The following is a 41,836-nucleotide window of genomic DNA, read 5'->3' on the forward strand; positions in this document are numbered from 1 at the left end:
TTAAGAAACAATCACCTAAAAATATCATTTTTAAAAAAACAACCTAAAGAAATAGATATATTAATTAAAAACAAATAGTTATAAAAAAATCACCACCAAACACTGCGTTAAACACTGTGATTTCTTACAAACAATGTGCGAGATCTCTTACAACACTTCGCCACTTTTGCTCTTGGTAAATAAAAGGTAAGATCACAGCAACTCACAAAAAGGACAACCTATGCTCACAAAAGATGTCACTCAAGAACTAGAAAGCATCTTGACTCTCTTACAACAACAGGGAAAGGAACCGAGTGTGGCCTTAGTAAAGTCACGTCTTAGCACCTCAGTGCCAATGCCAGCCTTGATTGCAACCATCAAAAGTTGGAAAAATGCACACCGAGTTCCCAAAGTAGAAGTGAGCGTTAGTACGGAAAATAGCGCGAACAAAGTAGCCGAACTTGAAACGCAACTAGCCGCTTTGTCAGCCCGAGTAGCAGCCCTAGAGGCACAACTAACCGAGAAGTAATTGAATGATGAAAATTTGGGTGGACGCCGATGCATGTCCGAAAGTAATTCGTGAAACCATTGTCCGCGCAGCCGAAAGGACGGGCGTTGAATGTACTTTTGTGGCCAATCATGTCGTTCCGATTCCGCAACGATCTAACATTCGTTCACTGCAAGTCCCCAGTGGTTTTGATGTTGCCGATAACGAAATCGTCAAACGGGTAGAAGTGGGCGATTTGGTAATTACTTCCGATATTCCGCTGGCCGATGAAGTGATAACCAAAGGTGGCTTGGCGCTCAATTCTCGTGGTGAGCTGTATACCAAAGAGACCATCAAGGCACGCCTCAATATTCGAGATTTTATGGACACAATGCGATCAAGCGGTATCCAAACTGGCGGACCAAGTGCGCTTTCTCAAACAGAACGGCGCGAATTTGCCAACCATTTGGATCGCATTTTGGCTAAAGCGAACAAATAACCACGTTTTGACGGTTGGACAATCACTAGCCTGTCCAACCGTTTCTCTTCATTAGCGCTGAACCGCCTTAAATCTTGGATTGGTTTTACAAATTACATATAAACGACCGCGTCTTTTGACGATTTGACAATCTGGATGACGTGATTTTGCGCTTTTTAATGAACTTAATACTTTCATAGTTTACTCCTTACCAAACTGAGCAAAGCGACGATTGAAATTCGCCACTCGTCCTTCTTTTTGAACAACTCGCTGCTTACCGGTGTAATACGGATGCGATTCAGACGACACATCTAAGGTGAAATAAGGATAGGTGTTGCCATCTTCCCACTCGATTGTCCGATCAGTTTTTAGCGTTGAACCCACAATAAAATACTTATCCACACTGGTGTCGTGGAAAACCACTTTTTGGTATGGCGGATGAATTCCGTCTTTCATCAATTTCCCCTCACTTAAATTGTTATGTTATAACATGCCAATTAATAATCATTACCAAGAAGAAAAGCAAGCTTAAATGTGATATTTTTCTCAACCAACGTGAAAAAAGACGGATACGGATATGCACACCATTGCTCCGATTGGCACTATTGAAACGCCTTATAAAGAAAAATTTGCCGTTCCTCGCCAACCTCGCTTAGTGGCGAGCGCAAGCGCGAGAATCAAGCTCATCGGTCACGCTAATTGCTTAGAGTCGGTGCGAGGTATCGAACAATTTAGCCATGTCTGGTTACTTTTTCTGTTTGACCAAAACCTCGATGCTGGTTGGAAACCGACCGTGCGCCCACCGCGCTTAGGCGGAAATGAGCGGATCGGCGTATTTGCTTCACGGGCTACGTTTCGACCTAACGGCATCGGTATGTCTGCCGTTGAATTGAAAGGCGTCACTCAGCAAGGTGATCAGGTTTATTTGGAACTAGGCAGCGTAGATTTAGTCGATAACACACCGATCATTGACATCAAACCCTATATTCCCTATTCCGATTCGATAGCCACAGCCAGCGGTGGCTATGCCGAGAGCGAGCCCGACAAGATCGCAGTGACCTTTAGCCAAGCGGCGTTAACAGCACTGAATGCGCGTGCAGATCACGACATGGTTAAAGCCGTCATAGAGCAAGTGCTGGCTCAAGACCCTCGCCCAGCCTATAAGAAACACAAAATCGATCATAAAGAATATGCGGTAAATCTGTTCGATCTGAACGTAAAATTCACTATCGCAAACAACTTAGTCTCAGTAACCGCAATAGAACGCTTTTGACAAAGCCGATTGGCTGATATTATTAGCGGCTTAATTCTAGCCTCTCATTGGAGAGCGCTTTTAACTATCATGAAACGGATACCATAGAATGCGTACCAGTAAATATCTTCTTTCTACTTTGAAGGAGACTCCAAACGACGCAGAAGTCGTGAGCCATCAGCTCATGTTACGTGCAGGTATGATCCGTAAGCTGGCTTCAGGTCTTTATACCTGGCTGCCTACTGGTCTACGTGTGCTGCGTAAAGTCGAAAACATCGTTCGTCAAGAGATCGACAATGCCGGTGCAATCGAAACCTTGATGCCCGTTGTGCAACCGTTTGAACTGTGGGAAGAGACAGGCCGCTCTGAGAAAATGGGCCCTGAGCTACTTCGCTTTACTGACCGCCATACTCGTCCGTTTGTGCTTAGTCCAACAGCAGAAGAAGTGATCACCAGCTTGGTACGCAACGAAGTCAGCTCTTACAAGCAATTGCCGCTGAACCTGTACCAGATTCAAACCAAATTCCGTGATGAGAGACGTCCTCGTTTTGGTGTGATGCGTGCTCGTGAATTCTGCATGATGGATGCCTATAGCTTTGATATTGATAAAGCAGGCTTAGAGAAATCTTACCAAGCGATGCACGAAGCTTACTGTAAAGCCTTCGATCGCATGGGGCTTGATTACCGCCCAGTATTAGCCGACACCGGCGCTATCGGTGGTAACGGCTCGCATGAGTTCCATGTATTGGCTGAAAGTGGTGAAGACATTATCGCCTTCTCAACTGAATCGGATTACGCCGCCAACATCGAAAAAGCGGAAGCTATTGCGCCAGTCGTTGAGCGTGCCGCGCCAACTCAAGAGATGACGCAGGTTGATACGCCAAACGCCAAAACCATCGCTGAATTGGTTGAGCAGCATAGCCTACCGATTGAGAAAACAGTTAAAACACTGTTTGTAAAAGCATCTGATGAGATCGATGCCTCTATCGTGGCACTGATTATCCGTGGTGATCATGAACTCAATGAAATCAAAGCCGAGAAACTCGCTGAAGTTGCCGCTCCGCTAGAAATGGCTAGCGAAGAAGAGATTCGCGCACTGATTGGCGCAGGCCCTGGCTCTCTTGGCCCTGTTGGTCTTGAATTGCCGTTTATCGTTGATCACAGCGTAGCCGTCATGAGCGATTTTGGCGCAGGAGCCAACATCGATGGCAAACACTACTTTGGCATCAACTGGGGCCGTGACGTTGAGCTAGCGAAAGTGGAAGATCTCCGTAACGTCGTTGAAGGCGACCCAAGCCCATGTGGCAAAGGGACACTAATGCTCAAACGCGGTATCGAAGTGGGTCATATTTTCCAATTGGGTACCAACTACTCTGAGAAAATGAACTGTGGCGTTCTTGATTCCAATGGTAAAAACACCATTTTAGAGATGGGTTGTTACGGTATTGGTGTATCACGCGTTGTGGCATCAGCCATCGAGCAAAACAACGATAAATACGGCATCATCTGGCCTGACGCGATCGCGCCTTTCCAAGTGGCGATTGTCCCCATGAACATGCACAAATCAGAGCGCGTCCAACAAGCTGCTGAAAAACTGTATACGGAACTGACCGCAGCTGGTATTGAAGTGCTATTTGATGATCGTAAAGAGCGCCCGGGCGTAATGTTCTCAGATATGGAACTGATCGGTGTGCCACATACCATCATTATTGGCGATCGCAGTATGGATGAGGGCAACTTCGAATATAAACATCGCCGCAGTGGTGAGAAGTCGGCCGTTGCTATGAATGAAATAGTCTCCTTTATTAATGCTCAAATCGCCTAATAAAGTGTGCTATTGAAAAGGTTGCCTAAATGGCAACCTTTTTTATTTTGTCACCAGCCACACAAGCTTTTTCAAGCATATTAATCTTCGATTCATCTACGGTGATCTATTCTTTAATCCATTATTAATGGAGGTGACCTATGGATCTAAAAAGTTTGCTTAACCAAGCATTGAATTCAGACATCGTAAAACAAGGTTCAAGCCAACTCGGCGCTATCACACAAGATTCAAGTAAACTCAAAACCTTAGGAGCTGGTGCACTCGGTGGCGGCCTAATCGGTTTATTGATGGGCTCGAAGAAAGCAAAAAAAATAGGCACTAAAGTGATAGGGATTGGTGGAGCAGCGGCGCTCGGCGCACTAGCCTATAAAGCGTATAATGACTGGCAAGCAAAACAAACGACCACTCAACCGCAGTCTAGCTTTGACCCTAATGATGCTAGCCACAGCACGCTGATCCTAAAAGCGATGATTGCCGCCGCAAAAGCTGATGGCCATGTGGATGAACAAGAAATGACGAAAATTGAGCAAGCCATCTCTGAAATGGGCGCAGATAACCAATTGCAGCAGCTGGTAAAAAATGAGCTGCATAAACCGCTCGATCCCGCGGCTATTGCACAGTTAGCCACAACGCCCGCACAAGCGAGTGAGCTTTATCTGGCCTCTTTACTTATCGCCGATGAACAAAATTTCATGGAAAAAGCGTATCTGAACGAGCTCGCTAAGCAACTACAGCTAGCCGACGATCTGGTCATGGCGCTAGAGCAGCAAGTGAACGCTTAAAGTTTCATCACATGCAATCAGAGCTTGCGCAAACGCAAGTTCTGATTTTGTCTTTGCCAAACGTAATGTGTATATTGAGAGCCATTATCATTAGTTAGGATTTAATCTATGCAAGTTTACGGTTGTTGTGAATTAGTGCGCGAGCTTTATGCGCAGATAGGCAGTGGTGATCAAGCTTATATTCCTCAAGCAATCTCCTGCGCCATCAAAACCTTGAATGATGTCGCAGCAGACGAATCGCTGCCAAAAGCGGTTCGAGAGCAAGCAGCCTTTGCGGCAGCTAACTTGCTGATTTCTGATTTCGAGGATAAGTGATGAATTTAGCCAATTTTGCCACAATGGATCCAATCATGCTGATGAGCATCATCAATATGAAGCTACGTGATGATTTTAATGGCGATCTTGATAAGCTGGCGGATGACTTTGATATCGATCGGGCGGCATTAGAGGCTCGCTTAGCCAGTGCAGGCTTTGAGTTTTTACCGCAAATCGGTCAATTTCGTTAATGCATAAAAAACCCGCTAATTTAAAGCGGGTTTTCGTTCAAATAACAGTTCTTAAAGCACGGTACTCAGTTTTTTGTACTAAGCTTTTTTCTCTTTTCTTGCCAGAGCCTTACGCTCATTGCGTTTCGCTTGGTTCTCAATAAAGCCACTGAGCTCTTTTTCCGCCCAAGCTTGTGCTTGTGCTTCGCTTTCAAAACCCATTTCGCGCTTTGAAACAACACTTCTGCGAGAGGTCACTTGACGTACGATTTCCGCCGCCCAACCATTGCGCTTTTCAGTCACTTTGATGGTAAATTTTTTACTTTCTGACATTTTCGTTTTCCTAAGGGAATAATAAGGGATTACTCATCAACGTTTGTCGCGCGCCATTATATTATATGGCGGCGGATGTTGAACACCATCCCTTGGTAAGCGCGGCATTAGAGCACAAATCACAATTTTTTTCTGCCTTTTTTACAAAAAATTCATCCTCAAAGTAAACAAAAAAGCCGCTGAGTTGCAGCGGCTGGAATAACAAGACTAAGTCGTTTCTCTCACTGGCGACAAGGTGAGTTACCTTAAGTTCTTACGTGCATTTTGGAACATACGCATCCATGGGCTATTTTCACCCCAAGAATCAGGATGCCAAGAGTTCGCTACCGTGCGGAACACGCGCTCTGGGTGCGGCATCATGATCGTCACACGGCCATCTTGAGTCGTTAAGCCTGTAATGGCATTTGGTGAACCATTTGGGTTGTTCGGATATTGCTGCGTGGCATGGCCGTTGTTATCCACAAAACGTAGCGCAACAGTGCCTGATTGTTCAATCGCCGCTAAATGTGCCATATCACGTACTTCAACGCGCCCTTCGCCATGCGAAACCGCAATCGGCATGCGCGAGCCAGCCATCTCATTAAAAAACAGTGAATCAGATTGCTGCACTTCCACTAAGCTAAAGCGCGCTTCAAAACGCTCTGATTCATTGCGCACAAAACGCGGCCATAAATCAGCGCCGGGGATTAACTCTTTCAAATTCGACAGCATTTGACAGCCGTTACACACTCCTAGCGAGAAAGTATCTTCACGTTGGAAGAAACTTTGGAACTGTTCACGAGCTTGTACATTAAACAGCACTGATTTCGCCCAGCCTTCGCCCGCGCCCAATACGTCACCATAAGAGAACCCACCACATGCGACGAGGCCTTGGTACTCTTCAAGCACCGCTTGACCCGTTAAGATGTCGCTCATGTGTATATCGGTTGTTTCAAAGCCTGCGCGATCAAACGCTGCCGCCATTTCAACGTGTGAGTTAACCCCTTGCTCGCGCAAAATAGCCATTTTTGGCTTCACGCCTTTAGCAATATACGGTGCCGCAACATCCTGTTGCACGTCAAAGCTCAAACTGACGTTAAGACCTTTATCACTGTTATCTTGTTTTGCTGCAAACTCTTGGTCCGCGCACTGCGGGTTATCGCGCAGCGCTTGCATCTTATGCGTGGTTTCAGCCCAAATGGTGCGAAGTTCGGTGCGGTTACGCACAACAATAGGTTGTTCACCGGCAGTAATGGCTAGCTCATCAGAAGCATCAACACGACCGATAACGTGTGAACACGCTTGTAAACCATGCGCCGTTAGCGTCGAGATCACCGTCTCTAAATCGTGGTGACGAACTTGAATGACTGCGCCCAGCTCTTCATTAAATAACGCGGCCAACGCATCATCACCTAGCGCGGCGATATCGGCTTTCACGCCACAATGACCCGCAAAGGCCATTTCAGCTAGAGTAACGAATAAACCACCGTCACCTTTATCGTGATAGGCAATAATCTGCTGATTCGCGACCAAGGTTTGGATCGCTTCATAGAAGGCTTTAAGCTGCGCCGCATTATCTACGTCTGCGGGTTTATCACCCAACTGTTTGTAGACTTGTGCTAACGCCGTTGCGCCCAAGCGATTCTTACCATTACCTAAATCAATCAAAACCAGTGAGGTTTCGCCCTTATCGGTTCTTAATTGAGGCGTAATGGTGTTACGTACATCTTCAACACGAGCAAATGCCGTGATCACCAATGATAGCGGAGAGGTCACTTCTTTTTGTTCGCCATTCTCATCCCATTTGGTCTTCATCGACATCGAATCTTTACCCACTGGGATAGTCAGGCCGAGCGCAGGACAAAGCTCTTCACCGACCGCTTTTACTGCCTCATACAAACCAGCATCTTCACCTGGGTGACCCGCTGGTGACATCCAGTTCGCCGACAACTTAATGTGTTTGATATCACCGATATGGGTAGCGGCAATATTGGTGATCGCTTCGCCCACGGCTAAACGTGCCGATGCCCCAAAATCCAGCAAGGCAACTGGCGTGCGCTCACCCATCGACATCGCTTCGCCATGGTAAGTATCATAACTTGCCGCAGTGACCGCACAGTTTGCTACTGGCACTTGCCACGGACCAACCATTTGGTCACGAGCGACCAAACCAGTGACGGTTCGGTCACCAATGGTGATGAGGAAGGTTTTTTCTGCAACCGCAGGGAGACGCAGTATACGATCAATCGCTTCGTTCAATTCGATATCACGGCGATCAAGTGCTGGATTATTAACTTTCAGCGTCTTCACATCACGATACATTTTAGGTGTTTTGCCAAGCAATACGTCCATCGGCATATCAATTGGCGTATTGTCGAAATGTGAATCTTCCAATTTCAATTCACGCTCTTCAGTGGCAATACCCACAACAGCATAAGGCGCGCGCTCACGTTGGCAAATGGCGTCAAAGCGCGCCATGTTTTCTGGCGCTACAGCCAGCACATAACGCTCTTGTGATTCATTACACCAAATTTCAAGCGGGCTCATTCCCGGCTCATCGTTAGGTACATCACGCAGTTGGAAAATACCGCCACGTTCACCATCATCAACAAGCTCAGGCAATGCGTTTGAGATACCACCAGCGCCCACATCATGGATAAAGGCGATCGGATTCGCCTCACCGAGTTGCCAGCAGCGATCAATCACCTCTTGGCAGCGGCGTTCCATCTCTGGGTTTTCACGCTGTACCGACGCAAAATCAAGATCTTCCGCAGATTGACCTGATGCCATAGAAGAAGCGGCACCCCCACCAAGGCCAATGTTCATTGCCGGACCACCAAGCACAATTAAGCTCGCGCCAACAGGGATCTCTTTTTTCTGCACATGCTCGTCGCGGATATTCCCCATCCCACCAGCAATCATGATTGGTTTGTGATAACCACGCACTTCTTCACCTGCGTGAGAGTTAACTTTCTCTTCGTAAGTACGGAAGTAACCTAACAAGTTGGGACGACCAAATTCGTTGTTAAAAGCCGCGCCACCGAGCGGGCCTTCCAGCATAATATCGAGTGCCGTGACAATGCGCCCCGGTTTGCCAAAATCCGTTTCCCAAGGCTGCACAAAATTAGGAATACGCAAGTTTGAAGTAGTAAAACCGACTAACCCGGCTTTAGGTTTTCCACCAATCCCCGTTGCACCTTCGTCACGAATTTCACCACCGGACCCCGTTGAAGCGCCCGGCCAAGGAGCAATCGCCGTCGGGTGGTTGTGTGTTTCCACCTTCATTAAAATATGCGCTTTTTCATGGTGATAACCATATTGGCGTGTCTCTGGATCAGGGAAAAAACGCCCAACTTCTGAACCCACCATGACGGCGGCATTATCTTTATAGGCAGACAGCACGTGATCAGGAGTCACTTCATAAGTGTTTTTGATCATCTTAAACAGCGATTTATCTTGCTTAACGCCATCAATAGTCCAATCGGCATTGAAGATTTTATGGCGACAATGCTCAGAGTTTGCTTGAGCAAACATCATTAATTCGATATCGGTTGGATTACGCTCAAGCTTAGTGACGAAGCTTTCGAACAAATAATCAATTTCATCGTCAGCCAATGCAAGCCCAAGGGTAACGTTTGCTTTTTCAAGCGCTGAGCGGCCGCCATTCAGCAAGTCGACGTACGCTACGGGAGCAGGTTCAGCGACTTTAAACAGTGAGGTTGCTGATTCGAAATCGGTAAACACGACTTCCATCATTCGGTCGTACAGCAGTGAATAAAGCGTAACAAGTTGCGGTTGAGAAAGTTCGCGATCTAATTCGATGTAGTAAGCCGTGCCTCGCTCTAAGCGCTTCACCTCATTCAAACCACAGTTATGCGCAATATCCGTCGCTTTGGAAGACCAAGGCGAGATGGTTCCAGGGCGAGGAGTGACCAGTAAAAGAAGACCTTGTGGCTCATGTTCTTGAATCGTTGGGCCATAAGTGAGTAGTTTCTCTAATTTTTCAAGGGATTGAGCGTCTAAATCCGCAGAGAGATCAGCAAAATGCATGAACTCCGCGTAAATACCCGATACAGGCAGTTGCTGTTCACGACAAAGTTCAACGAGTTTGTTAACACGAAACTCAGAAAGCGCTGGGGAGCCACGCAAAATTCTCATGTGCTTAGGTCTCTTATACAGTGGGTTGAGGTGTAATTGGAATGAATTCAAAATCATTAAAATACAATAAGTTAATAAAAGAAAACTGAATACATACCAATTTCACCTCGTGATTTCGAACGCATTATAAAGGAATTCTTTTTGTGACGTAACACCAAAAGCAACCGTTTGCGTCATTTTTTTTGTCAAATTTGAAATACAGCCACATTAGCGTGGTCGCCGACACTTTTTCATCCGTTTTTGATCTGAAACTTTGCCAATATGGCCGCCTTTGATATAAAGGCAGTAATTGATGTAAGAGATCGCTCATAAATGCCAAAGTATTATCTGATTCAGCTTCATCGCTCATTGTCCATTTTCCTACTCACTCTTTTTGTAGTCGGTTGCCAAATCGATTCAGATCCTAAAAGCGAGCTTGACCATATTCGTGAACGTGGCGTATTGCGAGTGGGTACGTTGAACAATCAACTCTCCTACTACATTGGCCCAGATGGCCCTGCAGGGCTGGACTACGAACTAGCGCGCGAATTTGCCAATCAGCTTGGGGTTAAACTAGAGATGAAACCCGCTTATCGGTTGTCTAGTCTCTTTCCTGCACTGAAAAATGGGGAAATCGACGTTGTTGCAGCAGGGTTAAGTCAATCGAATCAACGCTTGAATGAGTTCAGAACAGGGCCCGCTTATTACTATGTCAGCCAACAAGTCGTCTATAAGAAAGGCAACTGGCGTCCAAGAAATTTAAAACAATTACTGGAAAAACAACCGGAACTGATTGCTGGGCATGAAGGTGACAGCGTTTTTTCTATCGTGAATGAATCCCACTTTGAAAATACGCTCAGCGACATTAAACAGATCTACCCAGAGTTTCAGTACAATGTGAATAATAACGCCGACGTTAACGACCTTTTAAAACAGGTTTCGAATGGCGAACTGCTATTTACCATGGCTGATTCGGTCGAAGTCTCGCTGTCGCAGCGAATCTACCCTGACTTAGCCGTCGCTTTTGAATTAACTGAAGATCAGCCTATCGCTTGGTATATGCGTCGTTCTGAAGATGAAAGCTTATACGCCTTGATGATTGAGTTTTTTGGCAACCTTAAACAATCGGGTCAATTAGCGGCCTTGGAAGAGAAATATATTGGTCACGTGGGCACGTTTGATTATGTCGATACGCGCGCCTTTATTAGAGCACTCGATGTCCGCCTACCAAAATGGGCCCCTCTTTTCCAACAATATTCTGACGAGTTTGATTGGCGATTGATTGCCGCCTTAGCTTATCAAGAGTCTCACTGGAATCCATTAGCTAAATCCCCCACCGGGGTCCGCGGTATGATGATGTTGACTCTCCCTACGGCAAGAAGTGTTGGTGTCGCCAATCGACTCGATCCGGAACAATCGATTCGTGGTGGTGTCGAATACCTGCGTCGGATGGTACAGCGTATACCAGACTCCATCCCAGAACATGAGAAAATTTGGTTTGCTCTCGCTTCCTATAACGTCGGCTATGGGCATATGATGGATGCAAGACGCTTAACCAAGCAACAAGGTGCGAACCCTGATTCATGGACTGAAGTCAAAGAACGCCTCCCTCAACTGAGACAAAAGAAATACTTCAGCCAGACTCGATATGGCTACGCGCGAGGTGACGAAGCCAAGGCCTACGTTGAAAATATTCGTCGCTATTATCAAAGTATTATTGGCCATGTTGATCAACAAAAGCAGATAGACAATAGTTCAGGTACTGATGATTTGGTTGTGATCAGTATTGAGGAGGAGGAGGCCGCGTTAGAAGCTATGGAATCGGCCGATGAGGCGCAGGATAATCAGTATCTCGACCCCGTAGCTCAATAAGCATAACAATAGCTAAATCCTCCGCGTTGAACAAAAATTGCACACTTGATTTCCAAGTGTGCAGCCCATACATCAAAACGTGAAAAAGATCGTTTCCTAAGTTTCATATTATGGTAACAATCCTGCACTATAAAGGCAGATTAAGATTGTCATAAGGCACCCTAAACCATTAGGGATCATTGTCAAAACTCAGCAGTAGGAGGTTGTTTATGCTTAAACGTAAAAAGCTATCAAAACACCTTAATAAAACGGTGGCAGCGAACCGTCGTAAGCGTATGTTATCCAATAATAAAAAGAAAATTATCTGGCGTAACCGTGCGTTTATGCAATTAATCTCTGCTTAACCTTCAGCGGCAAACATCTACTCAAAGTGGATGTTTGCTAAAACCCATCACTCTGTTGCTTATTCCGCTGTTTTTCCGCCTGTATCTCTGCGCGTCTTCGTCTAAAAAAAGATTGCAGTTGCTCCCGACACTCCTCTTCTAACAATCCTTTATCGACCGTCGCGTAATGATAGGAGGCTTGGCTTTCAAATAAATTCAGCACCGTACCAGCCGCCCCAGCTTTGAGATCTGGAGCGCCAAAGACAATTCTTTTGACTCGGCTATGCAGCAGTGCGCCTGCGCACATTGGACAGGGCTCTAAAGTGACGTATAAGGTAGTATCAAGCAAACGATAATTTTGTAACTGTTGACCTGCTTGACGCAGAGCCTGAATTTCAGCGTGCGCTGTCGCATCATGTTGACCAATAGAGGCATTCCAACCTTCAGCAATGATTTCGCCATCTTTAACAAGCACAGCGCCCACAGGCACTTCACCTGCTTGTTCTGCAAGATTGGCAAGCGCGATGGCTCGGCGCATAAACTTTTGATCTTGAACGGTAAACTGTGTATTCATATATCCTATTTTCTCTTTCACTAGCCTTTGCCGTTAGCGGACGATAGCCGTTCTGCCAGAAAATCCACCAGCAGCCTAACTTTTGAGGACAAATGGCGATTTTGTGGGTATAAGGCCCATACACCTTCACGATCATCTCGGTACTGATGTAGTACTTCTTGCAACTCACCCGCGAGCAAATACGGCTCTACATAATAGTCGGGCAATTGTACGATTCCAATCCCTTGCAACGCGGCATTCAATAACGCCACACCGCTGTTGCATTTAATTTTTCCTTTAACACCGATTTCACGAGAGCGTTGCTGATCCTTAAATCGCCAATAGTTCATAGTGCCTTGTAAACATTGGTGATGAACCAACTCTGACAATGAATAGGGGGTGCCATATTTCACCAAATAGTCAGGGCTAGCGCAGACAAACAGTTGTCGGTTGGATAACTTTTTGCCAATAAAACTCGAATCATCTAACTGACCTAATCGTACGGCGACATCAATTCCTTCCGCAATCAGATCCAATTTTTGGTTAGTGAGTATCAGTTCCAACTCCAATTGAGGATGTAACTGTAAAAACTCATGCAGCAAAGGCGCGACTTTCTGCTCACCATAAGTCACCGGAGCGGTCACTTTCAGTAAACCTGACGGCGTTTGCTGCATCTGCGTGACAGCAAGATCAGCCTGCGCTAAGCCTTCAACCAATTGCCGACACTGATGATAATAGAGTTGACCCGCTTCGGTCAGGGAGACTCGCCGCGTGGTACGTTGCAACAACTTTACCGCCAAGCGCTCTTCTAATAGCGCAATACGTCGGCTGACATTCGCTACTGATGTCGATAGTTTATACGCTGCTGCGGTAAAACTTCCAGTTTCAGCCACCGCAACAAATTCATGAATGCCTTCCCAACTCGCCATCTTAATTATTACTGATAAGTAAAAGTGATTCTTATTTTAGACCGATTATCAAATTTCAAGAAGGGAATATACTGTCACTCTCCCCAACTCACTTGAAACTTCAAGTAATGTGCAAAGGAAAATCTTATGTCATCACATCAATTCATTAAATCTCGCGCGGCGATTGCGTGGGGGCCAAATCAACCACTAAAAGTCGAGGAGGTTGACGTTATGTTGCCCCAAAAAGGCGAAGTGTTGGTGCGTATTATTGCGAGCGGCGTTTGTCATACCGATGCCTTTACGCTATCTGGTGAAGACCCTGAAGGGATTTTTCCGGTTATCCTCGGCCACGAAGGCGGCGGTATCGTTGAGAGGATTGGTGAAGGGGTAACCAGCGTCGAGGTAGGAGATCATGTCATTCCCTTGTACACCGCAGAGTGTGGTGAATGCAAATTCTGTAAATCAGGTAAAACTAACCTGTGCCAAGCAGTACGTGAAACGCAAGGAAAAGGATTAATGCCTGATGGAACTACACGTTTCTATAAAGACGGCCAACCCATTTTCCATTATATGGGTTGCTCCACCTTTTCTGAGTATACCGTGTTGCCAGAAATTTCCTTGGCTAAGGTCAATAAAGCGGCGCCATTAGAAGAGGTCTGCTTGCTCGGTTGTGGTGTCACAACGGGCATGGGCGCGGTGCTCAATACAGCCAAAGTTAAACAAGGTGATACTGTGGCCATCTTTGGCCTAGGCGGCATCGGGCTTTCCGCCATTATTGGCGCAAGAATGGCCGGTGCCAGCCGTATTATTGGCATTGATATCAATGAGAGTAAGTTTGAGCTTGCTACTCAGCTTGGTGCAACGGACTGCCTGAACCCGAAAACTCTGACTAAACCAATCCAAGAAGTGATTATTGAGATGACTGATGGCGGTGTTGATTTTTCTTTTGAGTGCATCGGTAACGTCAATGTAATGCGCCAAGCGTTAGAATGCTGCCATAAAGGCTGGGGAGAATCGGTCATTATTGGTGTGGCTGGCGCGGGCCAAGAAATATCAACTCGCCCTTTCCAATTAGTGACGGGCCGAGTATGGCGTGGTAGTGCATTTGGCGGCGTAAAAGGCCGCTCGGAACTGCCACACATTGTCGAGCGCTATCTGGCAGGCGAATTTGGTTTGCAAGAGTTTATTACCCATACCATGGGTTTAGAGGATATAAACCAAGCCTTTGATTTAATGCATAAAGGCGAAAGTATTCGTTCTGTGATTCATTTTGACCAATAAGCCTTAATAGCCAGCCCTTTTTTCTTAAAGGGCTGGGTGGGGAAACTTGCTATGCACATTGAAAACATTAGCCAAGCCAAAGTATTTGAAGGCTGGCATAAACAGTACACGCACTCATCACAAGTACTAGGGTGCAGTATGCGTTTTGCTATTTATCTTCCACCTCAAGCGGCCTATCAATCGGTTCCGGTGTTGTATTGGTTATCCGGCTTAACATGCAGCGATGAAAACTTCATGCAAAAAGCTAGCGCATTTCAAAGCGCGGCTAAGCTCGGTATCGCGATTGTTGCCGCCGATACCAGCCCAAGAGGTGAAGGTGTTCCTGACGATCCGCAAGGAGCGTATGATTTTGGCCTTGGCGCAGGATTTTACCTCAACGCAACTCAAGCGCCTTGGGATAAGCACTACCAAATGTACAGCTACATTGTGCAAGAACTTCCAGCCTTAATAGAACAACATTTTCCCGTAAACCAACAGCGAGCGATTGCAGGACACAGTATGGGTGGCCATGGTGCGTTAACCATCGGATTGAAAAACCCTCAACGCTATCGCTCAATTTCAGCCTTTAGCCCGATAAGCAACCCAATACACTGCCCTTGGGGGCAAAAAGCATTTCGCCACTACCTTGGTAATAACCTGCAAGATTGGAAACAATACGATGCGGTTGAATTGCTCACCACTCACTCATCATCCTTACCCATTTTGGTTGACCAAGGAGAGGAAGACCCGTTTTTACACGAACAGCTTAAGCCTGAACGCTTACTCGCCGCTGCACAAGCGAGCAATAGCCCACTCTCGTTAAGAATGCATAAAGGTTATGATCACAGTTATTTTTTCATTCAAAGTTTCATTGCTGATCACTTAGCATTTCACGCACAGCATCTGCACAAATAAGATTGAAAAAGCCCGCGATACACTCGCGGGCTTTTAATTCAGACTCGATAAATAACGTTAACGCTACAAGCTGTATGTGTAAGGCGCTTGCACCCCTAGCGGAATACCAAAAGCCCAGTAAGCGAGCAGGAACAGCGTCCAACCAATCAGCATCGCAATGGAGAAAGGCATCATCATTGAAGCCAAGGTACCAATGCCCGTCGATTTTACATAACGTTGGCAATACACCACGACTAATGGGAAGAAGACCATCAGTGGAGAAATAATGTTAGAGACCGAATCACCTACGCGGTAAGCCGCTTGCGATAGCTCGGGAGAAATCCCTACCGCCATCAGCATAGGTACCAGAATTGGACCAATCAATGCCCATTTTGCAGAGGCCGAACCCACCAGCAAATTAACGCTAGCCGTAAGTAAAATCATCCCCACAATCGTTGCTTGGCCGGGTAAGTCCATCGCTTTTAGGCCTTCAGCGCCATACAATGCCAACATAGTACCAATATTAGACTGACCAAACGCCGATAAGAACTGAGCGCAGAAGAACGACATCACTATGTATGCGCCCATCGTAGCCATGGTGCCAGACATCGCTTTTATCACGTCATTACTGTTTTTAAAGGTGCCAGCCACTCGGCCATACACAATTCCCGGAATAATAAACAAGATAAAAATCAAAGGAACGATCGACTTCATCACTGGCGCAGAAAAGGCCGTTAGCTCACCATCAGGCGAACGCAGTGCTGAGTTTTCTGGGATCAAAGCCGCTACTAGTAATGCAATACCTACCACCATTGCCCAGCCAGCAAAACGAAATGCTCTCGATTCCGTTGCACTGAATGTTCCTAGATCAGGCGCTATTTCCGCATCCTCATCGACAGGCATATTCGCTAGACGAGGTTCAATAATTTTCTCAGTCACATACCAACCAATCGCGACGATAATCACCGAAGATAAACCCGTAAAGAAAATGTTCGCCAGCGGGTTCACTATGTATTGAGGATCCAAAATTTGTGCGGCGGTTTGTGTAAAACCAGCGAGCAAAGGATCAATACCAGAAGGGATAAAGTTCGCTGAAAAGCCACCAGAAACACCAGCAAATGCGGCTGCAATACCGGCCAGTGGATGACGCCCTGCCGCATGGAAAATAATCCCACCCAGAGGAATGACCAATACATAACCAGCATCAGCAGCCGTATGCGACACTATCGCCACCAAAATCAGCATCGGTGTTAGTAGTTTCGCTGGCGTGAAATTTAGCATTTTCTTAAGGCCTGTAGTGATAAACCCTGAAGAATCAGCCACTCCCACACCGAGCATGGCAACCAGCACGATACCTAGCGGCGCAAAGCTGGTGAATGTGGTCACCATATTGGCTAGAAAACTCGCGAGCGCTTTACCTGTCAGTAGGTTATTAACTTGCAGTGCTTCACCCGTTCGAGGGTTGGTCAAATCAAATGTCACATTCGATAACAGTGCCGATGAAACCCAAACAATAATCAGTGCCCAGAAGAACAAAATCGCAGGGTCAGGAATTTTATTTCCTGCACGTTCAATAAAATTTAAAAAGCGATCCATACCGCTCGGCTTCGGAAATGGTGCTTGTTTTACGACTTGGTTACTCATTCGTAACTCCATATGTGATGTTGCTGCTGTAGGCCTATATCAATTTATTTAGCCGACCTATTAATCGTCGGTTATTCTATAAAAAAGCCTCAACCAAAGCACAAGCTTCTACAGTTTTTTACAAAAACGGGGACATATTTTGCAAAAATAGCATTCCACCACAACAATCCAAACACATTCTTATGCTCTTTTTTCCTACAAATCAGTAACCAATTTGCAAAATTAAATATTTCATTTTTGTATAAGCATCGAGACGCTAATCAAACTCACTGAACTGCGAAATCATGGTTTTCAGCTCAACCGACTGCTTATTTCCCTGACGATCATGCCAATAGGACTCAATATAAATGGTTTTCAGTGAGCCCGATAAAGAGACCGTTGGTACTGACCAAGTGAGTGTATAAAAGGGATGTGAGTTATCTTGTCCGTTGACAATATCACTATCAAAATTCGCTGGCGTGAGAGTAGAAATCGCGGCAGAAGCGCCACGGCTACGAAACCATTCCAACTTTTGTTCGGCCAAATGTAGTGCTTCGATACTATGAACGGCAAAATCCGCCTTTTGCTCAACCAACACTTGTAATTTGACCAAACCCAGTGCCCCAACACCAATTAGAACAAACGATATCATCACTTCTATTAGGCTAAATCCTTGCTGTTTAGAGATCATTCCATGAACCTTTTTGCCATCTAGGTGGAACCGAAAAGGAAAAGCTGTTTTCAATATCACTGTTATATTGCAAACGTAGCGAGTTATAAAATAGTGCTATCTGACCTTGGGTATCAAAGGCCATTCCTCCGGTAAATTGAAAAGATCCCGACTGTAAGTAGGTAGCGTGCTTTGGCGTCAAGGTGGTAGCGCTGCCGTACAATGTTTTTATCGGTGCATCAAAATTAGCATTGAGATCCGCGATGAGTTCAGTATCAAATCCATTCCAATTTGCCGTATCAGCGGCAAATCCACTGTTAAAATGAAAGAGCACCCCTTGAATGCTGCCACTCCCTCGAATCCCTAACACGCCATTATGCACCAGCAAAAAAAGGTAAGTCCCAGGATGAGCATTTTGTATGGTTGACATTGTATCAATCGATGCTTGGTTCAGTTGACAACTGCCATCAATCCATACTTGATTCGGCTGACCAAGAACCAAAGCACCTTTAAATTTCGAAACACAATCAACATCACCACTGGTCATTGTGTAACTCAAGAACTTAAATTCAGTATCGTCGCGTGCTTTTTCCCATTCTCCCCGTTCGTAACCAAAGAGATCTTTAAATGGGTTTAGCGTTTCATCTCGGTAAATATCATTTTTGACATTGACTGCTTCATAAAGACCGCTACTATTTTTCCAAATACCGCTTTGTGAACTACTGTTCGTTTTATGCGTCGGCGCGCAATCGGCACTATTGTCAAAAACAGCGCTTGGTTTTTGAATAGCACTCCCAACACCATTATTTGTCACTCCCGCCGTAGCAATAACATATTTAGCAACGGCGATAGCCGCGCATTCATATTTCCCATCACTATTTTTGGGCCCGGGATCTGGTGGAGAAATAAGTGTAGAGCCAAACACTATTAAGTCTGAAGTAGAGCGAATGGCTCCTGGACTTCTCCCACGTTGAAACAGAATGTTCTTTTTCAACGTCGTCATTTGATACTGGGACATAAGTGTACTGGCGTTAGTAGGGTCTGCAGAGAGGTACGTTAACTCTAAATCGACACACAAGGTATTGAGGTTATTTGGAATTGAACTATTTTTATTGTTCACAATATGGCTATAACCACACTCAAGCCCCCCTTCTGCTCGCCAATGCTGTTGCCTCGCTTGCACCTCATTTTGTGCTCGTTTGATCTGAAAAAAGAGCGAACGGTATGAGCCTAATGCCACCACTAAAGCGAGCACCAACAAAAGCGTGGTGATCAATAACGTTACAGCGCCTTGCTGAGCTTGCTTCATTACTGCCAATTCCTTTGTTTTATTGCCACTCCAAATGATGTTGATACACGGCTATCCCCCACCAACTCTGCTGCCATAGAGATCGTCATGTAGGCTGAGCTCACACCATTCGCCGCTAATGATGCTCGCTGGGCTTGAAAATGAGTCACATTAATCTGGTTAGTATCAAAAATAGCAGAGCAACCAGCCGTCGCTTGGGAAACGGTTTTGGCCCCTGAAATCACAGACGTCGGCCTGTCACAGACACCCAACGCGCCAGAAGTCATGACAAACCCAACATTTCTGATCTGTTTCGTTGCCCCCGTATCATCAAGGTAGGCATACGCGAGCGTTGATTGGTCGGCCGAAACAAAAACGATATCATCGCTATCCAGTAACGTGAGTGAGTTACCATGACCGCCATCATAACCTGCACGTTGAATATCTTGTTTGAGGTATTGCAGCGCGCCCGTCACTTGTTGCAGTAGCAGTAGCTCCTTGCCTCTTTCGGTCGCTACCTTCTGCCCAGTAATGAATACGGAGCCGATAATGGCTATCGCAATCAAGCCAAGCATGGATGCCACCATGAACTCAATTAACGTTGCCCCCATCTGCTTGGTTTCAGCGATATGAGCTTTATAGGTATGCTTTTTTGCTCTCGGTATGTTAGCTGCACTGCTTAAAACCAAAATAGTCTCCTCCATTACCACATAGGCGCATTCGTCCTGAAGGTCTATAGGTCGTGAATTTGAGTGCACCTTGGTGTGTTGAAAAATCAAGGCTCCCATTTACAGCTCGGCCATTAATGGCTTCAAAATGGATCTGATTTGACGGGTAATTCACCCCCAATTCAATATTTCGATAAGGTTGCCCCGATAGCGATAAAATCACTTGCCCCCCGGGATAGGTTCCTGAATTAGTCAGCACGATTTGCCATTCACCTTGGCTATTAACCGAACCCGACATGACAATATGCGCCCATAGCGGCTGCTTTCTCATTACTGCTTCCGAACGGGCGCTCATCATCAAGCCATTAATCTCACCCGCTAAACGTTGCATCTTTTGCGTATCACTGACTTGTTTGAAATTGGGAGCCGCTATCGTGAGTAAAATAGACAAAACGGAAACCGTGATAAGCAGCTCAAGTAAAGTAAACCCGCGAGCCATTTCCCAAATTCCTATGTAATTAAAATATGAAACAAAATTCACCTTGCGCGAATGCTATCACCTAATAAAAATAGCGGGTAAATCAACAAGGAACTCCACGTGATGATTCGAAATTCTAAATGCAACAACCACAACCGGCGGTCGTTCGGGATGACATTGATCGAATTATTGATTGCGGTTGTGATTATTGGCGTACTGTCTGCAATCGCTTATCCAAGTTATACCAAGCACGTTTTAAAAGGGCACCGAACCACCGCACTCGCCGATATGGGGAGAATTCAACTGGAACTGGAGCATCACTACGATAAGGGTTATGACTGGAGCGGGATCATTTCAGGGGGAAATTGCGTCATCTGTGAAAGCGATGCTGAACGCTATCAGTTTTCAGTCGCCAGCTCCGCAACCAGTAGCTACACCATCACCGCGACGGCGCAGAGCACCAGAGGCCAAGACAAGGATGAATGTCTAACCAGCGATAAGGTCATGACATTGAAATCAACCAACGAATCCGCACCAAGCGCATGCTGGAAATAGAACACCACAAAGGTTCAGTTTGTGAGGGGAGGAGAAAGTCATCTTGTATCAGGAACGAATAAGGCCTGCATTGCAGGCCTTATTGGATAGATAATAATTCAACAGTGAATTAGCTGGTTAAATCATCGAAGAACTTTTTCACGCCATTAAAGAAACCTTCCGATTTAGGCTTATGCTTATTTGCCGCTTCACCACCGCAAGTTTCTTCAAATTCACGTAATAGTTCTTTTTGACGCGCGCTCAGTTTCACTGGTGTTTCAACCACGAGTTTGACAACCAAATCACCGATCGCCCCACCGCGTACGCCTTTCACACCTTTACCACGCATACGGAACATGCGCCCTGTTTGCGTCTCTTCTGGTACTTTCAAGTTTACACGACCATCGAGTGTTGGAACTTCAACTTCACCGCCAAGTGCCGCCATAGCAAAACTTACAGGGACTTCACAGTATAAGTTGTTGCCATCGCGTTCAAAAATGTGGTGCTCTTTGACGTGAACTTGTACGTACAAATCCCCCGCTGGAGCGCCCATTTCTCCTGCTTCACCTTCGCCAGATAAACGAATGCGATCGCCCGTATCCACACCGGCTGGAATTTTAACATTAAGCGTTTTGGTTTTTTGCTTACGCCCCTGTCCGTGACACACGTTGCATGGGTCTTTAATGATCTTACCTTTACCATGGCAAGTCGGACAGGTTTGCTGTACAGCAAAAAATCCTTGGCGCATCTGTACTTGGCCGTGACCATGACAGGTTCCACACGTTTGCGCAGACGAGCCTTTCTTCGCGCCAGTACCTTCACAAGAATCACAATGGACCAGTGTTGGCACTTCAATCTCTTTTGAACAACCACGAACGGCCTCTTCTAAAGACAGTTCCATGTTGTAACGCAAGTCAGCACCACGTTGTGCACGCGCTTGACCACCGCCCCGACGACCACCACCGAAAATGTCACCAAAGACATCACCGAAGATATCGCCAAAATCAGCACTGCCGCCACCAAAGCCGCCACCGCCCATTCCGCCTTGTTCAAAAGCAGCATGACCGTACTGATCATAAGCCGCTTTCTTTTGCGAATCGGTTAAAATTTCATACGCTTCTTTTACTTCTTTAAACTTGTCCGAAGCGCTGTCATCCCCTTGGTTTCTATCAGGGTGAAACTTCATTGCTAGGCGCTTGTACGCCTTTTTAATATCGCGCTCAGAGGCATCTCGGCCTACGCCTAATACTTCGTAAAAATCACGTTTTGACATCTTCTTCGTCACCAATTTGTTACCGCAAACGACACGCTGCCGCTTGGTGTTTATATCGACCTAACTAATGGCTCTAGATTCTAGTGAATTCAAACTAAAAAGACACTGTTAGTTAGATGGACACCAATGAGTTTTCATTAATTACAGACATACGGGCGTAAGAGTTACCCCAAACGCCCGCATCATACCGTTGATTTCATTCTTCTCTTAGAGAAGTTAGGGTGGGTTAAACTCGCGAGCCACCCAACCCTAGCCCTCCCCGTTTAAAAGGAGGGAACTCAATCAATTACTTTTTGTCTTCTTTGACTTCTTCAAACTCAGCGTCAACGACATCGTCTTCTGCAGACTGTTGTTGGCCTTCACCCGCTTGTTGTGCTTGAGCTTTTTGCTGAGCGATCTCCATCAGTTTTTGAGCAGCAGCCATAAGCGCTTGAACTTTAGCGTCGATCGCTTCTTTGTCTTCACCTTTCTTCGCTTCTTCAAGCTCAGTAATGGCCGCTTCAATCTTCACTTTATCGTCAGCAGGAAGAGCATCACCCGCTTCTTCAATTTGCTTACGAGTACCGTGAATCATTTGGTCCGCTTGGTTACGTGCTGTCGCTAACTCTTCGAACTTTTTGTCCGCTTCTTTGTTTGCTTCAGCTTCTTGGACCATTTTCTCGATTTCAGCATCGCTCAAACCGCCAGACGCTTGGATAGTGATCTTCTGCTCTTTGCCTGTTTGTTTATCTTTCGCAGACACATGCAAGATACCATCCGCATCCAAGTCAAACACAACTTCAATTTGTGGCATGCCACGTGGTGCAGCTTGAATACCTTCTAGGTTAAATTGACCTAGTGATTTGTTGTACATGGCTTGCTTACGCTCACCTTGTAGAACATGGATCGTTACTGCGTTTTGGTTGTCTTCAGCGGTAGAGAATACTTGATTCGCTTTAGTTGGAATCGTTGTGTTTTTCTCAACCAGCTTAGTCATCACGCCACCCATTGTCTCGATACCGAGAGACAGAGGCGTTACGTCAAGTAGCAGTACGTCTTTTACTTCACCCGCAAGCACACCACCTTGAATGGCCGCACCAACAGCAACCGCTTCATCTGGGTTAACATCTTTACGCGCTTCTTTGCCAAAGAATTCAGCCACTTTCTTCTGAACCATAGGCATACGAGTCTGACCACCCACTAGGATAACGTCAGTAATGTCGCCGACAGACAAGTCTGCATCAGCTAGCGCCACTTTTAGTGGCTCAAGCGAACGTTGAACAAGGTCTTCCACTAGAGATTCTAGTTTCGCACGTGTCACTTTCACGTTCATGTGCTTAGGACCAGCAGCATCAGCGGTGATGTAAGGCAAGTTCACATCTGTTTGTTGCGCTGATGACAACTCAATTTTCGCTTTTTCTGCGGCTTCTTTTAGACGCTGCATCGCAAGTGGATCAGTTTTTAGGTTGATGCCTTGCTCTTTTTTGAACTCATCAACGAGATAGTTGATCATGCGGTTATCAAAGTCTTCACCACCAAGGTGTGTGTCACCGTTAGTTGCTAGAACTTCGAATGTTTTCTCGCCTTCAACTTCATCGATCTCGATGATTGAAATATCAAATGTACCACCACCAAGGTCGTATACCGCGATAACGCGATCGCCACCTTGCTTGTCCAAACCATAAGCAAGTGCAGCCGCTGTTGGTTCGTTGATGATACGTTTTACTTCAAGGCCTGCAATACGACCTGCATCTTTCGTTGCTTGACGTTGTGCATCGTTAAAGTATGCAGGAACCGTAATAACGGCACCAGTAACTGGCTCACCAAGAAAATCTTCAGCTGTTTTCTTCATTTTCTTCAGAACTTCAGCTGAAACTTGAGGAGCGGCCATTTTTTGGCCTCTTGCTTCAACCCAAGCATCGCCATTATCAGCCTTCACGATTTTGTAAGGCATGATTTCAATATCACGTTGAACTTCTTCGTCTTCAAAACGACGACCGATCAAACGCTTAATTGCAAATAGCGTATTGGTTGGGTTTGTTACCGCTTGACGTTTTGCAGGCTGACCTACTAGCGTCTCACCATCTGTATATGCAATTACCGATGCAGTTGTACGTTCACCTTCAGCGTTTTCAATAACGCGAGGTTTGTCGCCATCTAAAACAGCAACACAAGAGTTAGTAGTACCTAAGTCAATACCAATGATTTTACCCATCAGGCTATCTCCAAATAAATTCTATTTTTGTTTTATGCTACCCCCTATGTGGGGGAGGGAGAACAGGGTTTCAACCCTTACTCACAAACTAAACAAGGATGTTCGTTTCTCGTATGCCCAATAAATAAGGTCACTCAGCACCTTTTCAAGGGCAAAATTGAAAAAAGTTATGATATTTCGACTAAACAGCGTAAATAACGACTTTTTCAATCCCGAAATCACTTAGTGAAGGTTTCTATCTCGACATTAATCGATTTCGACATAAAAAAGAGAGGCGACGTACACCTCTCTTTGGCACTGAATAAATTAACGCCAATAAAGCATTTGGCTTATTTCGCAACTCTTTACTTTGATACCATGACCATCGCAGGGCGAATCACTCGGCCATTCAACTCATAGCCCTTTTGCATCACAAACATCACAGTATTAGGTTCATGATCTGGGCTCTCTTGAATTGACATTGCTTGGTGCAATTCTGGGTTGAATGTTTCGCCTTCAGGATTAATCTCTTTCAGGCCAAACTTTTCAACTACGCCAATGAAAGTTTTGTGTGTCAGTTCCACACCTTCCACCAGCGGTTTCACTACTTCGTTCTCAGCGTCAGCAGCTTGAATCGTGCGCTCTAGGTTGTCTAACACTGGCAACAACTCTTCAGCAAAACGGCTCAACGCATATTTACGCGCTTTATCGATCTCTTGCTCTGAACGGCGGCGCATATTTTCAACTTCCGCTTTCGCTCTTAGCACCGAGTCTTTTTGCTCTTGAATTTTTGCTTCGCTCGACAGTAGCGCCGCTTCTAATTGCGCAATTTGGGACTCTTTCTCATCGACTTCAACTTGTTCGTTCCAATCGATATCCGCGTCAGTACCAACGACTTCAGCTTCTTGACCCACTACTTCTTGCTGTAGTTCTTCTTCTTTGATTTTGTTTTCTTCGTTGTTCATGATATCTCCAGAATCCAACTATTTTGCGCTTAACCTCCACAGTTCAAAAAGTTAAGCACACAAAAATTCGCACAAAGGCATAACTTGCCCTTATTATGGGGATGAACAATCCTGATTCAAGCCTAATTAGTTTGGAAAATTTATGAAAAAACCATTTGAAGTGATCGCTATCATTGGAAAACCAAGAGATCAACAAGCCATTCAGACACATAAAGAGCTTTACCAATGGCTAACTTCAATGGGATATCCGGTCTTTATTGATGATCGTCTCAGCGAAATATTGGAAGGTGTACCTGCGGAACATTTCGCTAGCCTGCTTGAAATCGGCAAAAAAGCAGACCTTGCGGTTGTGGTTGGGGGCGATGGCAATATGCTCGGTGCCGCACGCGTATTATCACGCTTCGACATTTCCGTGATTGGGGTGAATCGTGGCAATTTAGGATTTTTGACCGATCTCAACCCAGAAGATTTTCAACCAAGGCTACTTGCAGTACTCAATGGCGAATATTTAGAAGAACAACGCTTCTTACTGGAAACAGAAATTCATCGCCACGGGCAAGTCAAAAGCCATAATGCAGCGCTTAATGAAGCCGTATTACACCCCGGAAAAATTGCACATATGATTGAATTTGAAGTCTATATAGATAACAGCTTCGCTTTTTCTCAACGCTCCGATGGCCTTATCGTTTCTACCCCAACGGGCTCTACCGCTTATTCACTTTCTGGCGGCGGGCCGATTTTATCCCCCAGTTTAAACGCCATTACACTGGTTCCCATGTTCCCGCATACCCTTTCAAGCCGCCCCTTAGTTGTGGATGGCAACCGCCAGATAAAACTGCTGGTTTCGCCTGATAATCGCGGAACACAGGAAGTTAGCTGCGATGGACAAGTATCCCTACCGGTTTCCCCCGGTGATGAAGTGCATATTTACCAAAGCCCAAATATTCTAAAGCTCATTCATCCTAAAGATTACAGCTACTATCACGTGTTAAGAAAGAAACTGGGTTGGTCGAGTAAATTGTTTTAAACCAACCTCTTCACCTTCTATTGACTGTCGACCTCGATTAATAATATCGAGGTCTTTTTTACAGGGAATCATTAATATTTAATGGGTTTTAAAATTTCTATTTATTTTCCATCATAAATTTACTTATCCTATAGCTGATTATTTGTGAGCCATGATTTGTTCCATATTCAAGTTAAGGACTTCGATCACAATTATTATTTCTATCAATTTACTTACTGATCAACTTGGTTAAGAATCGTTCCATCAGTCAACCAGCTATAACTCACAACGGATTTAGATATGAGTAAAAATCTAAAAATTCAAGATAAGTTATGGTCAAGCTCCCTAGCTTGGTACACGCACGACTATCAAATCTCAATTTTACCATCTTTTGCACACGCCTAACCTGCTTGGTTGTTTCTGCATTCTTTCGAATCCATTAAACAATCAGCATCAACACTAAATCTATTTATATCGTTTTTCGATGCTTGCATTCATCTTTATTAATTTAAAGTTGTTGCTTGGTTATTCTCAAATAGATTTATTTCACTCGAATTTTATCGCTAATTATTTGGCGCGATATTTTGCACTCTAAATATATAAAGGGTGTTAACTAATATCGCCTGACGAAATTTAAATTATTCAAAGGTATTATCATGGAAAACTTTAAACACTTACCAGAACCCTTCCGCATTCGTGTTGTTGAACCAGTAAAACGTACAACACGTGAATATCGCGAAGAGGCCATCCTTAAAGCGGGTATGAACCCATTCCTTATCGATAGTGACGATGTATTTATTGACCTTCTCACTGACAGCGGCACAGGCTCTATTACTCAAAGAATGCAAGCAGCAATGCTAATGGGTGACGAAGCTTACAGTGGCAGCCGCAGCTACTATGCGCTGGCGAATGCGGTAAAAGATATCTTCGGTTATGAGTTGACTATCCCAACTCACCAAGGCCGTGGTGCAGAGCAAATCTATATTCCTGTTCTAATTAAAAAGCGTGAGCAAGAAAAAGGCCTCGATCGTTCAAAAATGGTAGCGCTGTCTAACTACTTCTTCGACACCACTCAAGGTCACACTCAGGTTAACTGTTGTGTGGCGAAAAACGTCTATACCGAAGATGCGTTCGATACGTCTGTCAATGCAGATTTCAAAGGTAACTTTGACATCGCGAAACTTGAAATGGCGATTGAAGAAGTAGGACCTGCGAACGTACCTTACATTGTCAGCACGATTACTTGTAACTCTGCCGGTGGTCAGCCTGTCTCTATCGCTAACTTAAAAGCGGTATACGAGATTGCTCAACGCTACGATATTCCTGTCATCATGGACTCTGCGCGTTTTGCTGAGAATGCTTACTTTATTCAGCAACGCGAACCGGGTTATCAAAATTGGACTATCGAAGAAATCACTCGTGAAACCTATAAATACGCAGATGGTTTAGCCATGTCTGCTAAGAAAGATGCAATGGTTCAAATGGGCGGTCTGTTGTGTTTCAAAGATGAATCGATGATGGACACTTACACGGAATGCCGCACGCTTTGTGTGATTCAAGAAGGTTTCCCTACTTATGGTGGTCTTGAAGGTGGTGCAATGGAGCGTCTTGCTGTCGGTCTATACGATGGCATGCGTCAAGACTGGCTAGAGTACCGTATCGGCCAGGTTCAGTACCTTGTTGATGGCCTAGAAGCCATTGGGGTTGTGTGTCAGCAGGCTGGCGGCCACGCAGCATTCGTCGATGCAGGTAAACTCTTACCTCATATCCCTTCGCATCAATTCCCAGCTCATGCTTTGGCCTGTGAACTCTACAAAGTAGCCGGTATTCGTGCGGTGGAAATCGGTTCGTTACTATTAGGACGTGATCCTGCAACGGGTAAACAACACCCTTGTCCTGCTGAGTTGTTACGCCTAACCATTCCTCGTGCTACTTACACTCAAACGCACATGGACTTCGTTATCGAAGCATTTGGGAAAGTAAAAGAGAATGCCCACAACGTGAAGGGACTCGATTTCACCTACGAGCCACAAGTGCTACGCCACTTCACAGCCCGTCTAAAGGAAGTTGAATAATCACTAACTAAAGCGCGCCTAATTGGCGCGCTATTTCCTTCTAAATTGAGCAAAACAAAATCTATAAATTTAGCGGGCTTTTTTTTGTGAACTTCGTCAAACTATTTAATGAACATTTAATGATCAATTCAAAACTAATTAACCTCATCGAATGAAGTAAAATTCACTAGAAAGCCAGAGCTATCAAGCAACATAAATCACTTCCTGTCGCATGCACTAAACTCAGAGCAGTTTCCAATACTCATAGTTTTCTGACAGGCATCTTTACTGTATAAAAAAACAGTTTATACTGTTCACTTATACAGTATTGTTTGATTATATAGGTACAGAAATGCTGGCTCATTTAAGTGTGAATAATTTTGCTATCGTTAAATCATTGCAGTTAGAGCTTTCCAAAGGAATGACTACCATTACTGGCGAAACCGGTGCGGGTAAATCCATTGCAATTGACGCGCTCAGTTTATGTCTTGGTGGCCGTGCGGAAGCAGGAATGGTCAGACAGGGTGAAGAAAAAACCGAAGTCAGCGCCGCCTTTATTTTGGACAATAACCTCAACGCCACGCGCTGGTTGGAAGACAATGACTTGCTCGACCAAAAAGAGTGTATTTTACGCCGAATCATCACCAAAGATGGCCGCTCTCGTGCCTTCATCAATGGCAGCCCTGTGCCTCTTTCACAACTCAAAGCTCTAGGTCAATTACTGATCAACATTCACGGTCAACACGCCCATCATCAACTCATGAAAAGTGAGTATCAAATGAGCATGCTGGACCAATACGCAGGTCACGTGAATCTTGTCAAAGAGACACGCTTAGCCTACCAAATGTGGCGTCAAGCAGATAACCAGCTAAATCAACTCAAAGAAAATAGTCAACAAAACCAAGCTCAAGTTCAACTGCTGGAATATCAAATCAAAGAGCTCAATGAATTGGCGATTGGTGAAGAAGAGTTCACCGAACTCGAACAAGAACACAGACGTTTAGCCAACAGTGGCGAGCTTGCTACCACTTGCCAGCAAGCCATTGAACTTATTTATGAGGGGCAAGAAGTCAATGCGCTAAGTTTGCTGCAGTCAGCCAACCACGCCTTGCTTGAACTGGCCGAGTTAGATGAAAAACTTGCCACCTTACCCAACATGGTGGCAGAAGCCATCATCCAACTCGAAGAAGCCAACAGTGAACTGCGAAACTATTTAGATAGTATCGATGTCGATCCTGAACGCATGGCTTATGTAGAAGAGCGTTATTCTAAGGTGATGTCGATATCGCGCAAGCACTATATCGCACCTGAAACGCTTTACCACCACCACCAAGATCTGCTGAAACAGATAGAACAACTTGACTGCTCTGAAGATAAATTACAAGAACTGGAAAGTAACGTTGCCAAACAGTATCAGCAGTTTGCAACCTGTGCCGACAAACTGCATAAGTCTCGTAGCCGTTACGCGAAAGAGCTAGATAAATTAATCACCAATAGCATGCACGAACTGAGCATGGAAAAAGCCAAGTTCTGCATCGAAGTTAATCATGAAACAACGCATCCATCACCACTGGGTTTTGACACAGTAACTTTCTTAGTCTCAACCAACCCAGGTCAACCGCTGCAGCCTATCGCTAAAGTCGCGTCAGGCGGAGAACTATCACGGATATCTCTAGCAATCCAAGTGATCACCGCTCAAAAAGTAGATACTCCTAGCCTTATTTTTGATGAGGTCGATGTCGGTATCAGTGGCCCGACAGCAGCGGTAGTCGGAAAAATGCTAAGAACATTAGGTGAATCAACTCAAGTACTGTGTGTGACTCACTTACCACAAGTGGCAGGCTGCGGGCACCAACAACTGTTTGTCAGCAAGCAAGCCAAAGCAGGAAAGACAGAAACACAAATGAAACGGTTAGACAATGAACAACGCGTCGCTGAACTTGCTCGCCTTTTAGGAGGTAGCCAAATCACCGAATCTACCCTTGCTAACGCGAAAGAGCTGTTGATCGCCGCCTAAGCTGACATTTTTCTTTTTAGGTTTGCAACCAAACTCAAAATTTGCAGTCTCAACTAGCTCGTAGCTCAGTCTATTTTTTACTTCTGCTGCGAGCTTGTTTATTATCAGTCCAGTTTTACGACCTATTGGCAAAGAATTTTGAATATGCAGTTAAAAAAGTGGTTAATCGCAGTCCCTTTAGCAATGACAATGCTGACTGGATGCTCTTTATTAGAAAAACTCGTTTATCGTATTGATATTAACCAAGGCAACTACGTTGAACAGCAAGCCGTCGATCAACTCAAGTTCGGTATGAGCAAAGAACAGGTTAGGTTTGTCATGGGGTCGCCGATGCTTATTGAAAACGGTTATCCCGATACTTGGTATTACATTTATCACCACACGGAAGGCCACAAAGAATCGATACAGAAAAACCTGATTGCGACATTTAATACCGCAGGTGCTTTGATGGAAATCAGTGGCGACTACCCTCCTAGCGAACGGTTTTTTGAAGGCGTAAACTGAACGAAAACACGTTCAAACAAATGATACCCAAAGTGCACCTCACAATGAGTGACACTAACGGACAGGGCTCATAACGAGCCCTTTATCTTGCACCCAATACCGCAGCAACGTTTACAGTTGCGCTTTTGCCTGCTCGGCTCTCTTGCGACGGATCTCTTTAGGATCGGCCAATAACGGACGATAAATTTCAATGCGATCACGGTCTCTGACCGTCGAATCTAGCTTAACGTTACGACTAAAAATCCCGACCTTATTTTTTGATAAATCAATCTCTGGATAGAGCTCAAGCACACCGGACTGTTGAATTATCGTTTCGACGGTTGAGTTTTTGTCTACCACCAAATTCAGTACTCTTTGCTCATGAGGCAATGCATAGACTACCTCAACATGGATCATCTCAGATTCAATACTCATTACTGATACACCTGTTTCGCTCGTTTGGTAAATGCGTTAACCATATTACTGGTCAATTCATTGAATATCTTGCCAAAAGCCAATTCCACCATTTTGCTCGAAAATTCAAACTCCAGTTTAAGTTCAACCTTGCAGGCCTGTTCATCAAGTGCAGTAAAATACCAACCGCCTTTTAAAGCCTTAAAAGGACCATCGACCAAATTCATCAAAATAGCTTCACTGGCCACCAACACATTCGACGTTGTGAACGTCTTACTTATCCCTGCCTTTGAAACATCCACCGAAGCCACCATCGACAAATCGGAAGATTCAATAACGCGAGAACCAGAACAACCTGGCAAAAATTCAGGATAACGAGCAACGTCATTCACGAGATTAAACATTTGTTCTGCACTAAAAGACACTAAAGCAGAACGACTGACTTGCTTCATATTCTCTCCTCATCACCACCGAAAAAGTCTGGTGTGTAACAATTTTACTTTTATTCTTATCCTACGCAAATAAAAGGATTTCCTAAGCTCAAACCAAGCCGTATAATGCCGCCACTATGGTAAAGAAAAAATCAAACTCAAAAGCAGGTAGCAATACCATTGCTGTAAATAAAAAAGCTCGCCACGAATACTTTATCGAAGATGAAGTAGAAGCTGGCATGGAGCTCCAAGGCTGGGAAGTCAAATCTCTTCGTCAAGGCAAAGCGAATATCGCAGAAAGCTACGTTTTCATGCGAGACGGAGAAGCCTTTGTTTCCGGAATGACAATAACGCCACTGCAGCAAGCATCCACTCACGTGGTTGCCAACCCAACTCGCGTGCGCAAGCTGTTAATCAGCCGCCGTGAACTGGATAACCTTTATGGACGCATCAACCGTGAAGGCATGACACTTATCGCACTATCACTGTATTGGTCTCGCTCTTGGGTGAAAATCAAAATTGGTGTAGCGAAAGGTAAAAAACTGCATGACAAACGTGATGATTTAAAAGAAAAAGATTGGGCAAGAGAGAAAGCACGCGTAATGAAGAGCTCATTGCGTTAATCTTGACCACTTAGACGCAGAAAGCTAGACAGACAAAGGTTTTCTGGTAGTATGCGTCAACACACTTGGGGCTGATTCTGGATTCGACGGGAATTTTGCAGTCTGAGGTGCATGCCGTGGGGCGGTTTGCCACGTTAAAAGCCGCAAAAAAATAGTCGCAAACGACGAAAACTACGCACTAGCAGCTTAATAACCTGCCAAGAGCCTTTCTGCCCTAGCTTCCGCTCGTAAGACGGGGAACAACAGAGAGTCAAAACCAAACAAGCTCGTGCCGCGTCTCCCGCCTGAGAGACAAAGCATTAAAACTAATTCAGGATAGCCATTAGATAGCGTGTCGGTTCGCAGTTTGATGGTGAAATTAAAGATCGAATAAGCATGTAGTACCAATGATGAATGATTTTCGGACGCGGGTTCAAATCCCGCCAGCTCCACCAAATCATAGTTTAAAGACGTCCTAGGGCGTCTTTTTTCTTGCTCGCAATAACGTAAAATCAACAACTTAGCATCCAACAACGTCCAATGCGATTTCATAGCAGCTTTGATTTTTAGGTACACTACAAGGTACACTGATTTTATCGTGTTAATCTGGTGTACCCATCATGGCAAAAAACACAGTAAAGCTGACAGATAAAGAGCTCAAAGCCCCCAAAAATCTTCAGGCCTACGCCTAACAAACTTCATTACCGATCAACACCTGAATACCTTTATCTTCCAATTCCTGGCGCACACTGACAGGAAATGAAGCATCTGTGATGACCGCATCAAAACTTTGAATATCGAGGGCATGAAAGGTGGCTATTTTGCCATATTTTGATGAGTCAGAGACCAAAATCACTTTCTGTGCAGCCACAGACACTGCCTTTTTAACACTCACTTTCGGCTCACTAGGCGTTGAAATGCCACGTAAATTCCAAGAGGAGGTCGAAACAAACGCTACATCGATATTCATTCCCGACAAAAAGTCGGACACTTTACTACCAACACTTGATAGGTTCTCACGATCAACTCGCCCCCCTGTGTGGTAAAGATCACTTTTACTGTGATGGATAAGATAAGTCGCAATCACAAAATCATTGGTAATAAACAGTAGATCATCACGCATGGCGAGTTGATGAGCGATTTCCAATGTCGTAGTACCCGCATCAAGATAGACAGTGGAATTCTTAAGCACTAATTGACTAGCTATATGGCCAATCGCGACTTTCTCGCTGGCATGCTGCATCACTTTGGCATCGTGGGAAGGTTCCTGATGCAACACAGTCGTAAGCTGCACACCGCCTGAAACCGACAATACCTTACCCAATTTTTCGAGCTTAACAATATCGCGACGAATGGTCATATGCGACACATTCAACTGTTCAACCAGCTCGTTGATGCTGATAACTTCATGTTGTGAAAGTAGTGACAGAATAGTTTTGTGACGTTCTGCTGGAATCATAATGACTTAGCGGTATGTGATAAGTGCATTCATATTATCAGCCATCAACCGCGGTGTGAAGTTGCGTTAACTATTGTGAAATAAAGCGTTTCTCGGCCACAGAACCGGAGGAATAGCATGTAAATAGCTGGCTATCTTCCATATCATCACCATCAATTGTTAACTTTTGTGACGAAACGCACGAGACAAGCAGGAGAAATTCACATACAATCACAATAAATAACAACAATTAACATTTCAAATGCACATTTAGCGCGAGATAAGTATATGGATAATCAAACAGTTAAATCGGTCGCTGTCATTGGGTTAGGCTCTATGGGAATGGGCGCAGCGAAATCCTGTATTCGCGCCGGACTCGATGTATACGGCGTTGACCTCAATCCAGTGGCGCAAGAAACGCTGAGCAGCTACGGTGCGAAAGCCGTATCTAGCAACGCAAATCAATTTGCCAACGAACTCGATGCGGTTCTATTGCTGGTGATCAATGCTAAGCAAGTCAAATCGATATTATTCGATTCAGGCCTAGCCGCCAGCCTCAAATCAGGCACCACCGTCATGGTATCTGCCACTATCTCAGCCCAAGATGCCAAAGAGATTGAAGCGGGGTTGAACATACACAATTTGCTGATGCTGGATGCGCCGGTTTCTGGCGGCGCAGTCAAAGCAGAAGCAGGTGAAATGACCATCATGGCATCCGGTAGCGTAGAAGCCTTCGCAAAACTGGCTCCTGTGCTAAAGGCGACTGCACGAAAAGTTTATAACATCGGTACCGAAATCGGCTTGGGCGCGACGGTAAAAATCATTCACCAGTTGCTGGCAGGCATACACATTGCCGCAGGTGCAGAAGCAATGGCACTGGCCGCACGTGCCAATATTCCTCTCGATCTGATGTACGACGTAGTGACTAATGCCGCAGGTAACTCTTGGATGTTTGAGAACCGCATGAGGCATGTAGTAGACGGCGACTACTCGCCAAAATCCATGGTCGATATCTTTGTTAAAGACCTCAATCTGGTCGCGAATACCGCACAAGATCTGAAATTCCCGCTACCGCTAGCGAGGACTGCACTCAACATGTTTACCTCTGCCAGCAACGCCGGTTTTGGTAAAGAAGACGATAGCGCCGTGATTAAGATTTTTGACGGCATCAACTTACCTGGTGTGGAGAAATAATGATGTTACTTGGAGTGATTGCCGACGATTTTACTGGCGCTACTGATATTGCTGGCTTTCTGGTTGAGAACGGCATGCACACAGTGCAGCTTAACGGGGTACCGACGAACGACACACAAGTGGATGCTGATGCGGTCGTGATCAGCCTTAAATCTCGCTCATGCCCGACAGAGCAAGCTGTCAGCCAATCTCTGGCCGCTCTGCGCTGGTTAAAGGCTCAAGGTTGTCAGCAGTTTTACGTCAAATACTGCTCAACCTTTGATAGCACAGAGCAAGGCAACATCGGCCCAGTGACCGATGCTTTGCTGGACGAGCTGAACGAAACCTTCACCATCGTCTGCCCAGCACTACCGATTAATGGGCGCACCGTATTCAACGGCCATCTGTTCGTACTGGGTGAGCCGCTAAATGAATCGGGAATGCGCCATCACCCGCTAACACCGATGACCGATTCCAGCGTTGTGCGTTTGATGAAACGTCAGTCACAAGGCGAATGTGGTCTGGTGAATTATCAAACCATTGAGCAAGGCGCAGAGGCCGTAATAGAACGTTTTGCACAGTTGCAAAATGAAGGTAAACGCTACGCGGTGGTGGATGCAATTAACAGCGCTCATCTGATTACACTTGGTCAGGCCGTTAAATCACTCAAACTGATTACCGGCGGTTCAGGCCTCGCCGCAGGTATCGCCCAGAACTGGGCCGACAAACTGACCGAGCAAAACGAAAGCAAATCAGCAGGCTTCCCGGAGCGCGCCCACAGCGTGGTGCTTTCTGGTTCTTGCTCAGTGATGACCAATCAACAAGTCGCCCACTATCAAACTCTAGCACCGCACTTTGCAGTCGATGTGGATGCATGTTTACACGATGAGCACTACGTGCAAAAGGTTTTTAACTGGGTAACTAAGCAGCTTGATGGAAACTACGCACCAATGGTGTATGCCACCGCAGATCCAGACAAACTTAAAGCCATTCAAGCGCAATATGGCGCGGCGGCATCGAGCGAAGCGGTGGAGCAGTTTTTCAGCCAGCTTGCACACCAGTTGCAAGAGTTTGGGGTGAAGAACTTTATCATTGCTGGCGGCGAAACGTCCGGCACAGTGACCCAAAGCCTAGGCGTCACAGGTTTTCACATCGGACCGCAAATTACACCGGGCGTACCTTGGGTCAAATCCATCGACGGTTCACTGTCGCTAGCACTTAAGTCAGGTAACTTCGGCAATGAACGGTTCTTCGAAAAAGCGCAGGATTTTTATCTATGACAGAACAACAACTCAGAGCACAGATGGTCAGTCTAGCACGTTCGATGTTCGAACGTGGTTATGCCACCGGCGGTGCAGGTAATCTATCGCTGAAACTGCCTAACGGCCATTTTCTTGCCACGCCTACTGGCTCTTCCTTTGGTCGTTTAATCGCAGAGGAACTGTCGGTGGTGGACATCGACGGTCACCAACTTTCCGGTAAGCGCGCGTCAAAAGAGATTGCCTTTCATTTGGCAATTTACCGCAACAACCCGAAATGCAACGCGATTGTACACCTGCATTCAACGTACCTGACGGCGTTATCGTGCCTCGACAACCTTGATACAGAAAACGCCATTCGCCCCTTTACGCCTTACTACGTGATGCGTATTGGTCAGTTACCTGTGATTCCGTATCTGCGTCCGGGAGAGCCGCGTATTGCAGAAGAGCTGGCTAAACACGCCGCCGATTACCGAGCATTCTTACTGGCTAACCATGGCCCTGTCATCACAGGTAACGATTTAGAAGATGCGGTGGATAACGCTGAAGAGCTAGAAGAGACCGCCAAACTTATGTTTTTACTCAATAACCACCCAATTCGCTACCTCACCGAAGCGGAAGTGGAAGACCTGAAAGGGAGAGGGAAATAATGGCTAAATTTGCTGCTAATCTCACCATGCTATTTACCGAGGTGCCCTTTTTAGAGCGCTTTGAACAAGCACACCGCGCAGGCTTTAAGGCGATCGAATTTCTGTTTCCTTATGTGTTCGAACCACAAGTGCTAGCAACAAAACTAGCGCAGTACGACTTTGAACAAGCGCTGTTCAATATGCCTCCCGGCGACTGGGATGCGGGCGAAAAAGGCTTCGCTGCCCTACCGGGACGCGAGCAAGAGTTCAAACAAAGCGTTGCCACCGCACTGATGTACGCCAAAGCACTTAATTGCAAAAAAGTGCACGCCATGTCAGGAATCATCGACTCGGCACACAGCATGCAACAACATATAGACACCTTTATCGCCAATATTCGTTATGCCGCAGATGCGTTCGCCAGACACGGGATTGATGTACTAATTGAACCGCTTAACAACCGCGATGTACCAAACTATTTCATCGCTCACCAGCGCCGTGCGGTTGAATTGATTCAGAGAGTGAACCGGCCGAACGTGAAACTGCAACTGGACCTATACCACGCGCAGATCATGGATGGCGATCTGGATGTCCTGATCCACGAATTGGCACCGTTTATCGGCCACATTCAAATCGCATCAGTGCCACACCGTAATGAACCAAGCGACGGCGAAATCAACTATCCGTACCTATTCGATGTACTAGATAACTCCGGTTACAACGGCTGGATTGGGTGCGAATACAAACCTAGAACCACCACAGAACAAGGCTTGGGCTGGGTTAAACCTTATTTATAACACTCAATAACAATAATGAAATTCAGACGACAAGGACACGCGTATGAACATCGTAATTACAGGTGGTGCCGGATTTCTGGGCACGATGCTGACTCAAACCCTACTTAAGCAATATTCTCACTTGATTCAATCGTTGACGGTTGTCGATCGCGTAGAACCCAGCATCGCCATCACTCAAGATCCACGAGTCAGTGCAGTCGTGGCTGATATCACCGACCCACAACAAATCGCTACATTTATCGTCCCTGAGACGACTCATGTTTTCCATCTTGCTGCGATTGTCTCTAGTCATGCAGAACAAGATTTCGATCTTGGAATAAAAGTTAACTTAACAGCAACACAATTGATGCTAGAACAGTGTCGCCAAGTCAATCCAGATATACGCTTTGTGTTTTCCAGTTCACTGGCGGTGTTTGGTGGAAAATTGCCAGAGGTCGTAACGCCAATGACAGCGACTCAGCCAAGCTCTTCATACGGCACACAAAAAGCGATGGGTGAGCTACTGGTCAATGACTATGGCCGCAAAAACTTGGTCGATGCTATCAGCGTTCGTCTACCAACGATTTGCATCCGTCCTGGCGTGCCAAATCAGGCCGCTTCATCTTTCGTCAGCGGAATAATTCGTGAGCCACTTAAAGGTGAACAATCCAACTGCCCCGTCGACCTTGATTTAGGTCTATGGATATCGAGCCCTGAAACCGTGATTCAAAATATTATTCACGCCAGTCAACTTGAACGAGCCTCTATCCAAGGTTATCGAACGTTCAACCTACCTGGAATCAAGGTCACACCGCGGGTCATGCTCTCCGTAATGGCCGAGCAAGTAAGCTCATCGCGCACCAAGCTCGTGACCGTAAAGAAAGACAAAGCAGTTGAAGCGATAGTGGCCAGTTGGCCTCAATCGATTGATAACACATACGAACTCAACCTTGGCTTTAGTGCCGATGCCGATTTCAATACCGTATTGTCTCGCTACATTAACACCAACCCAATTAGTGAAATGGAGGACGCATAATGTTATCGATTTCTGTTATCGGCCTGATCATCGCGGTATTCGTTCTGATATTTCTGGTACTGCGAACACGTGTGCATGTGTTGATTGCAATGCTTGCTGCTGCCTGTATCGCGGGCTTAATCGGCGGATTAAACGTGAACGAAACCATGTCAGCGATCAGCAAAGGATTTGGCGGTACCTTAGGTGGTATCGGTATTGTGATTGGACTTGGCGTTATGATGGGCGCTATTCTGGAAACCTCTGGCGCGGGTGAATCTATTGCCTATCACTTCATTAAATGGTTGGGCAAGCGTAAGGAAGAGCTGGCTTTGGCGATTACCGGATACATTGTCAGTATCCCTGTCTTTGTCGACAGTGCTCTGATCATTCTTTACCCGATTGCTAAATCTCTGGCGAAGACATCTCAACGTTCCATTCTCACACTCACGGTCGCTTTAGCAGGTGGCCTTGTGGTGGCTCACCACTGTATTCCGCCCACACCAGGCCCCTTGGGTGTCGCAAGCATCTTCGGTGTTGATATCGCCTCAATGCTGGGTTTTGGTCTGATCATCGCCTTACCATCTGTTGCTGGAATTGTGATGTATGCGCGTTGGTTAGAGAAACATTTCCCGGAGTACACAGCACCGGTAACTTTCGCTAAAGAGCCAGAAGAGCAGCAAAAAGTTCACGCTGACTATATGGCATCAAAATCATCAAAAGCACTACCTTCTCTGACTAAATCAATCATGCCAATCGCAGTGCCGATTCTGCTGATTCTAGTTAATTCGCTGACACAACTTGCAGAAAAACAACTAGGGCTAACGGGACTTAGCGCCAGTTTTGTAGGGCAAGCAATACAGTTCCTCGGCCACCCAATTATTGCCTTGTCGATCAGTACATTATTGGCTGTTTATACCTTGACTCCTTACTTGGATAAAGAAAAAACTACCGCCAAATTGGAGGAAGGTATTTCAACTTCAGGGATTATCCTTCTCGTGACTGGTGCAGGAGGTGCTTTAGGCAACGTACTGCGTGAATCTGGTGCTGGTGCTGAGATCGCTAATCAGATCGCCTCTCTTTCTATCTCACCGATTATGATCCCGTTTATTATCGCAACCTTGGTTAGAATAATTCAGGGCAGTGGCACAGTTTCAATGATTACGGCTGCTTCAATTTCTGCGCCAGTCCTTGCAGAAATTCAAGACGTAAACATGCTGTTTGCAGCTTCCGCCGCCACAATGGGCAGCCTATTTGCAGGGTATTTCAACGACAGTCTGTTCCATATAGTAAACAGACTTATGGGCGTAACCGAGGTTCGTAAACAACTGGTAATTTGGACCATTCCAACCACTATTGCTTGGGCGATTGGTGGCACGTTAATCATGACACTTAACCTAATATTTGGCAGTTCAGGATCCGTTTATGACCCACTGTTTCCGCTACTGGTCCTAGGTTGGTGTCTCTATTTTGTGAGATCACAAAGTCGATCATCGAGTCAGGTAGCGACCCAACCCCCTTGCTAATTGCATCAAAACCCCTTTTTATTAAGGGGTTTTCTTATCTTACGATGTGAGACAGGTACACGAACTTCCTGCTTTAGTTCATAACCTTCTCTATTCTCAACATTGAACCAACCACCTGACTTATCTAAATATCACTTTAAGCATAATGAAATGCAACATTCCATGCATTTTCAGTTAGTTACAGACAATATAAACACATATTTAGGCATTCGTTTGTTGCTGATGGGTAGCGACTGTCGTGAGTTTATCGGCACGGAAAAGCTTGTAAGCCATAATACCAATAACCAACGCTTTGATAATCATCATTTGTGGGTTACCGAAATAGGCAGCCATACCAACAAACCCCGATAAGAACATGAGCAAACGGAACCTTTTCAGGTCAGTCATATACAGCGCCAACAAAATTAACGCGAGATCGCCAAACTGCAAGGCTTCGGCAAGTGTGGGGTTATTGATAAAGCTGCTTACGGCCACATAAGCAATATAAAGAATGCCGCTCGCCATCAAAGCCGCAGCAGAATTGATCACCATTTTGCTGGTGTTAGTAAAATCTTTCACATATCGATAGGCGTTAATGGCACCAACCGACAGGTTAAGGATCACTTTAGGCCACCAACCCATCAAAATTGCCCAAGCAATGTCATTCGCAGCCGAAGCAAAAGCAGCATAGCGTGTAAACTTCATCGAATTAAAAACGGTAAGTGATATATAGAATGCGACAGATGTCCATCCTAATACTTCGCGTAATATATCAAGCAAAATATGGTCTCTTTTTACATAGAATCATCATCCACAACAATGAAACTATCTGCTACTAATAAGGCCAGTAGTGGTTTATAAACCCACCACCTAGCCGTTGGGCGCAGGATAATATCACGGCATTCGGTATAAATCCTAGAAAAGACTCTTATCAATACACGCTTATTCTCGAAAATATGTTTCTCAATTTTGGAAACAAAACTGCAAACTCAACAAACGCATCACCACTCCCCTTTTGACACATTCAATCATCCCTGAATGAAAATTAACTGACGTACGCTAACTCATTCAGCGAGGAGAACGAACCGCAACAACTTTCGTCTCAATCAACTGGTAACGAATCCCAGCTTGGTCAAACGACTGGCGCAGCGCCGTTAAATTCCGGTGATAGGTCACTTGCCGACCAGACGCCGTCTTCACTTTCATTACCATATTACTCATACACTTATCCTCTACACTTAACCGATTGGTTGCATCAAACTATGCTATTTTGAATATTTATCACCAAACAACTTGGAGTTGCAGGTAGCAAGGAAATCATTATTGTGCGAACTCTTTGAGTGCCGCCATCGCCTTTTCTGCCTTCTCTTTTTGTACAAAAATATGATCATGATAATAGCCCGCAATCACATTAGCGCTGATGCCATACGAAGCTAGCTTAGTTGCAAAAGCGGCCGTTAAACCCACCGCCTCTAAACTTGAATGAACCGTCAGCGTAATTAAGCTGAATACCGATTCAAAATCGAGCTGCGCCGCAATGGCCTTTTGCTGCTCAACGACCAAGGTCAGCCCTTCACGCTCTTGAAATGTCGCCACGGGTTCTAAATGCAAATAATCGGCTAATGCCCCTTGCACAGTACAAAACACATAACTTCCGCCCACCAACTCGGGTGACATGGATTGCAGTAAAACCTCTAAATCAGTAATCGCTGTCATATTTTTCTTTCTCATTCAAATTGAAGCCGAAGTGCAGAGTAAAGCCCTCTGTGGAATAAGTGAAATTAATAATATTAATTAGTGATTAATTATTCTTATAAC

At 45.4% G+C, this 41,836-nt stretch carries 43 protein-coding genes and 1 other RNA gene; 24 read left to right on the plus strand and 20 right to left on the minus strand.

Annotated elements, in window-relative coordinates:
• The first annotated feature begins 220 nt into the window (after positions 1–220).
• Both AACQ21_RS05095 and AACQ21_RS05100 read left to right on the plus strand, forming a co-directional pair.
• Positions 221–508 carry a hypothetical protein gene (locus tag AACQ21_RS05095; RefSeq protein WP_013857408.1) on the plus strand — a complete coding sequence of 96 codons (288 nt, stop codon included), beginning with the start codon at positions 221–223 and terminating at the stop codon, positions 506–508.
• A 7-nt stretch (positions 509–515) separates the two neighbouring features.
• Entirely contained in the window at positions 516–965 is a 450-nt protein-coding gene (locus AACQ21_RS05100) for a YaiI/YqxD family protein (RefSeq protein ID WP_026027673.1), read from the plus strand.
• 51 nt (positions 966–1,016) lie between these two features.
• Here the strand turns inward: AACQ21_RS05100 and ykgO are convergent, their stop codons facing one another.
• Positions 1,017–1,142, minus strand: a complete 126-nt coding sequence (ykgO, locus tag AACQ21_RS05105; protein ID WP_010319082.1) for a type B 50S ribosomal protein L36 — start codon at positions 1,140–1,142, stop codon at positions 1,017–1,019.
• A 3-nt stretch (positions 1,143–1,145) separates the two neighbouring features.
• Complete coding sequence (locus tag AACQ21_RS05110; RefSeq protein WP_010319081.1) at positions 1,146–1,400, minus strand: type B 50S ribosomal protein L31; 255 nt, start codon at positions 1,398–1,400, stop codon at positions 1,146–1,148.
• A 121-nt stretch (positions 1,401–1,521) separates the two neighbouring features.
• Between AACQ21_RS05110 and tsaA the strand changes: the two genes are divergently transcribed.
• The 5 genes from tsaA (at position 1,522) to AACQ21_RS05135 (ending at position 5,309) form a co-directional block, all read left to right on the plus strand.
• Positions 1,522–2,217 carry a tRNA (N6-threonylcarbamoyladenosine(37)-N6)-methyltransferase TrmO gene (gene tsaA / locus AACQ21_RS05115; RefSeq protein ID WP_105977343.1) on the plus strand — a complete coding sequence of 232 codons (696 nt, stop codon included), beginning with the start codon at positions 1,522–1,524 and terminating at the stop codon, positions 2,215–2,217.
• Positions 2,218–2,305: 88 nt separating this feature from the next.
• The gene (locus tag AACQ21_RS05120) at positions 2,306–4,021 is read left to right on the plus strand and encodes a proline--tRNA ligase (protein ID WP_105977344.1); all 1,716 of its coding nucleotides are present in this window, start codon (positions 2,306–2,308) and stop codon (positions 4,019–4,021) included.
• Positions 4,022–4,161: 140 nt separating this feature from the next.
• Positions 4,162–4,803 (plus strand): tellurite resistance TerB family protein, encoded by a 642-nt coding sequence (locus tag AACQ21_RS05125; protein ID WP_096036163.1) that lies wholly within the window; start codon positions 4,162–4,164, stop codon positions 4,801–4,803.
• Positions 4,804–4,911: 108 nt separating this feature from the next.
• On the plus strand, positions 4,912–5,118 hold the full coding sequence (locus tag AACQ21_RS05130; RefSeq protein ID WP_010319078.1) for a YaeP family protein: 207 nt from the start codon (positions 4,912–4,914) through the stop codon (positions 5,116–5,118).
• Positions 5,118–5,309: a DUF4250 domain-containing protein gene (locus AACQ21_RS05135; RefSeq protein WP_026028112.1), complete on the plus strand. Its 192-nt coding sequence runs from the start codon at positions 5,118–5,120 to the stop codon at positions 5,307–5,309. The genes AACQ21_RS05130 and AACQ21_RS05135 overlap by 1 nt, the downstream gene beginning before the upstream one ends.
• Before the next feature lie 78 nt (positions 5,310–5,387).
• Here AACQ21_RS05135 and AACQ21_RS05140 read toward each other — a convergent pair whose 3' ends face one another.
• Entirely contained in the window at positions 5,388–5,621 is a 234-nt protein-coding gene (locus tag AACQ21_RS05140; RefSeq protein WP_010319076.1) for a DUF3622 domain-containing protein, read from the minus strand.
• 240 nt (positions 5,622–5,861) lie between these two features.
• The gene (purL, locus tag AACQ21_RS05145) at positions 5,862–9,758 is read right to left on the minus strand and encodes a phosphoribosylformylglycinamidine synthase (protein ID WP_105977345.1); all 3,897 of its coding nucleotides are present in this window, start codon (positions 9,756–9,758) and stop codon (positions 5,862–5,864) included.
• Between the two features lie 312 nt (positions 9,759–10,070).
• Between purL and mltF the strand changes: the two genes are divergently transcribed.
• Positions 10,071–11,609, plus strand: a complete 1,539-nt coding sequence (mltF, locus tag AACQ21_RS05150; RefSeq protein WP_017049449.1) for a membrane-bound lytic murein transglycosylase MltF — start codon at positions 10,071–10,073, stop codon at positions 11,607–11,609.
• Between the two features lie 209 nt (positions 11,610–11,818).
• Positions 11,819–11,953, plus strand: a complete 135-nt coding sequence (locus AACQ21_RS05155; protein ID WP_254917022.1) for a hypothetical protein — start codon at positions 11,819–11,821, stop codon at positions 11,951–11,953.
• A 37-nt stretch (positions 11,954–11,990) separates the two neighbouring features.
• Here the strand turns inward: AACQ21_RS05155 and tadA are convergent, their stop codons facing one another.
• Together tadA and AACQ21_RS05165 are read right to left on the minus strand one after the other, a co-directional pair.
• Positions 11,991–12,506, minus strand: a complete 516-nt coding sequence (tadA, locus tag AACQ21_RS05160; RefSeq protein ID WP_181185585.1) for a tRNA adenosine(34) deaminase TadA — start codon at positions 12,504–12,506, stop codon at positions 11,991–11,993.
• Between the two features lie 20 nt (positions 12,507–12,526).
• Positions 12,527–13,414 carry a LysR family transcriptional regulator gene (locus AACQ21_RS05165; RefSeq protein ID WP_105977347.1) on the minus strand — a complete coding sequence of 296 codons (888 nt, stop codon included), beginning with the start codon at positions 13,412–13,414 and terminating at the stop codon, positions 12,527–12,529.
• Positions 13,415–13,540: 126 nt separating this feature from the next.
• Here AACQ21_RS05165 and AACQ21_RS05170 point away from each other — a divergent pair, with 126 nt between their 5' ends.
• Together AACQ21_RS05170 and fghA are read left to right on the plus strand one after the other, a co-directional pair.
• Positions 13,541–14,674 (plus strand): S-(hydroxymethyl)glutathione dehydrogenase/class III alcohol dehydrogenase, encoded by a 1,134-nt coding sequence (locus tag AACQ21_RS05170; protein WP_017045590.1) that lies wholly within the window; start codon positions 13,541–13,543, stop codon positions 14,672–14,674.
• 51 nt (positions 14,675–14,725) lie between these two features.
• Complete coding sequence (gene fghA, locus AACQ21_RS05175) at positions 14,726–15,568, plus strand: S-formylglutathione hydrolase (RefSeq protein WP_105977348.1); 843 nt, start codon at positions 14,726–14,728, stop codon at positions 15,566–15,568.
• A 63-nt stretch (positions 15,569–15,631) separates the two neighbouring features.
• Here the strand turns inward: fghA and AACQ21_RS05180 are convergent, their stop codons facing one another.
• The 5 genes from AACQ21_RS05180 to AACQ21_RS05200 form a co-directional block, all read right to left on the minus strand.
• Entirely contained in the window at positions 15,632–17,191 is a 1,560-nt protein-coding gene (locus AACQ21_RS05180) for an AbgT family transporter (RefSeq protein ID WP_017045592.1), read from the minus strand.
• A 256-nt stretch (positions 17,192–17,447) separates the two neighbouring features.
• Positions 17,448–17,861 carry a type IV pilus modification PilV family protein gene (locus AACQ21_RS05185; protein ID WP_105977349.1) on the minus strand — a complete coding sequence of 138 codons (414 nt, stop codon included), beginning with the start codon at positions 17,859–17,861 and terminating at the stop codon, positions 17,448–17,450.
• Entirely contained in the window at positions 17,851–19,158 is a 1,308-nt protein-coding gene (locus AACQ21_RS05190; protein WP_094134194.1) for a hypothetical protein, read from the minus strand. The genes AACQ21_RS05185 and AACQ21_RS05190 overlap by 11 nt, the downstream gene beginning before the upstream one ends.
• Entirely contained in the window at positions 19,149–19,817 is a 669-nt protein-coding gene (locus AACQ21_RS05195) for a PilW family protein (protein WP_094128274.1), read from the minus strand. Before AACQ21_RS05195 ends, AACQ21_RS05190 begins: the two co-directional genes overlap by 10 nt.
• Positions 19,795–20,295 (minus strand): GspH/FimT family pseudopilin, encoded by a 501-nt coding sequence (locus tag AACQ21_RS05200; protein ID WP_105977350.1) that lies wholly within the window; start codon positions 20,293–20,295, stop codon positions 19,795–19,797. Before AACQ21_RS05200 ends, AACQ21_RS05195 begins: the two co-directional genes overlap by 23 nt.
• A gap of 102 nt (positions 20,296–20,397) precedes the next feature.
• On the opposite strand from AACQ21_RS05200, the gene AACQ21_RS05205 reads away from it, so the two are divergent.
• Positions 20,398–20,829 carry a type IV pilin protein gene (locus tag AACQ21_RS05205; RefSeq protein WP_026028109.1) on the plus strand — a complete coding sequence of 144 codons (432 nt, stop codon included), beginning with the start codon at positions 20,398–20,400 and terminating at the stop codon, positions 20,827–20,829.
• A 109-nt stretch (positions 20,830–20,938) separates the two neighbouring features.
• Here AACQ21_RS05205 and dnaJ read toward each other — a convergent pair whose 3' ends face one another.
• The 3 genes from dnaJ to grpE all read right to left on the minus strand — a co-directional run bounded on the left by dnaJ (position 20,939) and on the right by grpE (position 25,219).
• On the minus strand, positions 20,939–22,081 hold the full coding sequence (gene dnaJ / locus AACQ21_RS05210; RefSeq protein WP_026027474.1) for a molecular chaperone DnaJ: 1,143 nt from the start codon (positions 22,079–22,081) through the stop codon (positions 20,939–20,941).
• A gap of 286 nt (positions 22,082–22,367) precedes the next feature.
• Positions 22,368–24,275 carry a molecular chaperone DnaK gene (dnaK, locus tag AACQ21_RS05215; protein WP_013857431.1) on the minus strand — a complete coding sequence of 636 codons (1,908 nt, stop codon included), beginning with the start codon at positions 24,273–24,275 and terminating at the stop codon, positions 22,368–22,370.
• 344 nt (positions 24,276–24,619) lie between these two features.
• Positions 24,620–25,219 carry a nucleotide exchange factor GrpE gene (gene grpE / locus AACQ21_RS05220; RefSeq protein WP_038148829.1) on the minus strand — a complete coding sequence of 200 codons (600 nt, stop codon included), beginning with the start codon at positions 25,217–25,219 and terminating at the stop codon, positions 24,620–24,622.
• A gap of 142 nt (positions 25,220–25,361) precedes the next feature.
• Between grpE and nadK the strand changes: the two genes are divergently transcribed.
• The 4 genes from nadK (at position 25,362) to bamE (ending at position 30,800) form a co-directional block, all read left to right on the plus strand.
• Positions 25,362–26,246, plus strand: a complete 885-nt coding sequence (gene nadK / locus AACQ21_RS05225; RefSeq protein WP_013857433.1) for an NAD(+) kinase — start codon at positions 25,362–25,364, stop codon at positions 26,244–26,246.
• A 635-nt stretch (positions 26,247–26,881) separates the two neighbouring features.
• Positions 26,882–28,300 (plus strand): tryptophanase, encoded by a 1,419-nt coding sequence (gene tnaA, locus AACQ21_RS05230; RefSeq protein WP_105977351.1) that lies wholly within the window; start codon positions 26,882–26,884, stop codon positions 28,298–28,300.
• A 331-nt stretch (positions 28,301–28,631) separates the two neighbouring features.
• Positions 28,632–30,296: a DNA repair protein RecN gene (gene recN, locus AACQ21_RS05235; protein ID WP_105977352.1), complete on the plus strand. Its 1,665-nt coding sequence runs from the start codon at positions 28,632–28,634 to the stop codon at positions 30,294–30,296.
• 144 nt (positions 30,297–30,440) lie between these two features.
• Positions 30,441–30,800, plus strand: a complete 360-nt coding sequence (gene bamE / locus AACQ21_RS05240) for an outer membrane protein assembly factor BamE (RefSeq protein WP_026027472.1) — start codon at positions 30,441–30,443, stop codon at positions 30,798–30,800.
• Between the two features lie 111 nt (positions 30,801–30,911).
• Here bamE and AACQ21_RS05245 read toward each other — a convergent pair whose 3' ends face one another.
• Complete coding sequence (locus AACQ21_RS05245; protein ID WP_105977353.1) at positions 30,912–31,214, minus strand: RnfH family protein; 303 nt, start codon at positions 31,212–31,214, stop codon at positions 30,912–30,914.
• Complete coding sequence (locus AACQ21_RS05250) at positions 31,214–31,645, minus strand: SRPBCC family protein (protein WP_013857438.1); 432 nt, start codon at positions 31,643–31,645, stop codon at positions 31,214–31,216. Before AACQ21_RS05250 ends, AACQ21_RS05245 begins: the two co-directional genes overlap by 1 nt.
• Before the next feature lie 116 nt (positions 31,646–31,761).
• Here AACQ21_RS05250 and smpB point away from each other — a divergent pair, with 116 nt between their 5' ends.
• On the plus strand, positions 31,762–32,247 hold the full coding sequence (gene smpB, locus AACQ21_RS05255) for an SsrA-binding protein SmpB (RefSeq protein ID WP_013857439.1): 486 nt from the start codon (positions 31,762–31,764) through the stop codon (positions 32,245–32,247).
• Positions 32,248–32,314: 67 nt separating this feature from the next.
• Positions 32,315–32,681: a transfer-messenger RNA gene (ssrA, locus tag AACQ21_RS05260) on the plus strand.
• A gap of 233 nt (positions 32,682–32,914) precedes the next feature.
• Here the strand turns inward: ssrA and AACQ21_RS05265 are convergent.
• Positions 32,915–33,685 carry a DeoR/GlpR family DNA-binding transcription regulator gene (locus tag AACQ21_RS05265; RefSeq protein WP_017047957.1) on the minus strand — a complete coding sequence of 257 codons (771 nt, stop codon included), beginning with the start codon at positions 33,683–33,685 and terminating at the stop codon, positions 32,915–32,917.
• Between the two features lie 267 nt (positions 33,686–33,952).
• Between AACQ21_RS05265 and ltnD the strand changes: the two genes are divergently transcribed.
• The 6 genes from ltnD to AACQ21_RS05295 are packed head-to-tail and all read left to right on the plus strand — an operon-like array spanning position 33,953 to position 40,039.
• Positions 33,953–34,858 carry an L-threonate dehydrogenase gene (ltnD, locus tag AACQ21_RS05270; protein ID WP_105977354.1) on the plus strand — a complete coding sequence of 302 codons (906 nt, stop codon included), beginning with the start codon at positions 33,953–33,955 and terminating at the stop codon, positions 34,856–34,858.
• Between the two features lie 2 nt (positions 34,859–34,860).
• Positions 34,861–36,117 (plus strand): 3-oxo-tetronate kinase, encoded by a 1,257-nt coding sequence (otnK, locus tag AACQ21_RS05275; protein ID WP_105977359.1) that lies wholly within the window; start codon positions 34,861–34,863, stop codon positions 36,115–36,117.
• The gene (gene otnC / locus AACQ21_RS05280; protein ID WP_017047954.1) at positions 36,114–36,746 is read left to right on the plus strand and encodes a 3-oxo-tetronate 4-phosphate decarboxylase; all 633 of its coding nucleotides are present in this window, start codon (positions 36,114–36,116) and stop codon (positions 36,744–36,746) included. Before otnK ends, otnC begins: the two co-directional genes overlap by 4 nt.
• The gene (gene otnI / locus AACQ21_RS05285) at positions 36,746–37,522 is read left to right on the plus strand and encodes a 2-oxo-tetronate isomerase (RefSeq protein ID WP_105977355.1); all 777 of its coding nucleotides are present in this window, start codon (positions 36,746–36,748) and stop codon (positions 37,520–37,522) included. Before otnC ends, otnI begins: the two co-directional genes overlap by 1 nt.
• 43 nt (positions 37,523–37,565) lie before the next feature.
• Entirely contained in the window at positions 37,566–38,537 is a 972-nt protein-coding gene (gene denD / locus AACQ21_RS05290; protein ID WP_105977356.1) for a D-erythronate dehydrogenase, read from the plus strand.
• Positions 38,537–40,039, plus strand: coding sequence for a GntP family permease (locus AACQ21_RS05295; RefSeq protein ID WP_105977357.1), 1,503 nt, complete (start codon positions 38,537–38,539; stop codon positions 40,037–40,039). The genes denD and AACQ21_RS05295 overlap by 1 nt, the downstream gene beginning before the upstream one ends.
• 201 nt (positions 40,040–40,240) lie before the next feature.
• Here the strand turns inward: AACQ21_RS05295 and AACQ21_RS05300 are convergent, their stop codons facing one another.
• The 3 genes from AACQ21_RS05300 to AACQ21_RS05310 form a co-directional block, all read right to left on the minus strand.
• Positions 40,241–40,798, minus strand: coding sequence for a hypothetical protein (locus tag AACQ21_RS05300; protein WP_105977358.1), 558 nt, complete (start codon positions 40,796–40,798; stop codon positions 40,241–40,243).
• A gap of 288 nt (positions 40,799–41,086) precedes the next feature.
• Positions 41,087–41,239 (minus strand): hypothetical protein, encoded by a 153-nt coding sequence (locus AACQ21_RS05305; protein WP_013857464.1) that lies wholly within the window; start codon positions 41,237–41,239, stop codon positions 41,087–41,089.
• A 99-nt stretch (positions 41,240–41,338) separates the two neighbouring features.
• The gene (locus AACQ21_RS05310; RefSeq protein ID WP_047688969.1) at positions 41,339–41,734 is read right to left on the minus strand and encodes an ACT domain-containing protein; all 396 of its coding nucleotides are present in this window, start codon (positions 41,732–41,734) and stop codon (positions 41,339–41,341) included.
• Positions 41,735–41,836 lie beyond the last annotated feature (102 nt).

The sequence above is a fragment of the Vibrio sp. V01_P9A10T6 genome, from assembly GCF_963877065.1.
In the GTDB taxonomy this organism is placed as follows: domain Bacteria; phylum Pseudomonadota; class Gammaproteobacteria; order Enterobacterales; family Vibrionaceae; genus Vibrio; species Vibrio anguillarum.

What these genes read in the sequence shown, in the direction of transcription:
- AACQ21_RS05095 (WP_013857408.1), top strand. Translation starts at nt 221, where the DNA reads ATGCTCACAAAAGATGTCACTCAAGAACTAGAAAGCATCTTGACTCTC.
- AACQ21_RS05100 (WP_026027673.1), top strand. Translation starts at nt 516, where the DNA reads ATGAAAATTTGGGTGGACGCCGATGCATGTCCGAAAGTAATTCGTGAA.
- ykgO (WP_010319082.1), bottom strand. Translation starts at nt 1,142, where the DNA reads ATGAAAGTATTAAGTTCATTAAAAAGCGCAAAATCACGTCATCCAGAT.
- AACQ21_RS05110 (WP_010319081.1), bottom strand. Translation starts at nt 1,400, where the DNA reads ATGAAAGACGGAATTCATCCGCCATACCAAAAAGTGGTTTTCCACGAC.
- tsaA (WP_105977343.1), top strand. Translation starts at nt 1,522, where the DNA reads ATGCACACCATTGCTCCGATTGGCACTATTGAAACGCCTTATAAAGAA.
- AACQ21_RS05120 (WP_105977344.1), top strand. Translation starts at nt 2,306, where the DNA reads ATGCGTACCAGTAAATATCTTCTTTCTACTTTGAAGGAGACTCCAAAC.
- AACQ21_RS05125 (WP_096036163.1), top strand. Translation starts at nt 4,162, where the DNA reads ATGGATCTAAAAAGTTTGCTTAACCAAGCATTGAATTCAGACATCGTA.
- AACQ21_RS05130 (WP_010319078.1), top strand. Translation starts at nt 4,912, where the DNA reads ATGCAAGTTTACGGTTGTTGTGAATTAGTGCGCGAGCTTTATGCGCAG.
- AACQ21_RS05135 (WP_026028112.1), top strand. Translation starts at nt 5,118, where the DNA reads ATGAATTTAGCCAATTTTGCCACAATGGATCCAATCATGCTGATGAGC.
- AACQ21_RS05140 (WP_010319076.1), bottom strand. Translation starts at nt 5,621, where the DNA reads ATGTCAGAAAGTAAAAAATTTACCATCAAAGTGACTGAAAAGCGCAAT.
- purL (WP_105977345.1), bottom strand. Translation starts at nt 9,758, where the DNA reads ATGAGAATTTTGCGTGGCTCCCCAGCGCTTTCTGAGTTTCGTGTTAAC.
- mltF (WP_017049449.1), top strand. Translation starts at nt 10,071, where the DNA reads ATGCCAAAGTATTATCTGATTCAGCTTCATCGCTCATTGTCCATTTTC.
- AACQ21_RS05155 (WP_254917022.1), top strand. Translation starts at nt 11,819, where the DNA reads ATGCTTAAACGTAAAAAGCTATCAAAACACCTTAATAAAACGGTGGCA.
- tadA (WP_181185585.1), bottom strand. Translation starts at nt 12,506, where the DNA reads ATGAATACACAGTTTACCGTTCAAGATCAAAAGTTTATGCGCCGAGCC.
- AACQ21_RS05165 (WP_105977347.1), bottom strand. Translation starts at nt 13,414, where the DNA reads ATGGCGAGTTGGGAAGGCATTCATGAATTTGTTGCGGTGGCTGAAACT.
- AACQ21_RS05170 (WP_017045590.1), top strand. Translation starts at nt 13,541, where the DNA reads ATGTCATCACATCAATTCATTAAATCTCGCGCGGCGATTGCGTGGGGG.
- fghA (WP_105977348.1), top strand. Translation starts at nt 14,726, where the DNA reads ATGCACATTGAAAACATTAGCCAAGCCAAAGTATTTGAAGGCTGGCAT.
- AACQ21_RS05180 (WP_017045592.1), bottom strand. Translation starts at nt 17,191, where the DNA reads ATGAGTAACCAAGTCGTAAAACAAGCACCATTTCCGAAGCCGAGCGGT.
- AACQ21_RS05185 (WP_105977349.1), bottom strand. Translation starts at nt 17,861, where the DNA reads ATGATCTCTAAACAGCAAGGATTTAGCCTAATAGAAGTGATGATATCG.
- AACQ21_RS05200 (WP_105977350.1), bottom strand. Translation starts at nt 20,295, where the DNA reads ATGGCTCGCGGGTTTACTTTACTTGAGCTGCTTATCACGGTTTCCGTT.
- AACQ21_RS05205 (WP_026028109.1), top strand. Translation starts at nt 20,398, where the DNA reads ATGATTCGAAATTCTAAATGCAACAACCACAACCGGCGGTCGTTCGGG.
- dnaJ (WP_026027474.1), bottom strand. Translation starts at nt 22,081, where the DNA reads ATGTCAAAACGTGATTTTTACGAAGTATTAGGCGTAGGCCGAGATGCC.
- dnaK (WP_013857431.1), bottom strand. Translation starts at nt 24,275, where the DNA reads ATGGGTAAAATCATTGGTATTGACTTAGGTACTACTAACTCTTGTGTT.
- grpE (WP_038148829.1), bottom strand. Translation starts at nt 25,219, where the DNA reads ATGAACAACGAAGAAAACAAAATCAAAGAAGAAGAACTACAGCAAGAA.
- nadK (WP_013857433.1), top strand. Translation starts at nt 25,362, where the DNA reads ATGAAAAAACCATTTGAAGTGATCGCTATCATTGGAAAACCAAGAGAT.
- tnaA (WP_105977351.1), top strand. Translation starts at nt 26,882, where the DNA reads ATGGAAAACTTTAAACACTTACCAGAACCCTTCCGCATTCGTGTTGTT.
- recN (WP_105977352.1), top strand. Translation starts at nt 28,632, where the DNA reads ATGCTGGCTCATTTAAGTGTGAATAATTTTGCTATCGTTAAATCATTG.
- bamE (WP_026027472.1), top strand. Translation starts at nt 30,441, where the DNA reads ATGCAGTTAAAAAAGTGGTTAATCGCAGTCCCTTTAGCAATGACAATG.
- AACQ21_RS05245 (WP_105977353.1), bottom strand. Translation starts at nt 31,214, where the DNA reads ATGAGTATTGAATCTGAGATGATCCATGTTGAGGTAGTCTATGCATTG.
- AACQ21_RS05250 (WP_013857438.1), bottom strand. Translation starts at nt 31,645, where the DNA reads ATGAAGCAAGTCAGTCGTTCTGCTTTAGTGTCTTTTAGTGCAGAACAA.
- smpB (WP_013857439.1), top strand. Translation starts at nt 31,762, where the DNA reads ATGGTAAAGAAAAAATCAAACTCAAAAGCAGGTAGCAATACCATTGCT.
- AACQ21_RS05265 (WP_017047957.1), bottom strand. Translation starts at nt 33,685, where the DNA reads ATGATTCCAGCAGAACGTCACAAAACTATTCTGTCACTACTTTCACAA.
- ltnD (WP_105977354.1), top strand. Translation starts at nt 33,953, where the DNA reads ATGGATAATCAAACAGTTAAATCGGTCGCTGTCATTGGGTTAGGCTCT.
- otnK (WP_105977359.1), top strand. Translation starts at nt 34,861, where the DNA reads ATGTTACTTGGAGTGATTGCCGACGATTTTACTGGCGCTACTGATATT.
- otnC (WP_017047954.1), top strand. Translation starts at nt 36,114, where the DNA reads ATGACAGAACAACAACTCAGAGCACAGATGGTCAGTCTAGCACGTTCG.
- otnI (WP_105977355.1), top strand. Translation starts at nt 36,746, where the DNA reads ATGGCTAAATTTGCTGCTAATCTCACCATGCTATTTACCGAGGTGCCC.
- denD (WP_105977356.1), top strand. Translation starts at nt 37,566, where the DNA reads ATGAACATCGTAATTACAGGTGGTGCCGGATTTCTGGGCACGATGCTG.
- AACQ21_RS05295 (WP_105977357.1), top strand. Translation starts at nt 38,537, where the DNA reads ATGTTATCGATTTCTGTTATCGGCCTGATCATCGCGGTATTCGTTCTG.
- AACQ21_RS05305 (WP_013857464.1), bottom strand. Translation starts at nt 41,239, where the DNA reads ATGAGTAATATGGTAATGAAAGTGAAGACGGCGTCTGGTCGGCAAGTG.
- AACQ21_RS05310 (WP_047688969.1), bottom strand. Translation starts at nt 41,734, where the DNA reads ATGACAGCGATTACTGATTTAGAGGTTTTACTGCAATCCATGTCACCC.